General features: G+C 70.6%; 53 protein-coding genes and 1 pseudogene (1 of these 54 running past the window's edge). 31 read left to right on the forward strand and 23 right to left on the reverse strand.

All coding sequences use genetic code 11. The features are described 5' to 3' along the window. The 4 genes from ACZ44S_RS33065 to ACZ44S_RS33080 all read left to right on the forward strand — a co-directional run. Positions 1-548: the end of a hypothetical protein gene (locus tag ACZ44S_RS33065; protein ID WP_466935791.1), read on the forward strand. 931 nt of this gene lie to the left of the window's left edge; the window shows 548 of its 1,479 coding nt (coding positions 932-1,479); the start codon falls outside the window, past its left edge; its stop codon occupies positions 546-548. An 878-nt stretch (positions 549-1,426) separates the two neighbouring features. Next, positions 1,427-1,546 carry a phosphatidate cytidylyltransferase gene (locus ACZ44S_RS33070; protein WP_466935794.1) on the forward strand — a complete coding sequence of 40 codons (120 nt, stop codon included), beginning with the start codon at positions 1,427-1,429 and terminating at the stop codon, positions 1,544-1,546. A 93-nt stretch (positions 1,547-1,639) separates the two neighbouring features. Then, positions 1,640-2,344: a DUF7019 family protein gene (locus ACZ44S_RS33075; protein WP_466935796.1), complete on the forward strand. Its 705-nt coding sequence runs from the start codon at positions 1,640-1,642 to the stop codon at positions 2,342-2,344. A gap of 3 nt (positions 2,345-2,347) precedes the next feature. Continuing rightward, on the forward strand, positions 2,348-5,632 hold the full coding sequence (locus ACZ44S_RS33080; RefSeq protein WP_466935799.1) for a WD40 repeat domain-containing serine/threonine protein kinase: 3,285 nt from the start codon (positions 2,348-2,350) through the stop codon (positions 5,630-5,632). Positions 5,633-6,501: 869 nt separating this feature from the next. Here the strand turns inward: ACZ44S_RS33080 and ACZ44S_RS33085 are convergent. The 3 genes from ACZ44S_RS33085 to ACZ44S_RS33095 are packed head-to-tail and all read right to left on the reverse strand — an operon-like array spanning position 6,502 to position 9,896. Then, positions 6,502-7,209: an ABC transporter ATP-binding protein gene (locus ACZ44S_RS33085; protein WP_466935802.1), complete on the reverse strand. Its 708-nt coding sequence runs from the start codon at positions 7,207-7,209 to the stop codon at positions 6,502-6,504. 6 nt (positions 7,210-7,215) lie between these two features. Further along, positions 7,216-8,589, reverse strand: a complete 1,374-nt coding sequence (locus ACZ44S_RS33090) for an ABC transporter permease (RefSeq protein WP_466935805.1) — start codon at positions 8,587-8,589, stop codon at positions 7,216-7,218. A 35-nt stretch (positions 8,590-8,624) separates the two neighbouring features. Further along, positions 8,625-9,896 carry an ABC transporter permease gene (locus ACZ44S_RS33095; RefSeq protein ID WP_466935808.1) on the reverse strand — a complete coding sequence of 424 codons (1,272 nt, stop codon included), beginning with the start codon at positions 9,894-9,896 and terminating at the stop codon, positions 8,625-8,627. Between the two features lie 207 nt (positions 9,897-10,103). Between ACZ44S_RS33095 and ACZ44S_RS33100 the strand changes: the two genes are divergently transcribed. From ACZ44S_RS33100 to ACZ44S_RS33130, 7 genes and pseudogenes are all read left to right on the forward strand, one after another. Then, a complete protein-coding gene (locus ACZ44S_RS33100) occupies positions 10,104-10,307 on the forward strand; it encodes a hypothetical protein (RefSeq protein ID WP_466935811.1) in 204 nt (67 codons plus the stop codon). A 201-nt stretch (positions 10,308-10,508) separates the two neighbouring features. Beyond that, positions 10,509-11,435: a LysR family transcriptional regulator gene (locus ACZ44S_RS33105; RefSeq protein WP_466935814.1), complete on the forward strand. Its 927-nt coding sequence runs from the start codon at positions 10,509-10,511 to the stop codon at positions 11,433-11,435. A gap of 187 nt (positions 11,436-11,622) precedes the next feature. Continuing rightward, a pseudogene (locus tag ACZ44S_RS33110) lies at positions 11,623-11,859 on the forward strand (long-chain fatty acid--CoA ligase); the annotation flags it as partial. Between the two features lie 189 nt (positions 11,860-12,048). Next, positions 12,049-12,534 carry a MarR family winged helix-turn-helix transcriptional regulator gene (locus ACZ44S_RS33115; protein WP_466935816.1) on the forward strand — a complete coding sequence of 162 codons (486 nt, stop codon included), beginning with the start codon at positions 12,049-12,051 and terminating at the stop codon, positions 12,532-12,534. A gap of 68 nt (positions 12,535-12,602) precedes the next feature. Then, positions 12,603-13,946, forward strand: a complete 1,344-nt coding sequence (locus ACZ44S_RS33120; RefSeq protein WP_466935924.1) for an MFS transporter — start codon at positions 12,603-12,605, stop codon at positions 13,944-13,946. 54 nt (positions 13,947-14,000) lie between these two features. Next, a complete protein-coding gene (locus ACZ44S_RS33125) occupies positions 14,001-14,399 on the forward strand; it encodes a PaaI family thioesterase (RefSeq protein ID WP_466935818.1) in 399 nt (132 codons plus the stop codon). Then, positions 14,396-15,037, forward strand: coding sequence for a TetR/AcrR family transcriptional regulator (locus ACZ44S_RS33130; protein ID WP_466935821.1), 642 nt, complete (start codon positions 14,396-14,398; stop codon positions 15,035-15,037). The genes ACZ44S_RS33125 and ACZ44S_RS33130 overlap by 4 nt, the downstream gene beginning before the upstream one ends. A 53-nt stretch (positions 15,038-15,090) precedes the next feature. Here ACZ44S_RS33130 and ACZ44S_RS33135 read toward each other — a convergent pair whose 3' ends face one another. Next, on the reverse strand, positions 15,091-15,321 hold the full coding sequence (locus ACZ44S_RS33135; protein ID WP_466935823.1) for a substrate-binding domain-containing protein: 231 nt from the start codon (positions 15,319-15,321) through the stop codon (positions 15,091-15,093). A gap of 105 nt (positions 15,322-15,426) precedes the next feature. Then, positions 15,427-16,347: a LysR family transcriptional regulator gene (locus tag ACZ44S_RS33140; protein ID WP_466935826.1), complete on the reverse strand. Its 921-nt coding sequence runs from the start codon at positions 16,345-16,347 to the stop codon at positions 15,427-15,429. 171 nt (positions 16,348-16,518) lie between these two features. Between ACZ44S_RS33140 and ACZ44S_RS33145 the strand changes: the two genes are divergently transcribed. Genes ACZ44S_RS33145 through ACZ44S_RS33160 form a run of 4 tightly spaced genes read left to right on the forward strand, consistent with a single transcriptional unit; the run spans position 16,519 to position 21,408 of the window. Beyond that, positions 16,519-17,124 (forward strand): (2Fe-2S)-binding protein, encoded by a 606-nt coding sequence (locus ACZ44S_RS33145; protein ID WP_466935829.1) that lies wholly within the window; start codon positions 16,519-16,521, stop codon positions 17,122-17,124. Continuing rightward, positions 17,121-18,107: an FAD binding domain-containing protein gene (locus ACZ44S_RS33150; RefSeq protein WP_466935831.1), complete on the forward strand. Its 987-nt coding sequence runs from the start codon at positions 17,121-17,123 to the stop codon at positions 18,105-18,107. Before ACZ44S_RS33145 ends, ACZ44S_RS33150 begins: the two co-directional genes overlap by 4 nt. Continuing rightward, on the forward strand, positions 18,104-20,284 hold the full coding sequence (locus ACZ44S_RS33155; RefSeq protein WP_466935834.1) for a xanthine dehydrogenase family protein molybdopterin-binding subunit: 2,181 nt from the start codon (positions 18,104-18,106) through the stop codon (positions 20,282-20,284). Before ACZ44S_RS33150 ends, ACZ44S_RS33155 begins: the two co-directional genes overlap by 4 nt. Then, positions 20,281-21,408 (forward strand): XdhC family protein, encoded by a 1,128-nt coding sequence (locus tag ACZ44S_RS33160; protein ID WP_466935837.1) that lies wholly within the window; start codon positions 20,281-20,283, stop codon positions 21,406-21,408. The genes ACZ44S_RS33155 and ACZ44S_RS33160 overlap by 4 nt, the downstream gene beginning before the upstream one ends. A gap of 616 nt (positions 21,409-22,024) precedes the next feature. Here ACZ44S_RS33160 and ACZ44S_RS33165 read toward each other — a convergent pair. From ACZ44S_RS33165 to ACZ44S_RS33190, 6 genes are all read right to left on the reverse strand, one after another. Continuing rightward, positions 22,025-22,375: a DUF4387 domain-containing protein gene (locus ACZ44S_RS33165; RefSeq protein ID WP_466935840.1), complete on the reverse strand. Its 351-nt coding sequence runs from the start codon at positions 22,373-22,375 to the stop codon at positions 22,025-22,027. Further along, positions 22,368-23,753, reverse strand: a complete 1,386-nt coding sequence (locus ACZ44S_RS33170) for an acyclic terpene utilization AtuA family protein (RefSeq protein WP_466935842.1) — start codon at positions 23,751-23,753, stop codon at positions 22,368-22,370. Before ACZ44S_RS33170 ends, ACZ44S_RS33165 begins: the two co-directional genes overlap by 8 nt. A gap of 44 nt (positions 23,754-23,797) precedes the next feature. Beyond that, positions 23,798-24,784, reverse strand: a complete 987-nt coding sequence (locus ACZ44S_RS33175; protein ID WP_466935845.1) for a phosphoglycerate dehydrogenase — start codon at positions 24,782-24,784, stop codon at positions 23,798-23,800. A gap of 56 nt (positions 24,785-24,840) precedes the next feature. Then, on the reverse strand, positions 24,841-26,103 hold the full coding sequence (locus ACZ44S_RS33180; protein ID WP_466935848.1) for an MFS transporter: 1,263 nt from the start codon (positions 26,101-26,103) through the stop codon (positions 24,841-24,843). A gap of 20 nt (positions 26,104-26,123) precedes the next feature. After that, positions 26,124-27,266, reverse strand: a complete 1,143-nt coding sequence (locus ACZ44S_RS33185; protein ID WP_466935850.1) for a tartrate dehydrogenase — start codon at positions 27,264-27,266, stop codon at positions 26,124-26,126. A gap of 163 nt (positions 27,267-27,429) precedes the next feature. Further along, complete coding sequence (locus ACZ44S_RS33190) at positions 27,430-28,029, reverse strand: TetR/AcrR family transcriptional regulator (protein WP_466935852.1); 600 nt, start codon at positions 28,027-28,029, stop codon at positions 27,430-27,432. Between the two features lie 123 nt (positions 28,030-28,152). On the opposite strand from ACZ44S_RS33190, the gene ACZ44S_RS33195 reads away from it, so the two are divergent. Further along, on the forward strand, positions 28,153-28,974 hold the full coding sequence (locus tag ACZ44S_RS33195) for an NAD(P)H-binding protein (RefSeq protein WP_466935855.1): 822 nt from the start codon (positions 28,153-28,155) through the stop codon (positions 28,972-28,974). 36 nt (positions 28,975-29,010) lie between these two features. Here the strand turns inward: ACZ44S_RS33195 and ACZ44S_RS33200 are convergent, their stop codons facing one another. Continuing rightward, positions 29,011-29,967 (reverse strand): SMP-30/gluconolactonase/LRE family protein, encoded by a 957-nt coding sequence (locus ACZ44S_RS33200; RefSeq protein WP_466935858.1) that lies wholly within the window; start codon positions 29,965-29,967, stop codon positions 29,011-29,013. 133 nt (positions 29,968-30,100) lie between these two features. Here ACZ44S_RS33200 and ACZ44S_RS33205 point away from each other — a divergent pair, with 133 nt between their 5' ends. Together ACZ44S_RS33205 and gvpJ are read left to right on the forward strand one after the other, a co-directional pair. Beyond that, the gene (locus ACZ44S_RS33205) at positions 30,101-31,096 is read left to right on the forward strand and encodes an ArsR/SmtB family transcription factor (protein ID WP_466935860.1); all 996 of its coding nucleotides are present in this window, start codon (positions 30,101-30,103) and stop codon (positions 31,094-31,096) included. An 84-nt stretch (positions 31,097-31,180) separates the two neighbouring features. Then, on the forward strand, positions 31,181-31,549 hold the full coding sequence (gene gvpJ, locus ACZ44S_RS33210; protein WP_466935862.1) for a gas vesicle protein GvpJ: 369 nt from the start codon (positions 31,181-31,183) through the stop codon (positions 31,547-31,549). On the opposite strand, the gene ACZ44S_RS33215 is transcribed toward gvpJ, so the two are convergent. Then, entirely contained in the window at positions 31,550-32,326 is a 777-nt protein-coding gene (locus ACZ44S_RS33215; RefSeq protein ID WP_466935864.1) for a helix-turn-helix transcriptional regulator, read from the reverse strand. Between the two features lie 152 nt (positions 32,327-32,478). Between ACZ44S_RS33215 and ACZ44S_RS33220 the strand changes: the two genes are divergently transcribed. Beyond that, a complete protein-coding gene (locus ACZ44S_RS33220; protein ID WP_466935866.1) occupies positions 32,479-32,886 on the forward strand; it encodes an isomerase in 408 nt (135 codons plus the stop codon). Between the two features lie 116 nt (positions 32,887-33,002). On the opposite strand, the gene ACZ44S_RS33225 is transcribed toward ACZ44S_RS33220, so the two are convergent. Together ACZ44S_RS33225 and ACZ44S_RS33230 are read right to left on the reverse strand one after the other, a co-directional pair. Then, positions 33,003-33,200, reverse strand: coding sequence for a hypothetical protein (locus ACZ44S_RS33225; protein WP_466935868.1), 198 nt, complete (start codon positions 33,198-33,200; stop codon positions 33,003-33,005). A 309-nt stretch (positions 33,201-33,509) separates the two neighbouring features. Continuing rightward, positions 33,510-33,941 (reverse strand): VOC family protein, encoded by a 432-nt coding sequence (locus ACZ44S_RS33230; protein ID WP_466935871.1) that lies wholly within the window; start codon positions 33,939-33,941, stop codon positions 33,510-33,512. A 127-nt stretch (positions 33,942-34,068) separates the two neighbouring features. Between ACZ44S_RS33230 and ACZ44S_RS33235 the strand changes: the two genes are divergently transcribed. Both ACZ44S_RS33235 and ACZ44S_RS33240 read left to right on the forward strand, forming a co-directional pair. Continuing rightward, positions 34,069-37,362: a GH92 family glycosyl hydrolase gene (locus ACZ44S_RS33235; RefSeq protein WP_466935873.1), complete on the forward strand. Its 3,294-nt coding sequence runs from the start codon at positions 34,069-34,071 to the stop codon at positions 37,360-37,362. 97 nt (positions 37,363-37,459) lie between these two features. Further along, complete coding sequence (locus tag ACZ44S_RS33240; RefSeq protein WP_466935876.1) at positions 37,460-37,846, forward strand: cupin domain-containing protein; 387 nt, start codon at positions 37,460-37,462, stop codon at positions 37,844-37,846. A 47-nt stretch (positions 37,847-37,893) separates the two neighbouring features. Here the strand turns inward: ACZ44S_RS33240 and ACZ44S_RS33245 are convergent, their stop codons facing one another. Next, entirely contained in the window at positions 37,894-38,367 is a 474-nt protein-coding gene (locus ACZ44S_RS33245) for an SRPBCC family protein (protein ID WP_466935878.1), read from the reverse strand. Positions 38,368-38,593: 226 nt separating this feature from the next. Between ACZ44S_RS33245 and ACZ44S_RS33250 the strand changes: the two genes are divergently transcribed. The 3 genes from ACZ44S_RS33250 to ACZ44S_RS33260 all read left to right on the forward strand — a co-directional run bounded on the left by ACZ44S_RS33250 (position 38,594) and on the right by ACZ44S_RS33260 (position 42,504). Continuing rightward, the gene (locus tag ACZ44S_RS33250; protein WP_466935881.1) at positions 38,594-40,129 is read left to right on the forward strand and encodes a fused MFS/spermidine synthase; all 1,536 of its coding nucleotides are present in this window, start codon (positions 38,594-38,596) and stop codon (positions 40,127-40,129) included. 118 nt (positions 40,130-40,247) lie between these two features. Beyond that, positions 40,248-40,826 (forward strand): dihydrofolate reductase family protein, encoded by a 579-nt coding sequence (locus ACZ44S_RS33255; protein ID WP_466935884.1) that lies wholly within the window; start codon positions 40,248-40,250, stop codon positions 40,824-40,826. 163 nt (positions 40,827-40,989) lie between these two features. Then, entirely contained in the window at positions 40,990-42,504 is a 1,515-nt protein-coding gene (locus ACZ44S_RS33260) for an MFS transporter (protein WP_466935887.1), read from the forward strand. Between the two features lie 107 nt (positions 42,505-42,611). Here ACZ44S_RS33260 and ACZ44S_RS33265 read toward each other — a convergent pair whose 3' ends face one another. Continuing rightward, positions 42,612-43,160 carry a DUF1062 domain-containing protein gene (locus tag ACZ44S_RS33265; RefSeq protein ID WP_466935889.1) on the reverse strand — a complete coding sequence of 183 codons (549 nt, stop codon included), beginning with the start codon at positions 43,158-43,160 and terminating at the stop codon, positions 42,612-42,614. Between the two features lie 303 nt (positions 43,161-43,463). Between ACZ44S_RS33265 and ACZ44S_RS33270 the strand changes: the two genes are divergently transcribed. After that, positions 43,464-43,826: a DUF1304 domain-containing protein gene (locus ACZ44S_RS33270; RefSeq protein WP_466935892.1), complete on the forward strand. Its 363-nt coding sequence runs from the start codon at positions 43,464-43,466 to the stop codon at positions 43,824-43,826. Beyond that, positions 43,823-44,389, forward strand: coding sequence for a TetR/AcrR family transcriptional regulator (locus ACZ44S_RS33275; RefSeq protein WP_466935894.1), 567 nt, complete (start codon positions 43,823-43,825; stop codon positions 44,387-44,389). Before ACZ44S_RS33270 ends, ACZ44S_RS33275 begins: the two co-directional genes overlap by 4 nt. 33 nt (positions 44,390-44,422) lie before the next feature. On the opposite strand, the gene ACZ44S_RS33280 is transcribed toward ACZ44S_RS33275, so the two are convergent. Continuing rightward, a complete protein-coding gene (locus ACZ44S_RS33280) occupies positions 44,423-45,259 on the reverse strand; it encodes an alpha/beta fold hydrolase (RefSeq protein ID WP_466935896.1) in 837 nt (278 codons plus the stop codon). Between the two features lie 54 nt (positions 45,260-45,313). Here ACZ44S_RS33280 and ACZ44S_RS33285 point away from each other — a divergent pair, with 54 nt between their 5' ends. Then, positions 45,314-45,919 carry a TetR/AcrR family transcriptional regulator gene (locus ACZ44S_RS33285; RefSeq protein WP_466935898.1) on the forward strand — a complete coding sequence of 202 codons (606 nt, stop codon included), beginning with the start codon at positions 45,314-45,316 and terminating at the stop codon, positions 45,917-45,919. A 28-nt stretch (positions 45,920-45,947) separates the two neighbouring features. Here the strand turns inward: ACZ44S_RS33285 and ACZ44S_RS33290 are convergent, their stop codons facing one another. Further along, on the reverse strand, positions 45,948-47,534 hold the full coding sequence (locus ACZ44S_RS33290) for a DHA2 family efflux MFS transporter permease subunit (protein WP_466935900.1): 1,587 nt from the start codon (positions 47,532-47,534) through the stop codon (positions 45,948-45,950). 151 nt (positions 47,535-47,685) lie between these two features. On the opposite strand from ACZ44S_RS33290, the gene ACZ44S_RS33295 reads away from it, so the two are divergent. Next, positions 47,686-48,288: a helix-turn-helix domain-containing protein gene (locus ACZ44S_RS33295; RefSeq protein WP_466935902.1), complete on the forward strand. Its 603-nt coding sequence runs from the start codon at positions 47,686-47,688 to the stop codon at positions 48,286-48,288. Positions 48,289-48,380: 92 nt separating this feature from the next. On the opposite strand, the gene ACZ44S_RS33300 is transcribed toward ACZ44S_RS33295, so the two are convergent. Then, positions 48,381-48,617 (reverse strand): hypothetical protein, encoded by a 237-nt coding sequence (locus ACZ44S_RS33300; protein WP_466935904.1) that lies wholly within the window; start codon positions 48,615-48,617, stop codon positions 48,381-48,383. Between the two features lie 294 nt (positions 48,618-48,911). Between ACZ44S_RS33300 and ACZ44S_RS33305 the strand changes: the two genes are divergently transcribed. Continuing rightward, positions 48,912-49,625 (forward strand): DUF4328 domain-containing protein, encoded by a 714-nt coding sequence (locus ACZ44S_RS33305; protein WP_466935906.1) that lies wholly within the window; start codon positions 48,912-48,914, stop codon positions 49,623-49,625. A gap of 17 nt (positions 49,626-49,642) precedes the next feature. Here the strand turns inward: ACZ44S_RS33305 and ACZ44S_RS33310 are convergent, their stop codons facing one another. The 3 genes from ACZ44S_RS33310 to ACZ44S_RS33320 all read right to left on the reverse strand — a co-directional run bounded on the left by ACZ44S_RS33310 (position 49,643) and on the right by ACZ44S_RS33320 (position 52,031). Further along, positions 49,643-50,014, reverse strand: a complete 372-nt coding sequence (locus ACZ44S_RS33310; RefSeq protein ID WP_466935909.1) for a transglycosylase family protein — start codon at positions 50,012-50,014, stop codon at positions 49,643-49,645. Between the two features lie 423 nt (positions 50,015-50,437). After that, positions 50,438-51,028: an ester cyclase gene (locus tag ACZ44S_RS33315; RefSeq protein WP_466935911.1), complete on the reverse strand. Its 591-nt coding sequence runs from the start codon at positions 51,026-51,028 to the stop codon at positions 50,438-50,440. Further along, on the reverse strand, positions 50,994-52,031 hold the full coding sequence (locus tag ACZ44S_RS33320; protein ID WP_466935913.1) for a helix-turn-helix transcriptional regulator: 1,038 nt from the start codon (positions 52,029-52,031) through the stop codon (positions 50,994-50,996). Before ACZ44S_RS33320 ends, ACZ44S_RS33315 begins: the two co-directional genes overlap by 35 nt. A 92-nt stretch (positions 52,032-52,123) precedes the next feature. Between ACZ44S_RS33320 and ACZ44S_RS33325 the strand changes: the two genes are divergently transcribed. Next, the gene (locus ACZ44S_RS33325) at positions 52,124-52,519 is read left to right on the forward strand and encodes a RidA family protein (RefSeq protein ID WP_466935927.1); all 396 of its coding nucleotides are present in this window, start codon (positions 52,124-52,126) and stop codon (positions 52,517-52,519) included. A 110-nt stretch (positions 52,520-52,629) separates the two neighbouring features. Beyond that, complete coding sequence (locus ACZ44S_RS33330) at positions 52,630-53,646, forward strand: MerR family transcriptional regulator (RefSeq protein WP_466935915.1); 1,017 nt, start codon at positions 52,630-52,632, stop codon at positions 53,644-53,646. Positions 53,647-54,004: the final 358 nt, after the last annotated feature.

Here is a 54,004-nt window from a genome sequence, read left to right on the forward strand (position 1 = left end):
TGCGGACGCTGCGTCTGCCGTGGGTGACCGCAGACCCGCTGCCGCACGTGGACTCGCCGTACGCCTGCTTCCGCGCGTCGGCCGCGAGGTCCGACAAGCTGCCCGCGCCGGTCGTGGCCCGGCTGCTCGACGACGAGGACAGCGGCGTCCGCACGACGATGGCGCTGCACGCGCCGGGCGGGATCGACGCGGCGACCGCCGAGCGCATCGACCGTACCTACCGCCCGGAGAAGAAGACCCGGTGGCGTCCGGCCGACGACATCCCCCTCCCGGTGGACGTCCTTCGGCGCCTGGCCACCGATCCCGACCCGCGCATGCGGCAGCTGGCCCCGCGTGACCCGTCCCTGCCGGCGCAACTCCTCCACCGCCTGGCCGCCGATCCGGAGGCCACGGTGCGCCAGGCGGTCGTGGCCCATCCCCGGTTCCCGCCCCTCGAGCTGGTACGGCTGCTGGCCGATCCGTCGGACCGGGTGGCCGCCGCTGCCGCCGCCCACCCCGGCCTGCCGCACGCACACATGGACCGGATCCTCACCTTGGCGGGCCTGTGAGAGCGCGACATGTGCGCTGCGAACAGCGGGCCCACCGCTGCGGTCCGGCTCCATCCGGCCGCCGGCGACGCCGGGCGGCGTTGAACTGTCGCCCCGCTGCGGCTTCTGCGCGACCTGTCGCCCCTCTCACCGCAGTACGAGGGGCGCACCGTACGCGTGGCGGTGAACGCCCCCATCGTTGCGACGTACGCGGCAGCCTGGGAGACGCTGCGGCGCGGCTCGCTCGCGCGGCGGTCCGCCGGGGTCCCGGCCGGAGTGACCGCCGGCCCGCCCGGTGACCGGCGTCGCCTCCCTCGTACCCTTCCTCGGCGGGGCCCTGGTGCTCGGCGGGATCGCCGCGGCCGCCCTCCACGCGCCGCGAACTGCTGCTCCGCCGGTGCTGCTGGGTGGTCGGAGTGCCCCTGGTCGTCGGAGCGTCCTGGTGGGGAGGCCCCGGGGTGACGGCCCTCGCGCTCGCGCCGGCGGTCGGGGTGGTCGCGGCGGCGGAGTACGGCGGACTGATGGGCCCGGCCGGCTGGACCGGGCGGTGCCGTCTGTGGCGTTGTGCCGGCCCCTTGGCCGACGCCCGGGCAGGAGGTGCGGGTGGCGGCGGCCGGCGCGCCGGCCATCGCCGCGGTGCCCCTGGCGGGCGGTGACGCCGCCCACGGTCTGCGCCGAGCCGGGTCGGGTCTGCTCGGGCTGGTCCGGCTGAGCGTGCTCACCGCCCTGGTACCGCTCGGCGTGCCCGCGCTCGTCCTGTTCGTCGCCGTCTCGGTGGACGACATCGTCGCGTACTTCGCGGGTCAGCGGCTGGGCGGAGCCCGGCTGTTGTCGGAACTCAGCCTGCCGAGGCGGTCGCGGTGGCGGTCGGGGCCCCGGCGGGGGATCTCCTCGAGTCCATGGTCAAGTGTGGTGTCCGGGCGAAGGACTCCGCTCACTGGCCGGCGGGCTCCGGGGGGCTGCTCGACCGCATCGACTCGTTTCTCCTCGCCCTGGCCGTTCTCCTCGTCCTGCGCTGACCGGCGTGCGACCAGGCCGGCTTGAGGTTCTGCGGGCAACACGACCGCGGGCCGATCGCGGAGTTGTCGGCGTGCGGGGACCGTGCCGCGATAATGGACGTGTCGTGCAGGGCTGTTGGGAGGCGGGAGCAGCTGGTGTCGTTGCGCTACTACCTGTATGTGAGTGACAGCAAGGTCGACATGCTGCTGGCGCAGATCGATCCGGCTCTCCGCCGGAAGCGCACCACCGAGGTGAACGTCAGCCTCAAGGTCGTGGGCGGCAAGCGCGTCGTCGAGGACACCGGGGAGGAGGAGCGCGGCCCCCGGCTGGAGCGGCTGGTGCGCTTCCTGGAGGACCAGGAGGAACTGGGGACGGTGGACGATCCCAAACGGTTCTTCCGCGGAGTGCTGCGACTGCGGTGGGGTCCGTTCCCCGCGGACGCGAGCCTGGTGTGGTTCGGCGGGGCGAGCGTCCGTACGGTGATGGGCCTTGGCGGTTCCTCCCATCACGTACTGGGTTCCCCGCCGCCGTCGCAGACGGGGCTGTCCCGGTCGCTGACCCCCTCGCTGCTCGCCGGACTCGCGCGTGACCCGCAGATCCAGGCGCTGGTCGGGATGATCTCCGCGGAGGAGGACCGGCCCGCCCGGACGGGTACGCCGGCGGCCGCGCAGGCCGTGCACCGCGCCAACGAGCTCATGCCCGGTCCGGCGCAGCGGGTGGAGTTCGTCGCCAAACGGCTGCTGCACGTGCCCGGTTCACCGGATGCCGGGCCCGCAGTCCTGCTCGGCACGCCCCTGTACGTTGCGCTGGTGGACTAGGCGGTGTGGGCCCCGGGGGACGTCGTACTCGACGTCTACGAAGTGCGGGAGGTGATCCGTACCGGCGGGATGGGCCTGGTCCACCGCGTCCGGCACCGCGAGTGGGGCATCGACCTGGCCGTGAAGACGCCTCGCCCCGAACTGGTGGCGTCCCCGGCCGACTTGGCCGCTTTCGAGAGCGAGGCGGACGCGTGGGTACGGCTCGGCGCCCACCCGCATCTGGTCAACTGCGTCTATGTGCGGCGCATCGACGGGCTGCCCCGGGTGTTCGCGGAGTGGGTGGACGGCGGCACCCTGGCCGACGCGGTGCGGGAGCGGCGGTTGTACCGCGGCGGCCGGGAAGCGGCGCTCGGCAGGCTCCTCGATGTCGCCGTGCAGGCCGCGTGGGGGCTGGAGCACGCACACCGGCGCGGGCTGGTCCACCAGGACGTCAAACCGGCCAACCTGATGGTGGCCACCGACGGCACCGCCAAGGTCACCGACTTCGGTCTGGCGCGGGCACATCGGTCGGCGGTGGGCCCCGCGCCGGGCGGGCCCGGTGCGGACCCGTCGGTCACCTTCGCCGGAATGACTCCGGCCTACTGCTCTCCCGAGCAGGCGCAAGGCGAACGGCTGAGCGTGGCCAGTGACGTGTGGTCCTGGGCGGTGAGCGTCTGGGAGATGTTCGCCGGCGGAACGCCGTCCCCCTTCGGGCAGGCCGCGGGCCGCGTCCTGGAACAGTTCCTCGCGACCCGCACCGAGGATCCGGACATCCCCTCCATGCCCGAGGCCCTGACCGACACACTGCGGCGCTGTTTCGCCGTGGACCCCGCCGACCGGCCGGCCGGCCTCGACGGGATCGCCCGGGAGCTGACGGATATCTACGCCGACGCCACCGGCGCGTCCTATCCGCGTGAACGGCCCAGCGAGGCACAGCTCCTGGCGGACGGCCTGTCCAACCACGCGCTGTCGCTGCTGGACCTGGGCGATGCCGAGCGGGCCGATGCATTGTGGGACCGCGCGTTGCAGGCCGAGCCGCGCCACCCGCACGCCACGTACAACCGCGGTCTGCGACGGTGGCGGACGGGTGCGATGACCGACCGGGAGCTGATCGTCGACCTGGAGGCGGTCCGCCTCGGCCCGGCCGGCGGGGAGACCGGCCCTCACCTGTTGGCGCTGGTCCACATCGAGCGCGGCGACCGGGACACCGCCGTGCGGCTGCTCACCGAACTGCCGGACACTCCCGACGTCGTGGCGGCCCGTGCCGCGGCCGAAGAACTGCCCCCGGCACGCCCGCCCGCGGTACTGCAGCGCAGCACCCTGATGCGGCGGCCGGTGTTCGCCGTCAGTGCCGACGGGCGTCTGGCGGTGGTCTCTCACCAGATGCGTGACCTGCGTGTGTGGGACCTCGACACGGTCAGGGTCGTGCGGGTGCTGACCGGCCACGAGGCGTCCGTGGAGTCGGTGGCGACGAGCGCGGACGGCCGGATCGTGGTCTCCGGCGACGAGAGCGGCCGGATCCTGCTGTGGGACACCGCCGACGGCACGTGCAGACGGCGCTGGAACCTGCCGCCGCACACCGTGGAAGCAGTCGCGGTGAGTGGGGACGGCGGGACGGTGGCGGTGTCGGGGACGAACGGATACGTGCGGCTGCTCGGTGACACCGAGCGGGTGCTCAGTGAGCCGGTCGAGAACAGCGGCGCCTTCGCCTCCTTCGGCGCGCTGGCGGTCGTCGCCGGCGGGGAGCGCGTGGCGTCCTTCTCCGGATACCGGTGGGTGCTGCGCCTGTGGGACGCACGCAGCGGCGAGTTGCTGGGCGGCAAGGACGAGTTGGACCGGCGCTTCGCCTTCGGCTCGGGGGGCCGCTACGCCCTGGCGCGCACCTGGGGGAAAGCCATTCAGCTGATCGACCTGACGACCGACTCGGTGCGCGACCTGGGAAGCGCGGCCACGTGGGGCGACCACCCGGTCGCAGTCAGCGGCGACGGCCGCATCGCGCTGTCCGCCTCCGAGTACGGCGTGCAGCAGTGGCTGCTGGAAGACAACCGGTGTCTGTCCACGGTTGAGGACGTGAAGGCGAGCGAGGCGGCACTGAGCGCGGACGGCCGGGTCGCCCTGCTCAGCATCCCCCGGGGCGAGTCGGTGGGTGTCGTGTGGCCGTGGCAGCCCGGGCCTCCGGCGCCGTGGAGCTACGCACGCCCCGGCGCCGCCTCCCAGCTCATCGAGGACGCCCGTACCGCGGACGCCGCCCTGGAACGGGCAGCGGCCCTCCTCGACGCCGGGCGCGTCGCGGATGCCTTCGACCGGCTCCAGGCCGTCCGCGCCCTGCCCGGCTACCGGCAGCATCCGCGGCTGCTGCCGCTGTGGCGCCGGGCCGGCGCGCCCGGCCGCCGCTCCGCTTTCGCGGGGCAGTGGCGCGCCCGGACGTACCAGCGGCTGGTCCGCGGCCCGGCCGCGTTCACACCGGATCTGCGCCATGTGGTCGCGGGTTCCTACTTCGGCGTGGTCACCGTCCACGACCTGCACACCGGCCGGGTCACGCAAGCCGACGAAGGGGACGGCGCCGAGGTACGGGAGACGGTGGTCTGCGCCGACGGCCGGCACGCTCTCACCACGGACGTGCACGGCAAGCACCTGGTCTGGGACCTGGCGTCCGCCCGCAAAGTGGCCGCCGTGCACCGGCCGTACCGCGGCGCCCCGTTGCGTCTGGACCCGCCGGACGGCCCGCTGGCCCTCACCGAACACACCGACGGGCTCGGCATTCTGTGGGACCGCTCGGCACAGCGGCCGTTGCACGCGTTCCCCGGCCCACGCGACCGGGTGGCCACCATTTCCGGAGAGGTCCTGGTGCTGGTGACCGGTCGGGGACACACCGAAGTCCTCGAGATCCGGAACGCGCGGTCGGTGCTCACGGCACACCTGCCGCTGTTCGGCGACAGCCTGCACGCCGTGGCCACCCCGGACGGACGTGTCGTCGCTGCCGCACACGGCCCCTTCACCACTCCCGGCGTCGTCTGGCTCTGCCAAGCGGACGGGCCCGGGGTGCGGGAGATCGCGGCCTGCGCCGACACGGTCACCTGCCTCGCGCTGACCCCGGACGGCACTCTGCTGCTGACGGGTGGCCTCGACCACACAGTGCGGCTGTGGGACGTGCGCACCGGCGGCCTGGTGTGCGAGCTGGAAGGCAACACCACCCCCGTGTTCAGCGTGGCCCTGACGGCGGACGGCTGTCATGCCGCCTCGTGCGACAACGAGGGCACGGTGCTGTGCTGGGACCTGGACTGGGAGTACACCCGGCCGCCCGGCTGACCTGTTCCTTGCCGACCGGGAGCACGACGGGATCGACGAGCAAGGACGGCCCAGCCGTGGTTGCGTGGAAGGAGGCGAGAGCTGACTACCGATCCGAGGTGGGCGCGATGCCTGACTTCACGCTCGGCGATCCGCTGGACGACTACCCGGAGGACGTCGTCAAGATGCCGCCCCCCGGTCGTCTTCCGTGCCCTGGCGTGATCCTGGCCGTCTCGGTCCACGACGACCTTCGCGCCCTCGCCGTGCAACACGCAGTACGCAGACGGGGGGAGCACGAGTTTCACATTGTGGAGAGCGACACCATCGCGGGCCGGACGTCGCTGTCCTGGTACTCGCACGGCGACAAAGGTGACCGTCCTCAGCCACGATCCGGTCCACGGCTGTTTGGGCCGACTCCTAGGCCGGCACGTCGAGTTCGAGGACACGCAGCGCTCCCTGTACACGAGTGAGGGCTTCAGCACGGGCTTTGTCACGACCGTCGACATCGTGCATGCTCGCGTGCGCGACATGCTGTCGCAGACGCTCCGGCCTGCGTCAGTGCCTGCTCACCTGCACGGTGCCGGGCGGTGATGATGGTGCCCGGGCCGGACGGCAGCTCCGTGACAGCGGTGAACGATGCTCATGGGTTTCCTTGTTCGGTGGATGGGCTTGTCCCCCACGATTGGGTGCTTCTCGCGCTGAACGGCGGCAGCCATCTCATCGCCGTGTCGGCGGAGATGGCTGCCGGCAGGACCGAACTCGCTGACGCTGTCACACGGCGGCTCAGGGAACGGACGGTGCAGCTACCTCGCGTTCCCAGTCACCGGGTCGGTGTCGTGCTCGGTCCGGGGCGAGTGGCAGAGCGGGCGCGGTCGCCGCCGCGCGTGTCCTCAACGCTGGTTCACGCGCTCGGTCATCCTCCCTTTGCGAAGGGTGAGTACACGGTCGGACTGGGTGGCCAGCTGCTGAGAATGAGTCACGACGACCACGCACTTGTCCTGTTCGTGGGCGAGGTCGCGGAAGGCGTCGACGATGCCCTGGGCAGTGTCCTCGTCGAGGTTTCCGGTGGGTTCGTCGGCGAAGAGGATGTCGACGTCGCAGGCCAGTGCGCGGGCAATGGCCACCCGCTGCTGCTGGCCACCGGACAGCTTCATGACGCTGCGGGTGACCATCGGCTTGTCCAGGCCGACGCTGTCCAGCAGATGAAGAGCGTGGGACTTGCGGCTTCCCTGGGCGGGCTTGGCTCCGGTGATCTCCATGGCGCAGACGACGTTCTGCAGGGCGGTCATGTACGTGAGGAGGTTGTACTGCTGGAAGATCGTTGCGGCGTGCTGGTTGCGATAGCGTCCCAGGCCCAGTTCCTTGAGGTCGCGGCCTTCGAAGCTGATGGCGCCGCTTGTCGGGGTGTCGAGGCCGCTGGCGAGGCTGAGCAGGGTGGTCTTGCCGCTGCCGGAGGGCCCCAGGATCGTGTAGAACACACCGCGTTCGAAGGAGTAGTCGATGTCCCGCAGGACCGTGGTCCTGCGGCGCTGACCCAGGTAGGTGTGGCTGACCCGGTGCAGTCGGAGGAGGGACGCGGGCTCGGTGGCGTTGGTCATGAGGGGTCACTTACCGTTCGTGAGGATGGAACGAGGGGTGAGGCGCAGCACGGAGGCCGCCGGGATCGCGGTGGCGAGCAGGCCGATGCCGAGCCCGATGCCAGTGACGGTGACGAGATCCTCGGGCGTCAGCACCACGGTGATCTTGTCGATGGGGTCGGCGTTCTCCACGGGCCGGTCGTCGGGGTCGATGCCCTCGCCCACGCCTGTGCTGCCGGGACGGGGCGGCTGCCAGGCGTCGATCTTCTTCTGGGCTGCGGTTGCTTCCCTGCCGAGCAGTGACTGGCCCGCGCTCTGTGTCAGCTGCGGAGCGAAGACAGACGCGAGCACGATGGCCAGAGCGGCCACCACAGTGATCTCCAGGGCCTGCTGAGTGATGAGCTTCCACCTCTTTTCGCCCATGGACAGCAGCACGCCGTACTCCATGCGGCGCTGCTTGACGGCGAGATTGACGAGGAGCGAGAGGACGGCGGCGCCGGCAAGGCCGATCAGCCACATGGAGAGTGTGGCGGTGGAGCTGATGCTCTTGAGCGGTCCGGTCATCTGCTGCACGGCCTTGTCATTGACGTCGAGCTTGAAGCCTTCCAGCGCGGAGCCGGCAGTCGCTTCGGCCTCCTCCCTGAATGCCTCCTGGTCATCGGGGTCAGTCAGAAGGAAGGTGGCCCGGGTGATCCCCTGAGCCCCGCCACCGGGAGTGCTGAGCGTGGTGAGGCCACCGACCGTGCCGTAGATCATGTTGGCCGGGTTGACGTAGTGCTCGGGTTCCAGCTCGGTGCCCGGGCGCGGGTCGCGGAAGATGCCGGCCACGGTGAACTGCCCTGTGGTCTTCTCGTCGTTCCCGGTCAGGGTCAGTTTGTCTCCGGTGCGCAGGCTGTTCTTCTCAGCCAGGCGCTCCTCGATCAGAATCCGCTTCTTGTCCCTGTCGGCGGCGGTGAGATGCTGCCCGGAGAGAAGCTTGAACTTGCCGCTGCGGAAGTCGGCAAGCAGTGCGGATTCGAGGAGTCCGATACCCGCGGTGCCGCCGGGCCCCATCGAGCCTTCCACGCCGTCGGTGACGAGTCCTGCGTCTCCCTCGAGGATCACCCGGTCCCACATGGAGTAGGTGTATTTCTGGACCTGGGGCAGCTTCCCGATCTTCTCGACCACTGCGGAGTCGATCGTCGGTGCCTGTCCGATGCTCCCCTGCGCCTCCATGTCCATGCCGAGGTTGACCTCTGCGCCCACCGACCGTTTGGCGTCCAGTTCGGCCCGAGCGGTCGCCGCGTCGATCAGTACGCCGGCCATCACCATCAGGGAGATGACGAGGAACGTGGCGAAAGTGATCAGCGTTCGGCCCTTACGGGCCCACAGGCTGAGGCCTGCACGTTTGACGAAATTCATGAAGGTGGACTTTCTGGGTTCGTGCCGGCAGCGAGCTATTCGCTGTCGGCCAGGATCGAGCGGGGGTGCAGGCGGAGAATCCCGATGCCCGGGATGACAGTGGAGACCAGGCAGATGCCGAGGCCGAGGCCGGCGACCTTTCCTACGTCGGCGGACTCGACGCGTACGGTGGGAGGAGTGATCCGCGCGTCCTGCACACCCGCCACCACGGTGTTCTGCTGCGGGGAGTCCAGCAGGGCATCGCCCATGGACGGTCCGGCGACATGCCCCGCCGCCGCGGCGAAGGCGACTGCGGGCAGGCACACCACCGCGGCCTCCACGACGTGCTGAAAGACGAGCTTCCACTTCTTCTCGCCCAGCGACAGCAGCACTCCGAGCTCATGGCGCCGCTCCCGGATCTGCGACATCACGATCAGGCAGAGAATCAGTGCGCCGGCCAGGGCGATGACCCAGACGATCAGGCCGGCGAAGGCGCCGACCCTCTGAATGGGACGGACTTGGTCCCGGTACGCCTTGTCGTTCACGCGGAAGTCGAAGTCCTCGGTACCGAGCAGCTTCTTCGCCGCGGCGTGCAGACGCTCGGACTGCTCGGGTGAACCGACCCTGAAGACCGCTTCCTCGAGAACGGCGGCACCACTGCTGAGCCTCTCCAGGACGGGCGTCGGCACGTAGAGGGCGTTGCCGGGCAGTTCGTTCGCGGGCGTCCACTGGGACGGGTCCTGCCTGGGGTCCTGGAACACGCCGAGGACCTTCACCGAGACTTGTCGCTCGCCATCGGCGGACCGCAGCCGGACCGTGTCGCCGAGCTCGAGGCCGTTCTTCTCGGCCAGGCGCTCCTCGATCACCGCAACTCGGCGGCCGGCGTCCCCAGGGACGATCCCACGCCCGGAGATGATCTTCGTCGATCCGTACGAGAAGGGCAGCAGCATGCCCAGGTCCCGCACGCCTCGCACCGCCAGCGGCCCCTCTTCCTCCTCGGTGCCCCGGTTTCCGCGCGGCGTCGGCTCCGGTGAGACGAGCGGCTCGAAACCGTGCGCGTCGGCGGTCAGCGGGAGCAGCGGGTTGTACCGCGTCACGGGCGGCTCGGAGCCTATTCGGCCCGCCAGGGCCGGGGTCAGCCGTTTGCTGCGAACCGTCACATCGACCCCTATCGTGCGCTGCGCTTCGGCCTCCTGGCGCGCGGCGGACGCCTCCAGCAGAAAACCGCCGAGGAGCAGGGAACAGATCACAACGAAAATGCCGAATAGCGCGGCGGTACGGGATTTCCTGGAACGCAGGCTTATCCCGGCCCGCTTGACGAAGTTCATGCGGGCAGTAGAGCAGGCGGTCCTTTGCAGGAGGATAAACGTGTTACAGCGACATAAAGGCGGTCCACGGCTGCACCGGACTCCGACGACGTCTTTACACGGCTGCGAACCCGGCCCTGGTTTCGCCGTCGGCTTCCTCGTCCTGGCCCTCCGTGCCGGACTGGCCGGCTGGTGGCCGGCCGGAAGGGCTTGAGCCCGGTCGCCTCGATGACCGAGACCGCGCGCCGCATCTGCGAGCGGAGCCAGCGCCAGCGCTTGCGCCTCACCGGCCCCGACGAAGAAGAGATGACCACCTGTGTGGCTGTGGTGCACGGCGTTGCGGATGACGTTGGCGAGCAGGCACATCACGCGACACCGAGTGCCGAAGCCCGCCCGACCGGCGGACACACGGTCCGTCCGGAATGCGCCTGACCGCCGGGACGGACGCAGTCACCGGGGGTCAGGTGGAGGAACCAGCCTGCCGCGCCGCAGCGGCATTCCGGTCACGGCGCGACTGGGTCCTACCTTGGCCAGCGGTCACACGGGCAACAAGCCCGTAACCGGCAAGGTACGTTTTCCCCCATGGAAAGCTCTCGGCGTTCTGGTCGCCCCTGGTCCAAGAGCCGTTCCGCCATGGACGACCTGCAGTTCTTCCACGTGGTCGCCTCGAGCGAGACGCTGACGGCGGCGTCGCGGGAACTCGGTTGCTCCCTGCCCGTCGTCAGTAAACGTCTCAGCGCGCTGGAGCGCCGCCTGGCGGTCCGGCTCGTTCAGCGCGGCGCCCGTCGACTCGTACTGACTTCGGAGGGCGAACTGTACGCGGCGCGCGTCGAGGCGATCCTCGAGCAGGTTCGCGAACTCGAGGACACGATCACCGACACAGCCGGGGCCTTGCGTGGGTCGCTGGTCGTGGAAGCCACGCTCGGCCTCGGCCGCACGCACATCGCGCCGTTGCTGGGCGAATTCGCCGCGGCGCACCCGGAACTTCACGTCCGGATGCAGACGTCCGCGCTGCCTCTACGGCCGCACCAGCGTGAGTTCGACGTGGCCGTCCACGTGGGTATACCGCCTGACTCCTCGCTGCGCATGCGGCGCCTGGCCAAGAACCGGCGTGTGCCCTGCGCGGCACCGTCCTACCTCGCCGAGCACGGCACACCGGCCGCCATCGAGGATCTGGCCCACCACAACTGCATCGTGCTGCGGGAGAACGAGAGCGATTTCTCGCTCTGGCGCTTCGGAGACACGGACCGTCCCCGGCATGTGCGGGTCCACGGCAGTCTCTCGAGCAACGACGGTGACGTGGTGACCGGCTGGGCCCTCGAGGGCCGCGGTGTGATCATGCGGTCGGAGTGGCACGTCAGGCCACATCTGGAGCGCGGGGAACTCGTCCGGGTCCTGCCGCATCTGGCGACGCCGGCCGCCGACATCTACGCCCTCCTGGAGGAGGACGGTCATGTCCCGCGACGTGTCAGCGCACTCATCGACCACCTCGCCACCCGGCTCCCGCTGCGCCTGGAGCACGCCAAGGGCCGGTCCTCGGTCACGCCGAGCGCCGATTGATCCCTCTGCCCGGTGACCGGTGTACCTGACGGTGCCGGAACCGACCCGTCAGAAAACCCTCAAGTCACCTGTGCGGCGGTCGTCAGGCCCACTCAGAAGGATGTGGCGAGTCGTCCTCCGCACAGTGAGGGGATCGTTGATGGCTACGCTCTCGTAGTGACTGGGCGCGCCGGCTGCCCGCCTGTGTCGCCCCAAGGGCGTCCGGCTGCCGCACGACAGCTGGTCGTACATGGCCAAGACCACGGCCGCCACAGGGCTGCTCCGCGCCACCGACGTGGAGCACATGTGGCTGCCGCTCTCGCACGTCTTCGGCAAGGCGTTGACCTCCACCCACATCGAGGTCGGCCATGTCGTCACCGTCGACGGCCGCGCCGAAAGGATCATCGAGAACCTCCCGGTGGTCCGGCCGACGAACATGGCGGCCGACCGCGAGATCACGCCGAGTCCGAAGGTGAAGCGGCCGGTGGTCGAACGCCCGTACCGGGACCTCCTCGACGAAACGCACCGGGGTACACGCGAGGCGTAGGGCGGGCACACGCCTCTGAGCAGGAGCCGGAGACTCAGATAGACAGCCCAGGTTGTACACCCTGGGCTGTCTATCTACCCTGAGGACATGACGCGGGCGGACGAGGAGCACGTGACCGAGGCGGCCGTTCAGGCTGCCGGCGACATCTGGGTGGTGTTCGGCCGCCTCCGTCGCAAACTACGCACCCTGGAGGCGGCCGAGGAGGGGGCGGTCCGAGACGGAGGCAGGGAGCGGGAGCCGTCCCCGCCGCAGAGTTCCGTCCTGCGCCGCCTCGACAGGAGCGGTCCCGCCTCCGCCAGTGAACTCGCCGCTGCCGAAGGCGTACGGCCTCAGTCCATGGCCAAGACAGTCATCGCCCTCGAGGAGGCCGGGCTCGTCTCGCGCAGCCCGGACCCCGCTGACGGGCGGCGGCAGGTCGTCTCGCTCACTGCCCGGGGGCGCGAGCGGCGCAGGGGCGAGCGCCTCGCGCGTCAGGCGTGGCTCGCCCACGCCTTGCAAGAACACGGCACCGAGGAGGAGGTGCGGGCGGTCATCACCGCCATGGCGCTGCTCGACAAGGTGGCGCAGGCGTGACGCGGACCGCTGCGCAACGACAGCGTCGGGGAGAGAAGGACGGCTTCGACCGTCGCCTGATCGCACCGATGATCCTGGGGTCGATCCTCAACCCCGTCAACTCCTCGATGCTCGCGGTCGCGTTGGTGCCCATCGGGCGCGCCTTCGGCGTGCCGCCCTCGCAGACGGCGTGGCTGGTATCGGGCCTCTATCTCGCGACGGCCGTCGGTCAGCCGGTGATCGGCCGGCTGGTCGACGCGTTCGGTCCGCGCCGGCTCTATCTGCTGGGCACGGCGCTGGCCGGCCTCGCCGGGCTGCTCGGCACGCTCGCTCCGAACCTGTGGGTCCTGGTCGCCTCCCGCGTCCTCCTGGGATTCGGCACCTCGGCGGCATTCCCGGCGTCCATGTCGCTGCTGCGGTCCGAGTCCGAGCGAACGGGCCGGAGGAACCCGAGCGGCGTCCTCGCCGCACTGTCGATATCCAACCAGGTCATCGCCGTCGTCGGCCCGGCCCTCGGCGGCCTGCTGATCGGCACGGGCGGCTGGCATCTGATCTTCGGCATCAACGTGCCGCTGTCCCTCATGTGCTGTGTCCTGGGCGCGCTGTGGCTGCCCCGCGCGACGCCCTCGGGCGGGCCGCCGCACATCGATGTTCCGGGCATGCTGTGGTTCGCGGGATCACTGACCGCGTTCATGCTCTTCCTGATGAACCCGGCGGTCGCACACTGGTACCTGCCGGTGCTCGGTCTGGCCGCGGGCGCGGTGTTCGTCCGCCGCGAACTCGGCGTCGGGCAGCCCTTCATAGATCTTCGGGTCCTCGGCGGCAACGTACCGCTGCTCGCCACGTTCGCCCGCCAGTGCCTCGCCTACACCACGTCGTACGCCTTCTTCTACGGCTACAGCCAGTGGCTCCAAGAGGGTCGAGGACTCAGCGCGTCGCAGGCCGGGCTGCTGCTGGTGCCGCTGCCGGCGACGGCCATCGGTGTCACCGTACTCACGGGGCGCCGGAGCCGGGTGCGGGGCAAGCTCGTCGTCGGAGCGCTGTTCCAGTGCCTCGGCTGCGCGGCGTTGCTGCTGCTGCACGACGACAGTCCGGTCTGGCTGCTTGTCGCGCTCAGCGCGGTGGTCGGCATCCCGCACGGGCTGATCGGACTGGTCAACCAGAACGCCCTGTACGCACAGTCCGACCCGGCCCGCATGGGCTCGTCCGCGGGGCTGCTGCGCACCTTCATGTACGTCGGCGCACTGTTCGCGGCGGCGGCGAACGCCATGTTCTTCCGCGACGGCGCCACCAGTTACGGACTGCACACCATGGCCTGGTCACTCATCGGCGTGGCCGCTGTGTTCCTGGTCCTGTGCGCGGCCGACCGGTCGCTGGGCCGCCTCGGCACCACACCGCGCGACATGGCCTTCCGGTCGGAAGTTCGTGGTTGACCAGATGAGTTAACGGAGATAACTTATCGCCCCTCACTCAGATGGGAGCATCCCGTGCCCACACTCGCAGCCGAGGACGTCTATGCACTCGCGCCGTACGCCCGGACCCTAGGAGTCGTGTTCGACGAGATGACGGCAGCCGGCGTCCGCGCCACGCTGGCCCACGATCTCTCACTCTCCACGGTGGGCGGTGGTCTCCACGGAGGAGCGCTGATGGGCCTCGCCGACGTGAGCGGTGCCGTGTGCGCCGCGCTCAACGGTCCGGCCGGGTCCGCACCGGCCACCGTGGAGTCGACCACGCACTTCCTTCGGCCGGCCCACACGGACGTCGTTGCCACGGCTCGTCCCCTCCGGGTGGGACGCAACACCGTCATCGAAGTCGACGTGCACGACACCGAGGGCGAGCTGTGCGCCCGGGTGACCCAGGTGGTCACCGCCGTCAAGCCGAAGTGACCGGCTCCCGCGTTCGCGCCGCCAAGGGCCAGGGCGGCCTGCTCCGCGAGCAGCTTCTCGACATCGCCGGTCAACTGCTCGAAGACGGTGGTGCCGACGCGCTGACGATTCGCGCCGTGGCGAGCAGCGCGGGCGTCACACCGCCTGCCGTCTACCTCCACTTCGCCTCGAAGAGGGAACTCGTCCACGCCACGTGCCTGCGGGTGTGGAGCTCGCTGTTCGCCGAGTTGGAAGCGGTGGCCCGGGAGCTCCCGGATCCGGTGACAGCGCTCTACGAAACCTGCGTCGCCTACATAGTCTTCGGGCTTCGCCATCCCTCCCAGTACCGACTGGTGATGGACGGCGAGGCCACCGAGGCCAGTCGCCAGAACGCGGACGCGTGTTTCCGGTACTTCCGTGACAAGGTCGCAACCTGCGCCGATGCCGGAGTACCAGTGGAGAGCACCACTGAAACGGCCAGACTGCTGTGTGCCGGCATGCACGGTGCGGTCAGTCTTCTTATCCAGCAGGAACGCGATGACGCATGGCCCTCGGACCCCGCTCGCTATGCCACCCGGGCGGCGTCCTCAGCCGTGCACGGCGCTCTTCTCACCGCATCCCACGCGCCCCGGCCCTCGATGTCCACCGTGATGCGGTAGGGCTGACTCCGGCGCGAAGGCGGGCACCGGTTCAGGAGCGGGGCGTCACGGTTTCACCGGCGTGGGGCGGCCGTGGAGCCCCGCTCGACCAGACTGGTGCGCAGCAGAGTCCGCTTGCGGCTGCCGCCGACGATGCGGTCCACCAGCATGCCGGCGGCCTGCCGGCCCTTTTCCACGATGGGCTGGTGGATCGTGGAGAGGCCGGTCAGGGCGGCCACGGGGGCGTCGTCGTAACCGATCACCGAAAGGTCGTCCGGTACCGCCGTCCCACGGTCGCGCGCCACGCGCACGGCCGGTGTACGGCCTGCAGGCGCGCGTCCTGCAGACGCCCGACGGTCCTCCTCACCAGGACCTCCGTGGCGACGCCCTCCCGGTCGAGGCGACCACCGTCAGTGGTCCGCCAGTTGCCCGGTGACCAACGCCGTGGTCTCCCGTACGGTCTGCCGCAGCCATCGGTGGGCCGGGTCGTCGTCTACGCGGGGATGCCAGGCCATGCCGTAGGGAAATGGCGGGAGTTCGTCGGGAGCCTCGGCCATGCGGTAGTCGGGGTGATCGGCGTAGGCCAGTGCGCTGCGGCGCGGGAGAGCGGCGATGAGTTCCGTACCGGGGAGAGCACCGGCCGCGGCGGAGAAGTACGGCACCCTCAAGCCGGTACGGCGGCGCAGCCCGTGCTCGTCCAAACGGCGCTCGACCATGGTCTGACCGTCGGCGAGGACGGTGATGACGACGTGCGGATGCGCGATGAAGTCCTCGATGCTCAACCGCTCGGCGGTGACGGGATGGTCCCGCGCCAGGAGGCAGACGAACTCCTCCTCGAAGAGCGTCTGCCAGCGCAGGGAAGGGGGTGCCGTGACACCGGCGATCACCAGGTCCGCGCGGCCCTGTTCGACGTCGGTGAAGGACTGGTCGCTCAACGGGGCGACGCTGAAGGTGATGCCCGGTGCCTCACGGACGAGACGCGGCAGCAGGCCGGGGCCGAGCGCGGAGGTGGCGTAGTCGGTGCAGTGGATGCGGAGTTGGCCGGTGGCCTTGGCGGGGTCGAAGGTCTCACCGCGCAGCAGCATCTCCAGTCGCGGCAGGATCACGGCGAGTTCCGACTGTATCTCCCGGCCGCGGCGGGTCGGCTCGTACCCGCTGGGTGTCCGCACCAGAAGCTCGTCGTCGAAGGTCTCCCTGAGGCGTTGCAGCACACGACTCATGGCCGACTGACTCAGGTGGTACCGGTCGGCGGCCCGCGTCACATGCCTCTCCTCGAGGAGCACCGCCAGCGCTTCGAGGAGGTTGAGGTCGACATTCCGCAGAAGTGACACGCACCCACGGTAGCGCTCACATGCAGGTCACGCATGCACCGCAGGCTGGATGACCGTCATCATGCGTCGAGCGCATGGCGAACATTCCCATTTGGCGTTGGACGAATGCCGCGCGGGAGGCCCAGGCTCGGTCTCATCCCACCGAACCCGCATACGAGGAGTCGTTCGCCCATGCCCGAACACAGCAGGCGCAACGTCCTGAAATCGGGGGGCGCCGCAGCAGCGGCCGTGATGGCCCCGCTCCCGGACGGCCCCCGGACCGCGACCGCGCCCCATCAGGTCCGGCAGGCGGCACAGCCCAAGGCGGTCATCGACCTCACGCTGGAGGTCAATGGGAAACGGCACCGCTTGGAGGGAGTCGAGGCCCGGGTCACCCTGCTCGACGCCCTGCGTGAGCGGGCCGGGCTCACCGGCGCCAAGAAGGGCTGCGACCGAGGTGAGTGCGGCGCCTGCACCGTGCTCGTCGACGGGCGGCGCATCAAGGCGTGTCTGACGCTGGCGGTCATGCAGGACGGACGCTCCATCACCACCGTCGAGGGGCTCGCCCGCGGGGAGCGGCTTCACCCGGTGCAGGAGGCCTTCATACGGCGTGATGCCTTCCAGTGCGGCATCTGCACGCCAGGGCAGATCATGTCGGCGGTGGCCTGCATCGAGGAGGGCCACACCGGTTCCGAGGACGAGATCCGTGAGTGGATGAGCGGCAACCTGTGCCGCTGCAGCTGCTACCCGAACATCGTCGACGCGGTCGCCGACGCGGCCAAGGCGGTGCGGCGATGAGGGACTTCTCCTATGTCCGCCCGGATGCGGCGGCCGAGGCCGTACGCCTGGTCGCCCGCAGCGCGGACGCGACGTTCGTCGCGGGCGGTACGGACCTGCTGAACCTGATGAAGGACGGTGCCGAGGACCACGCACTGGTGGTCGACATCAGCCGGCTCCCCCTCGCCGGCATCGAGGAGTCCGGAGGGCGGCTGCGCATCGGCGCCCTGGCGCCGATGGCGGACGTGGCCCTGCACCCGCTGGTCCGCAAGCGGCTGCCGCTACTCTCCCAGGCACTACTCGCGAGCGCCTCGCCGCAGGTCCGCACCATGGCGACGATCGGGGGCAATCTGCTCCAGCGCACCCGCTGCTGGTACTTCCGCGGTACGGGCTTCGCCTGCAACAAGCGTGAGCCGGGCTCGGGTTGTGCCGCTCTGGAGGGCCGCAGCCGCCAGCACGCCGTACTGGGCGGCGGCGACCACTGCATCGCCGTTCACCCCTCCGATCTCGCGGTCGCCCTGCGCGCCCTGGATGCCACGGTGCACACGCTCGGCCCGGACGGCGCCCGCACCGTCTCCGTCGCCGACTTCTACCGGGAACCCGGCGACACGCCCCACGTCGAGAACGCGCTGCGACACGGTGAACTGATCACCGCGGTCGAGGTGCCGCTGCCCGCCGCCGGAACCCGCCAGCGCTACCTCAAACTGCGGGACCGTGCCACGTTCGAGTTCGCCGTCGTGTCCGTCGCCGCGGTGCTGCAGACGCGCGGCCGGGTCGTCGAGGAGGCACGCCTCGCCTTCGGCGGCATCGCCACCCGCCCCTGGCGCTCCGCCGAGGCCGAGGCCGCGCTGCGAGGCGGGCCGCTGACGGAGCGGACCATCGAGGCGGCCGGGCGCGTCCTGGTCCGGGACGCCAGGCCCCGCGAGGACAACGAGTTCAAGGTCGAGCTGGTGCAGCGCGCACTCCAGGACGTACTCGGCCGCTACACCGGAGGTTCCCGATGAACACCGACGTCGTCGGCCGGCCGCTGTCCCGCGTGGAGTCCCGGCTGAAGGTGACCGGTGCGGCCGAGTACACCGCGGACGTCCGCGTCCCCCGGCTGCTGCACGGGTACATGGCCATGAGCACCATCGCCCGCGGGCGCATCACCAGGATCGACACCCGCGCCGCCGAGGCCGCCCGCGGGGTCGTCGCCGTCTACACCCATGCGACCATGCCGCGGCTGAAGCGGCCCACCTACCGGCCGTTCTTCAAGCCCTTCATCCCCATCCAGTCACCCGAGATCCACCACGCGGGCCAGCCGGTCGCCCTCGTCGTCGCACAGACGCTGGAGCAGGCCCAGCGGGCCGCGGAGCTGATCGAGGTCGAGTACGAGGAAACAGGCCGTCCACTGGGCGAGTTGGCGAGGGGCGAGCCGTTCCTGACGCCCACCGGACCGGACGGCCCCAACACCTTCGAGCGGGGTGATGTCGCCGAGGGCATGGCCCGGGCCGACGTCCGTGTCGAGGCCGAGTACACGATCCCCATGCACCACCACAACCCGATCGAACCCCACGCCACCACCGCCGTGTGGAAGGGCTCGAAGGTGACGGTGTACGAGACCACACAGGCCCTGGGCAACACCCAGCACGTCGTCAGCGAGGCCCTGGACGTGCCGCTCGACGACGTCCGGGTGATCTCCCGCTACCTCGGCGGTGGATTCGGCTCCAAGGGACCGGTCTGGGCCCACACCGTCCTGGCCTGCGCCGCCGCCCGTGCCGTGGGGAGGCCGGTCAAGCTCGTACTGACCCGGGCGCACATGTACACCTCCAACGGACACCGCGCCGAGACCCATCAGAGGATCAGCGTCGGTGCCACCCGCGACGGCCGGATCACCGCGCTCGACCACGTGAGCACCCAGCAGGTCACCCGGGGCGACGTCGCCCTGTTCAACAGCAGCGAGCCGATCCGCATGCTGTACGACATCCCCCATCTGTCCAACGTGCAGCGCACCGTACGCCTGGACCTGCCCACCCAGAGCTTCATCCGGTCCCCGGAGGCATGCTCCAGCCACGCCCAGGAAGCGGCGCTGGACGAACTCGCGCACGCCCTGAAGCTCGACCCGGTCGAGCTACGCAAGCGCAACTGGAGCAGCCGCAACATGGCGGACGGCGAGGAGTGGGGCAGCAACTACCTGCGTGACTGTTACGACCGCGCAGCGTCGATGTTCGGCTGGTCCCGGCGCGACCCGCGCCCTCGCTCCATGCGCGACGGCGGCGAACTCGTCGGCTGGGGCATGGCCACCTCCGCCCACACCGCCGGCGGCCGCCCGGGATCCGGGGCCCGCATGACCTTCGACGTCCGCGGCAGGGCGCGCATCCAGGTGGGCACCCATGACCTCGGCACCGGCACGTACACCGTCATGACGCAGATCGCCGGCGAGGTGCTCGGGATCCCCGTCTCCGACGTGACGTTCGAACTCGGGGACAGCGCCTTCCCCCAGAGTTACGCCTCGGGCGCCTCCACCACGGCCCCCGGTGTCGGCAGCGCCGTCAACCGCGTGTGCAGCGCCGCCCGCACGGCCGTCATCGAGATGGCCGTGTCCCAGCCCGGCTCCCCGCTGCGCGGCGTCCCCGCCGACCGGGTGGACACCGGAGACGGCCACCTCTTCGACACCGCCGACCGCAGCTCGCGGGTCAGTTACCGGTCGGTGATCGGACACGGCGGCACACCCCTGCACTTCGAGGTGGACCCCGTCGACACACCGCTCGGTTACTCGACCGGAGCCGTCTTCGTGGAGGTGCGCGTCGACCCCCTGCTCGGCCGGGTCCGCGTGACCCGTGTGGTGGGCTGCTACGACCCGGGCACCGTCCTCAACCGCAAGACGGCGCGCAGCCAGGCCCTCGGCGGCATCATCTGGGGCATCGGCTTCACCCTCTTCGAGCACACCCTCGTCGACCCCGCCACGGCCAGGATCGTCAACCCGAACCTGTCCGGGTACCTGATACCGGTCAACGCCGATGTCCCCGACATCCAGGTGCAGTTCATCGACCGGCCCGACCCCGCCAGCGACGCCCTGGGCGCCCGCGGCTTCGGCGAGACACCGATGACCGGGGTCACCGCCGCGATCGTCAACGCCGTGTTCCACGCCACCGGCAAACGCGTGCGTGACCTGCCCCTCACCCAGGACAAGCTGCTGTGACCCGCGACCACGACCTCTGGTACGCCCTGTACGACGCCTGGTCGTCCGGCCGGACCGCCGCGCTGGCCACCGTCGTGGACACCTTCGGTTCCGCTCCGCGGCCGACGGGGTCGTCCATGCTGCTCACGCCCGAGGGCCAGGTGGTGGGGTCGGTGTCGGGCGGCTGTGTGGAGGGCGACGTTCTCGAACGGGCCCGGGAGTCGGTGCGGGACGGCACCCCGCAGCGGGCGACGTACGGCATCAGCGACGACGACGCCTTCGCCGTGGGTCTGACCTGCGGCGGCACCTTGGAGGTGTACATCGAGCCCGTCGACAGGCACGCCTTTCCCGGGCTGGGCGAGGTGGTCGAGTCCGTGCGGGCCGGCGTCCCCGTCGCCGTCGTCACGGTACTGGAGCACCGCGGGCCGCGGTCGGCGGGCGCCCCTGTGGTGATCCACATCGACGGCCGTGACGACGACCTGTGCCCGCCGGGCCTGCCGGCCGGCGTCCTGGACGAGGCACGCGCACTGCTGCGCGCCGGTGACAGCGGACTGCTCCACCACGCGTCCGAGGGCCTCAGCGTCTTCGTGCGCTCCCTGTCACCGCCGCCCCGGATGCTGCTGTTCGGGGCCGGTGACATTGCCGCGGCTCTCGCCTCGGTCGGCCGCACCCTGGGCTACGAGGTCACCGTCTGCGACGCACGGCCGCTGTTCACCACCGCGGAGCGGATGCCGGACGCCCACGAGGTCGTCGTGGCCCGGCCGGACGCCTACCTGGCCCGTGAGGCGGCGGCCGGGCGGGTCGACTCGCGGACGGTCGCCGTGTCCTTCAGCCACGATCCCCGGTTCGACATCCCGCTGCTGGAGGCTGCGTTGGGACTCGATGTCGCGTTCGTGGGCGCCCTGGGGTCGCGCCGTACCCATGCGCGTCGCGCTCGTGCGCTCGCCGAGACGGGCGTGTCCGCGCAGGCCCTGGCCCGGTTGTCCTCTCCGGTCGGTCTCGACCTGGGCGGCCGCTCACCCGCGGAGACGGCCGTCTCGATCGCCGCCGAGATCATCGCGGCGCGCCACGGAGGTGGAGGCGAACGGCTCTCCCGACGTGCGGGCCCGGTCCATCGCGGGCCGGCCGTGGGAAACCGCGGCTGAGCGGGCCCGCGAGGTCCCCCTCGACAGCCGGGCCGGGGCGCTCGCACTTCCCCCGCCCCGGACATCACCGTCACGGGGTCAGGGAGCTATCCCCACACCGTCGATCCGGCTCCAGGCGCGCTCCTGGGCCGCGGTCATGGCGGGCCACTTGTCGACGCCGGGCAGCGGTGGGCCGCACGGCGGGGGCCGATGTGACGGGTGCGCTGCCGAGTGTTCCCAGACACGCGACGGCGAGCGCCGCGGCCGGCAGCGGCCGGCAGCGCCCGGCGGCGCCGGGCCCCGGAGCGGCCCTTGGCGGGCGGGTGCACGGGCGGTCCGGAGGGGGGCGCGGCGGGTGTCGGCACGGAACTGCTCCTTCGGATGAGGGATGTGCGGGGATCGCTGAGGCACGTGGTGCGTCCGGCATCCGCAATGGCGGGGCGACGTCGACGTGGTCGGGACCGGCCAGGGGCGCGCCGGTGTGAGCCGAGGCCCGTCGGGTCCGGCGGTCGCCGCCCCGGTGAGCGGACGCCGGCGCGGAGGGTGCGGAGCCCGGAGGGAAGCGGGCCGTTCCACGGGGCCGACCGGTCCCGGTCGTTCCGAGGACGTGCCGAGAGCCGGCCGACGGTGGCCGCGGTCAGTCCGACGGCCCCGTGAGGGTCCGGTCCGGTACGGGGAGCATCGCCAGCGGGACGTGGTGCTGGCCGGAGTGGACGTCGCGGTCACGGAGCGAGGCCTGGCTGACCGGGCGCGGGAAGGAGATCTTGACGACGTTCAGGGACGGGATGCGGAACATCTGGATGTCGTCCTCGTCGACTCCGTACAGCTCGGCGATCCTGCGCTCGTTGAGGAACGACGGGTCGGCGGCGACGGCGTAGCCGTGCGTGTCCCGCATGAAGAGCTCCATGGTGACCCAGAAGGGTCCGGCGTTCTTGGACCGGACTTCGTGCGCGAGGTCCGCGAGGGTGGTGGGGGCGTTGTCAGCCACGGTGCGGGGCCTCCTCGATCTCGATGCGGAACATGTCGGTGGGGCTGGTGGTGTCGACGACGTGGTTGAGCACGAACTCGTAGGCGGGCCCGCGTTCCGTCTCGGCCGGTGAGGTGGCGAACGCGAGGCTGGGCAGGTAGCTCATGTCGGGCGTCGGCAGGTGCAGCATCAACGGGTTGGCGACCTTCGCCACGGCGGTGGCGGTGCTCTGGTCCGGAGCGTTGACGAGGAGCATGACCCCCACCTCACGCGGCGCCCCCTGGGCCGGCTCGAGGTGCCCCAGTACGGCGTTGTAACCGTAGAGACGCACGTCGAACGCGTATTTGTCCTCGCTCAGGCCGAGGGTCTGTTCCACGCGCCGCGTGGTGATCGTGTGCAGGAGATCCACCCAGTCGTCGATGTGCTCGAGGATGTGCGGGTCGCGGATCGCGGTGAACGACATGGTCTCGTAGCCGGTGACACGGGCGCCTTCGAGCTTGACGGTGTGCTGGTCGGCGACGTGGAAGCGCGAGCCCTCGACACGCACCCGGCGGTCGTCGAGCGCGGTGTAGGTGGCCTCCCGGACGTCGAGGGTGCCGTCGGGCTCACGCATCTGGAAGGGGTTCACCGTCTCGTAGAGCATGTGGGCCGCGACGAGGATCGGGGTGCAGGCGATCGCCGGGTCGAGCGGTTCGATGGTGAAGCCGTCGGCGTCGATGGTGGCCAGCACTCCCCCGGCCCGGGGGTCGGTGGTGCACTGACCGCCGCATTCGATGATCTTGCCGGCGTGCCAGGCGGGTCCGGCGGGCATGCCCTTCATCAGCGGGTAGGCGGCCGCGACGGCCGTGTCGGTGGCGCGTCCGGCGAGCACCACCTGGGCCCCGGCCTCCAGGGCGGCGACGATGGGTTCGTGTCCCATCATGGCCACGATGTGCGTACAGCTCTCGAGTGTCTCCGCCTTCAGCTCGCCCAGGGGCGGCAGGGCGTGGATGCGGCCCGCGTCCAGATGCCCGACGAGGGTGCCGGCCTCCTGTTCGCTGTAGATGCGGGCGACCCGTAGACCGAGCCCCTCGTCGGCCAGGATGTCGGCGGTGATCCCGGCGATCCAGTCCACGCCGGCGTCGGTGCCGCTGGTGCCGCAGGAGCCCACGATCAGCGGGATACCGGCCCGCGCTGCCGCTTTGAGCAGGACGCGCAGGTCGCGGGCGACGGCGGCACGCGTGGTCTTGGGCTGTGCGGATCCCAGGTAGTAGGGGCCCGAGTCGGTGCTCCCCGCGTCCACGGAGATCACGTCGGCACCGAGCGCCAGGCCGCGCTCGATGGTGGCTTCGGGGAAGCCGGCGCCGAGCATGCCGGTCGGCGCCAGCACTTTGATGCTGTCGACCCGTTCGTGGTCCATGTTCCTCTTCCTTGTCGACGTCCGGCGCCTGGTCGGGCCGGCGTTCATCCGTTGCCGCCGGCGGCGGGGGCGGCCGGCGGCGTGGGGGCGTTCACGGCGAACCGCGGTCGCCCCTCCAGGGCGGCCACCAGTTCGGCCGCGCCCTCCCGGCCCGCGGCGGCCCTGGCCTCGGCGGTCTGTCCCGCCATGTGGGGGTGGACGACGATGCCCTCGATGCCGCGCAGGGGGCTGTCGCCGGGCAGCGGCTCCTCGTCCACCACGTCGAGTGCCGCCGCGGCGATCTCTCCCGTACGGACCGCGTCGGCGAGCGCCCGTTCGTCGACGACGGCCCCCCGCGCGGTGTTGACCAGGACCGCTGTCGGTTTCATCCGCCGGAAGGCGTCGGCGTCGAGCAGGTGTCTGGTCCGTTCCGTCAGTGCGGTGTGCACCGATACGTAGTCGGAGGCGGCCAGCAGTTCGGGGAGCTCGGTGAACTCCACCGAGGGGTCGGTCCGCGCGCTGTCGGGCACGGTGGTCGCGCAGAGCACCCGCATGCCGAAGGCCCGCGCGAGCGGCACCACGGCGCGTGCGGCGGCCCCGTAGCCGATCAGCCCCAGGGTCGACCCGCGCAGTTCGTGGCCGTCCTGCCGGGGCCAGCCACCGGCTGCCACCTCCGTCGCGCTCTGCACGAGCCGCCGCGCCGCCGCCAGGAGCAGGCCGAGGGTGTACTCGGCGACGGCGCCGGCGTTGATGCCCGGGAGGTTGCTCACGGTGATACCGAGCTCGCGCGCGGCGGCCACGTCGATCGAGTCGTAGCCCACGCCCGTGCGGACGACGGCCTTGAGGTGGGGAGCCCTGGACAGGACGTCGGCGGTGAGGGGTTCGTTCGCGACGAGTGCCCCGTCGATGCCGTCGAGGGCGGCGACGAGCTCCTCGGGGTCGCGGCGGCCGGTCATCGGTGCGTGGACGGTGGTGTGGCCGTGCTTGCGCAGATACTGGTCGACTTCGTCGCCCGGCCGCAGATAGTCCGTTGTGATCAGGATGCGGGGCACGGGTGGTTCCTCATTTCTCGCTGCGCCTTCGATCGGATTCTTGGCCACGGGCCTCGTCACTTGGCGAGGGTCAGGGCGGCCCGACGACGCTGCAGCGTGGTGATCCTGACGACGACGGCGATCGACAGTGCGGCGACGACGGCGATGTCGATGAGCATCAGGGACCAGCCGGTGATGTCGACCATGCCGCCCACCACCGCCGGGCCGAGGAAGCCTCCGCTCGCCCAGCCGACGGTGTACAGGCCGGCGTAGGTGCCGAAGACCCGGGCCGACGGGGCGAGGTTCCACAGCACCACCACCGCGTTGACGAGGAAGCAGGTGGCGCCCGCTGCCGCCAGGCACAGGGCCGTGGCGGTGCCGGTCGGTGTCTGGATCACCGTGCCCAGCACCATGGCCACGGCGAAGACCGACATGCCCGCGGCCATGACCCGCAGCCGTCCGTAGCGCTCGGCCAGGACCGCCGCGGGATAGGCGGCCAGGATGAACGCGATGCCGCTGGGCAGCGTGAGACCTCCGGCAGCTCCTCGTGACATGTCGAGCGCTTCCATGCCGTACGGCGTCATCAGGGACCGTGATGCGGCCCACGCGCCGCCGAACAGCAGGATGGCCACCAGGATGAGCAGCCGGCTGCGATCGGTGTCCTTGAGGATGCCCACGAAGGTGTCCCACACCCGTGGGTCATTCCGCTCCGTCGCCTCGTGGCCCTCCGCCACCGCGGCTCGGTAGCCGTCGGACTGGCTGTCGCGCACGGTGGCCGCGAGTACCAGGACGGAGACGAGCATGATGATGGCGGGGATGGCGAACGCCACGTTCAGGTGGTCGTCGACGAGGAAGATGCTCAGGAGCGCAGCGACGATGGCCGTGACACTGGAGGCGATCTTGACCGCGGCGTTGGCGCGGCTGCGTCTCCCGGGCGGAATGAAGTCGGGGACGAGCGCCTCGGCGATCGGTTTGAAGGTGTTGGCCACGAGTGCATAGCTGAACATGACCAGGATCAGCAGGGGCAGTGACGCCGCCGTGTGCGGGATGACGACGAACAGCGCGGCGGCGATCGGCATGCCGACGACCAGGTAGGGGATGCGCCGGCCCCAGGAGGTCCGGGTGCGGTCCGACCGGTTGCCGATCCACGGCTGGATGAAGATGCCCAGCAGGTTGTCCATGCCCATCAGCAGGCCCACGAGGGCCGCGCTGGTGAGGTGCTCCTTCAGGAGAGGGGGCACCTGTGATTCGTAGAAGTTCCACGTCGACTCCTGGGCGAACACCGCGAGAGCGACCAGGAACGTGATGCGCCGAGTCCCTTGGCGCTGCCGTTCAGCCACCGGCCCGGGGCTCCGCCGGGTCATGACGCCGATGCCGTTCCGGGCGTGCGGTCCGCGTCGCCGTGGGGACGGAGTCCTGCGGGCGGGCTCGCGGCAATGCGGTCGGCTATCGCCTTGCCGAGTCCGGACGTGGTGCCGGAACCGCCCAGGTCGGGGGTGACCGCGTCGGGCTGCTCGTCCAGCACGCTCTCGATCGCCGCCACGACGTGTGCGGCCGCCCCGGGCTCACCGAGGTGATCGAGCATCATGGCGCCGCTCCAGATCTGCCCGACGGGATTGGCGACGCCGAGACCGGCGATGTCGGGGGCCGAGCCGTGCACCGGCTCGAAGAGGCTGGGGAAAGCACGGTCGGGGTTGATGTTGGCGCTGGGGGCGATGCCGATGGTGCCCGTGCAGGCCGGCCCCAGGTCCGAGAGGATGTCACCGAACAGGTTGCTCGCCACCACCACGTCATACCGGTCGGGCTGCAGGACGAACTTCGCGGTCAGAATGTCGATGTGATCTTTGTCCGCGGCCACCTCGGGATACCGGGCGGCCATCTCCTCGGCACGCTCGTCCCAGTACGGCATCGAGATCGAGATCCCGTTGCTCTTCGTCGCCCAGGTCAGGTGCTTGCGGGGCCGGGAGGCGGCCAGCTCGAAGGCATAGCGCAGCACCCGGTCGACCCCGGTGCGCGTCATGACCGTCTCCTGCACCACCGTCTCCCGGTCGGTGCCCTCGAAGATGCGGCCGCCGATGCTGGAGTACTCCCCCTCGGTGTTCTCCCGGACGACGAGGAAGTCGATGTCGCCGGGCCGGTGGTCGCGCAGCGGGCTGCGTACGCCGCGCAGGAGCCGGACCGGACGCAGATTGACGTACTGGTCGAACCCCCGCCGCATCTGCAGCAGGCTGCCCCACAGGGAAACGTGGTCCGGGACGACCTCGGGCCAGCCGACCGCCCCGAAGTAGATGGCGTCGAAGCCGCCGAGCAGGTCCCGCCAGTTCTCGGGGAGCATCGTGCCGTGCTCGAGCCAGTAGTCGGCGCTGGCGAAGTCGAACTCGGTGACCGCGAGCCGGAACCCGTGGACTTCCGCGGCGGCTCGGAGGCTTCTCAGGCCCTCGGGGACCACCTCCCGTCCGATCCCGTCACCCGGGATCACGGCAATGCGGTAGGTGTTCGGCACGGTCCACTCCTCGGCCCACGTGATCGATGTGCTCGCCGGTGGTGAACGCCCGGTTGAAGCGTCCGGCCACCGTGTGGACCCACCATGGCCAGCGATGACGTGCCGAACAAGACACTGACCGGCAAGGCAGGCTTTCCTCAGGGGAAAGCCTGCGGCGCTCCGGTCAGGCCAAGGAGTCGATCCACTGCTCCAGCCGACGCCCCTGACGGCTCATCAGGTCGGGATCGTGCAGGGTGTTGGTGAGCAGTGACATGCCCTGATAGGCCGATACCAGCGAGACGGCCAGGTCGCGCGCCTCGTCACGGTGCCCCATGGCACGGAACTGTCCCTCGGCCCAGTCGAGCAGGAGTTCCATCACCGGGGCGGCCGTGTGGTCGTGACCGTCGTCGCGTCTGTCCAGCTCGCCGGCGAGGGTCCCGAAGGGGCAGCCGTAGCGGGCGGCGAGGTCGCGCTGGTCGACCCATCCTCCGACGAGGGCTTTGAGACGTTCGGCCGGGGTGGCCAGCTCGTCGAGTACGGCGGTCAGCTCGCGCAGCCGGTCGGCGTGGCCTGCGACGACAGCGGCAACGAGCTGCTCCTTGGTCTTGAAGTAGTAGTAGACGTTTCCCACCGGGACGTCGGCGACGCGGGCGATGTCGCTGAGGGTGGACCTTTCGACCCCCTGACGATGGAACACCTCGGTGGCAGCCGTGACAAGCCGCTCGCGCTTGCCGGACCCGCGCCGGGCGGAGCGCGGGCCCGTCTTCTTCTTTGAGTCAGTCATCTCACTCATCACCATAGACGGCTTGCGTCCGGACCAGAAGCGTGTAGGTTCTTAGTCAGTCAGCTAACTAATTCATGGCGTGGGCCGCTGCGGCCGTACACGCCTGACTCACGGGAGAAGCTCATGATCGCCGTAACAGGTGCGACGGGGAACGTCGGCCGGGAACTCGTCGGACTACTGGCGGGCGCCGGAGCCCAGGTGACCGCATTGTCCCGGCGAGCTCCCGGCGCACCCCTGCCCGGCGGGGCGGTGCACCGGGTGGCGGACCTGGACGACCCGGCCGCCCTGACCTCCGCGCTCGACGGGGCCCGCGCACTGTTCCTCATCGTCGCGGGCAGCGATCCCCAAGCGGTACTGAAGGCGGCTCAGGCGGGCGGCGTCACCAAGGTGGTACTGCTCTCCTCACAGGGTGCCGGTACCCGGCCGGACGCCTATCGTCACGCGTCCGCCCATGAGGCCGCGCTGCGCGCATCGGACGTGGAGTGGACTGTGCTGCGTCCCTGTGGATTCACCACCAACACCTTCCAGTGGGCGGAGGGGGTGCGGACACGGCGAACGGTGTCCGCACCGTTCGCGGACACGGCCTTGCCGATGATCGACCCGGCCGACATCGCGGCGGCCGCCGCGGTGGCACTGACCGAGGGCGGCCACCACGGCAGGACGTACGAGCTGACCGGCCCGGAATCGCTGACGCCGCGTCAGCGCGCCCAGGTGATCGGCGAGGCGCTCGGCGAACCGATTACCTTCACCGAGCAGACCCCCGAGGAGGCGCGCTCCGGCATGCTGCACATGATGCCGGAGCCCGTGGTGGACGCGACGCTGGCCATCCTGGGCACGCCGAGCCCCGCCGAGCAGGCCGTCAGCCCTGCCGTCGAGCAGCTTCTGGGCCGCGCGCCCCATTCCTACGCCCACTGGACGGGATGCCACGTGTCCGTCTTCCGCTGAGCCTCATACCCGCCAGGGTGGGCCGGGATCGCGTTCTCACCCGGTCTGCGGGCACATGGGATCGGCGATCGCCGACACCGTGTACGGGGGTTCGCCCGGCGGATCGTCGAGTTGGCTGTTGACGACGTACAGCCGGCAGCCGTGGCGGGCGAGTGTGGTGGGCAGGTCGAACGGCTCTCCGGTGATCCGGTGCCGCACCGCGCCCGCACGCAGGTCCTCGTCCAGCTCGGCGACGTACACCCCGCTCGGGGCGCCGTAGTTGAGTACCGCGTACAGGGTCTGGCCACGCAGCACCATGCCGTCGGCGCCGAACGACTCACCGCCCAGCCGCACTTGTTCCACGGCCCGCGAGGAGGTGTCCACCCGCCACAGCGCCTCGGTGCCGTTGGACGCCACCAGCAGCGTCCCGCCGGCACGATCGGCCACGATGCCGTTGAGCAGCCAGTACTGCGCCGGGAACTGCGGCGAGGCCGAACGGATGTCGAGCCAGGGGCGCAACGGGCCGATCCGGCCGTGCCGCACCTGGGCCCGGTGGATCACGGGGTTGGCCCAGTCGGTGACGTACACGGCATCCGGGGTGATGACCAGATCGTTGAGATCCGGTGCGCCGAGCGGGCCGTCCTGAGCGGTACGCCGTGCCACCAGCCGCCCCCGTGCGTCGTGCACCGTGAGGGTCGCACCGCCGACGGAGTGGACCCTGCCCCGTCGGTCGGTGTGCACACCGAGTGTGCTGGTGCGGTCCTCGACGCCCCGGGCGGGGAACGGGCGGAGCTCGGGGTCGCCCACATGGCCCCGGAACAGTCTCCCCGTCCCGTCGGACGACACGTACAACGTGCCGTCGCGCGCCACGGTGATGCCCTCGGGCAGAATCCCCGGGGCTCGCGAGACGACGTAGGTGTCGGGAAGGTCCCGAGCGCCGGCGGTGCCGGTCTGACCGGACACCGCGAGGAGCACCGAGGCCCCCAGACAGAGGAGCCGTGTCGTCATATGCATGAATCGACCTCCTGGAAGAGCCGTGACCACGAGGGTTCGTGGAGCGACTCCCCCAGGCTGGTCCGCACGGCACGCCGCCGCCCGGCCTTTCAACCCTGGTTGAAAGGCCCGGTGTTGCCGATAATCGGTGGCCGTGATCCGTCTTCACTTCTCGGCCGCCGACCTGCGCCGCATCGTGGTGGCGCCGCGCCCCGACGCCTTGTTCGAAACGGCGCTCAGCGTGCGCCTGCTGCTGGCCACGCCGACGGTGGGCAACGGGCGCCGCGCCGGACCGCTCCAATGGCAGCGTGCGATGAGCGGAACCCCCGTGAGCCGGGCGGGAATGCTGGCGGAGCTGGTCCGCCGTGACGACTATCTCCCCGACTTCCTGCTGCAGCCGGGCGCCTCCTGCTTCGGCGACGCGGTCGAGTCGGTCCACGCCACACCGGCCCCGCGGCTTCACCGGGATCTGGCGCAGCTCACCGAACCGGCGGGAGTCATGGGGAGACGCGACGGCCGGTCGCCGGGCGTCGACCGGCAGCTGCGCGAACTCGCGCAGGGAAGTCCTCGGGCACGCGACGCCCTGGTCCGGGATCTGCGCGACTACCATGCCTCGTCCCTCACGGAGTTCTGGCCCCACATCGCCGCCGCGGCCGCGGCGGATCGTGCGCTGCGCGCCGAGATGCTGCTGCGCGGAGGCGTGGACGCGCTGCTGACCACTCTCGCCCCGACCTGGCGGTGGCAGCCCCCGACGCTCCACCTGCCCTCGCGTTCGGCCTTCGACGTGCCGCTGTGCGGGCGCGGTCTGCTCCTGGTCCCCTCCTTCTTCGCCGGCAGGCCGTTCGTGGGGTACCACCCGGACGAACCCACGGTGCTGGTGTATCCCCTGCACGACGGCGACACCGCCGATGTGTCCCTCGACGCCCTCGCTCCGCTGCTCGGCCGCACGCGAGCCGCCGTTCTGGCCGCGCTGCGCACGCCGGCCACCACCACCGCCCTGGCGGAACGCACGGGCATCTCACTGGCCGGTGCCAGTCAGCATGCCGCCGTCCTGCGCACTGCGGGACTGATCCGCACCGAGAGAACCGGCACGGCGGTCCTCCACACCCTGCTTCCCCTCGGCCGGGCCCTGCTCGACGGGAACCCGTAGGGCTTCCTCCCACCCCCCGGATGCCATGGCGGGACATGAAGGGTCATCCAGCGGGCACGAGGGCTGGGAAAGGGGCTGATCGCGATGAATCAGGTGGTGCAGCAGCGTGGCGGGGGCGGAGGCTCCAGCGGTCTCTACGACGTCCTGGAGCTGATCCTCGACCGGGGACTGGTGATCGACGCGTTCGTACGGGTTTCTCTCGTCGGTATCGAGATACTCAAGATCGACATTCGCATCGTGGTGGCGAGCGTCGACACCTACTTGCGCTTCGCCGAGGCGTGCAACCGGCTGGATCTGGAGTCGGGACCGCGCAAGCCCACCGGGCTGACCGAACTCCCGGACAAGATGCGGGAGTCGGGCTCGCAAGGAGTGGCCAAGGGACTGCTGTCCGGTGCAGCGCAAACCGTCTCCGAGGCCTTTCAGCAGGCTCGCGACGAACCCCGGCGGAAGTAGTCACCACCGCACGCTCCTGAGCCGTTCGGCTGTCGCGTCATCGGCGGGGAAGAACGTCTCCACCGCGATCTCGTCCAAGGTCACGTCCCTCGGCGAGCCGAAGACCGTGGTCGTGTAGAAGAACGCGAGGTCACCGTGGTCCGAGGACAGGAGCATCGGGACGGCGAGGTCGTCGCGGCTCTCCTCGTCCAAGAGGGCGGCGGGTGCGGGGTAGGACTCCAGGTCGGCCAGCAGTTCCGCGAGCCCTTCGGCCGCTGTCCGGGCCAGTTGACGGCGTAGACGGCGCAGCACGTGCGCCCGCCACTGGCCGAGGTTGCGGATCCGCGGGGCCAGCCCGCCCGGATGCAGTGTGGCGCGCAGGACGTTCACCGGCGGGGTGAGGAGCGGGGTGGGCAGATCGGCGAAGAACGCCGTAGCGGCCCGGTTCGCTGCCAACAACTCCCATCGCACATTGACCGCGAGCGCCGGACTGGGCTCGTGACCGGCGAGTACCGCCTCCACGGCGGCCCGGGCCGCGCCGAGGTCCGCGAGCGGCCGTTCGCGATGGACGGGCGCGAAGCCCGCCGCCAGATGGAGGGCATTGCGCTCCCGCAGCGGCACGTCGAGTTCGTCGCAGAGCCGTTCGATCATGTTGCGGCTCGGGGTGGCACGCCCGGTCTCGATACAGCTCAGGTGCCGGGTCGATAGGTTCGCCGCCAGTGCCACGTCCAGCTGTGACCGGTTGCGGCGCTGCCGCCAGCGCCGTACGAGGAGTCCGACCGGTTCCGAGGTGACCATGGGACGAGGGTCTCCCACCGGGTGTGCGCCCGGCAATGACCTCACAGGTCATCGACATCGTGCCGCCGCGCATCGCACAGTCGGGGCACGGACCGCGCCTCTCACCGCACGGCCCCACCCGATGCCCGACCACCGAACAGAAGGAGCCGGCCATGTCCCGGACCATCGAACCGACCACCGCCCGGTACCAGGAGAGCCTCGACCGGTACCTGCGGTTCTGGAACACCTCGTCGTCCGACGAGGGAAACGACCCGGCGTCCGGCGTTTTCACCGAGGAGATCCGCTACTGCGCACCGGTCGGCGTCCTCACCGGACGGCAGGCCCTGATCGACTTCCGTGAGCGGTTCCGGCAGCACATGGAGACCGTCGCGTTCCGGGCGCGCCGGGAGCCGGAAATCCACCACGGCCACGCCCGGCTGCAGTGGCAACTCGACGCCCGGGGTGAGGAGTTCGCCACCGGAACCGACGTCCTCGCCTTCGGCCCGGACGGTCGCATCGACACCGTCACCACGTTCCTGGACAAGGCGCCGGAGGGATTCGACCCTCAGGCCCACGACTGAGCCGCGTTCCGCTCCTCTGCCGGACCCGGCCCGGCATCACTCCGGCATTTCCCATACGGTGATTTCGAGTTGGATGGTTCCCGGCCGGGATCTGCATGGCCTCGAGGCATGTGGCCTCACTCGGCTCCGAGTCGGAGGGAGGCAGCGGGGCCAGGCTGGGACTCACCGTTGAGCGTGCTGATCGCCGCATTGCTGACGTCGACGCCGATGTCGGTGCCCCTGGTGATCCTTTCGATGACGAGCGGGGGCTCGGTGTCCAGGTCGATCCTCTCGTCGCCCTCCGGGAAGTCGACAACTTCCGGTCCGAATCTCACCTGCGCGGGTTCGTTCGCCGTGCGCCCGGGACTGTTCGTGACGCCGGGAGTCGATGACGCCGAAGCGGTCGCGTCGGACGACGGCCGCGGTGTTCCGGGGGGTGTCGAATCCGCCGGCTCCGTCACACTCTTCGACGGAACCGAGTCCGCGGAGGGGGCCGCTTCCTGACCACTGACGGTCAAGGTCACGATGATGCCTGCGACAGGGATGAGAACCCCGACCACCCACCAGGCCCACCTCGGCTGCCGACGCTGCGAGGGCGGCGGTGGGGGCGCGGGGGCCTGCGAACCCTGGCCCGGGGGCGGTGCTCAGTCGAGGCAGAACTCGTTGCCCTCGATGTCCCGCATCACGATGCACGCGTCGTCGCCGCCGTCGTACAGGAGCCGCACGCGTACCGCGCCGAGCGGGACCAGTCGTGCGCACTCGGCTTCGAGCGCGGCCAGGCGTTCCTCGCCCAGCAGCCCGGTGCCGACCCTCACATCGAGATGCACCCGGTTCTTGACGACCTTGCCTTCGGGAACGCGCTGGAAGAACAGCCGCGGCCCCACGCCTGAGGGATCACTGCACGCGAACCACGATCCCCGGTCCTCGGGAGCCCGGGAGCGGTCGACGTCGTCCCACGTCGCGAACCCCGCCGGTGGCGGCGACACGACGTATCCGAGCACCTCGCACCAGAAGCGAGCGAGACGCTCGGGTTCCGCGCAGTCGAACGTCACTTGGACCTGCTTGACCGAAGACACGGGCGCACCCTAACAGCCGCCCGGAGCAACTGCCGTTCCGAGTATTGACAACGATGTCAGACGCGTGATCTAGTCCGCTTCCATCCAGCCAGGTGCCCCGATCACACGGGAACAGGAGACCGCCTCCATGCACAGACCGTTTCACCGATGGCGCAGTCGCGCATCGACTCTGCTCGCCACCCTCGTCGTGGCCGGCGGCGCCTTGAGCCCGGTGCCTGCCGTCGCCCAGGCTCCCGCGGCCGCTCCCCAACTCACCTCGTTGGTCAATCCGTTCATCGGTACGCAGAACTTCGGCAACACCTTCCCCGGCGCGAGTGCCCCTTTCGGCATGGTGCAGGTGAGTCCGGACACCGGCGGCCAGGGAGGCTACGACTACCAGCAGGACAGGATCCACGGATTCAGTCAGACCCATCTCTCCGGCGTCGGCTGCTCCGTGATGGGCGAACTGCCGCTCATGCCGACGACCGGAGCCGTCGACAGCGTCGACCCCGATGACTACCGCTCCGCCTACTCGCACGACGACGAGGACGCCGAACCCGGTTACTACCGGGTCGGGTTGAAGACGTACGACATCGACGCCGAGCTGACCGCGACGCCCCGCACGGGATGGCAGCGCTACACCTTCCCCGCCACCGGCCGTGCCAACGTCCTGTTCAACACGGGCAAGGCCAACCAGCGGGTGTACGACTCGGAGGTCCACGTCGTCGGCGACAGGACGGTCGAGGGCCGTATCGAGGCGGGCAACTTCTGCGCGGGCAAGGACCGGCACACCGTCTACTTCACCGCGACCTTCGACCGGCCGTTCGCCGAGCACGGCACATGGCGCGGCAACACCCCCTCCCCCGGTGAGCGGGACGCCGCCGGCGAGGGCGGGAACGGCGCCTGGGTGACCTTCGACGCCGGAACGGACCGTGACGTCGTCGTCAAGGTGGGGTTGTCCTACACGGGTATCGAGGGCGCGCGGAAGAACCTCGAGGCGGAGACGGAGGACTCGTACGACTTCGACGCCACGCGCGCGGCGCTGCGGGCGACCTGGGAGCGGCAGCTCGCCGCCGTCAGGATCGGCGGCGGGTCGGCCGAGCGGCAGCGCGCCTTCTACACGGCCCTCTACCACGCCCAACTGCACCCGAACCTCGCCGGGGACGTCGACGGCCGGTACGCGGGCTTCGACGGCAAGACGCACACCGCGTCCGGGTTCACGCCGTACCAGAACCTGTCGCTGTGGGACACCCACCGGCCGCAGAACCAACTGCTGCAGATGCTGCAGCCCGAGGTCGCCCGCGATGTCGCACTGTCGGTCGTCGCGATCGGACGGGACGGCGGCTGGCTGCCGCGCTGGTCGCTCGCCAACAGCGAGACCAACATCATGACCGGCGACCCGGTGACCCCCTTCCTGGTCGAGGCGTGGTCGAAGGGGCTGCTCGCGGGCCACGAGGAGGAGGCGTACGCGCTCCTCAGGAAGAACGCCCTGGAGACACCGCCGGACGACTCCCCCTACAACGGGCGTGCGGGGATCGAGCACTACTCGAAGCGCGGCTACATACCCAGCGGGCTCGAACTCGGTGAGGACTGCGCGGACAAGGGCGGTGACAACGACTGCGTGCACCCCGCCTCGGCGACGCTGGAGTACGCGGCGGCGGACGCCTCGCTGGCGCTGATGGCCAAGGGGCTCGGACACACCGCGGACGCCCGCCTGTTCGCCGCGCGCGGCCAGTGGTACCGCAACCTGTGGGACTCCTCCATCCAGCAGTTCCGGCCGCGCACCACCGACGGCACCTGGGTGACCCCCTACGACCCCGTCGAGGCGGGCCACCAGTTCCACGAGGGCGGCGCCTACCAGTACCAGTGGCTGGTGCCCCAGGACCCGGCCGGGCTGGTCTCCCTGATGGGCGGCAGGCGGGCCACGGAGAAGCGGCTCGACGACTTCTTCGTGTACGACAAGCTCCTCGAGGACCCGGCGAAGACCGCCCGTGAGGACTGGATCTCGGCGCCGTACGACTACTACGGGAAGCCGACCTACAACCCGAACAACGAGCCCGACCTGCACTCGCCCTACATGTATCTGTGGGCCGGTGCTCCCGCGAAGACCGCCACCGTGGTCCGTGCCGCGATGACCCTCTTCACGGACGGGCCCGACGGCATGACGGGCAACGACGACCTGGGAACCATGTCCGCCTGGTACGTCTTCTCCTCCCTCGGCCTGTACCCGACCACGAACGGCGCCGACTTCCTCGCCGTCTCCAGCCCGCAGTTCCCGTCGGCGGACATCCGCATCGGGGCGTACGGCAAGAAGCAGGGCGGCACCCTGACCGTCAGGGCGCCGGGCGCGAGCGACACGCAACGCTACGTCGAGCGGGCCGAGTTCGGCGGGAAGAACCTGCGCACCACCTGGCTGGACTGGGACGCGGTCGCCAAGGGCGGGAAGCTCTCCTTCGAGATGGCCGGCAAGCCGTCGGCGTGGGGCACGGGCAGGGGCGCGGAGCCGCCGTCCGTGAACCGCGCGCCGGCCGATTCCCGTCGCCACCTCGACGCGTCGCTCCGCACCGCCGCCGATGTGGTGCCGGCGGCCGACAGCGCGCAGAGCGTCCGCCTGAAGCTGGATGTGCTGGGCCAGTCCCCCGGCACACTGCGGGTGGGTGTCGCCGCCAAGGCTCCCGGCGGCTGGAAGGTGAAGACGTCCGGGTCCTTCTCCCTCACGTCCCATCGGCTTCCGGTGCAGCGGACCGCGGCGGTCGACGTGACGGTGCCGGCCGGAACCGCGCCCGGCAAGTACACCGTGCGGATCACCGCGACCGCGCGGGGCGTGAAGAGCGTGGAACGGACCGCGACCATCGAGGTCCGCGACGCGGCACGCTGCGCGGCGGGCGTCGACGAGGGATGTGCCGTGGACCTCGGCAAGGAGGTGAACCACGACGGCACCGCGACCGTCGCGGCTTCCGACGAGGGCGACTTCGACGGAGGGGGATGGAGCTACGACGGTGAGCTGTTGCCCGCGGCCGGTCCGGTCGAGTGGGACGGCGTCACCTACCACGCTCCCGATCCGTCCCGCACGGCCGCGAACTTCGTCGAGGCCCGCGGACAGGCCATGCTGCTCCCGGCCGGCTCGTACGGCGCGCTGCGCCTGGTCGCCGCGTCCCACCACGGCCCGGTGACGACCGCGCTCACCGTCCGCTACACGGACGGGAGCACCGCCGAACTGCCGGTCACCGTGGGCGACTGGGCGGGATCGGCACCTCAGGGCAGCTCCGTGGCACTGGAGATGCCGCACCGGATCAAGCGCGGACAGGGCGTGGACGGCCCGCCGGTGCGTCTGTTCGCTTCCTCGGCCGGCCTCGACGACTCGAAAACGGTGCGCTCCGTCGGCCTGCGGAACGATCCCCGGGTGCAGATCTACGCGATCACCCTCCAGCAGGGCTCGTAGCCACGTCGTCCCTCGCCTCTCGATCGTGAGGCGGGCCCCTCGAAGGGCAGCGTGACCATGATGGTCACGCTGCCCGGTCCTGCTAGCTTTCGGAGCCATGAAGGACGGTGTGTATGTGGGCAACGCGGGCAAGGACGCGGCATTGGACCGGGGGTGGCTGCTGGGGTACTTCAAGGATGTCGCCGATCCCCGGCACAGCGAGGACGTGGAGATCAAGTGGGGCGTTCACCCGAAGGGCGATGCGAGGGCGCAGTGGGTGACCGGTGAGGAGCGCACCGCGCTTCAGGTCCTCATCAGCGGTCGCTTCCGGGTGGAACTGCCCGGGCGCAGTGTGGTCCTGGCCGAACAGGGCGACTATGTCGTGTGGGGCCGAGGCGTCGACCACTCCTGGTTCGCGGAGGAGGAGTCGGTGGTCCTGACGGTCCGCTGGCCCTCGGTGCCCGGTTACCGGGTCGACCAGGACGGCTCAGCCGGCACCGCGTGACGCCGGGGAGAAGCCCGGTCGTGGCCGGGCTTCTCCCCGCGGAGGCGTCAGTGGCCGGTGCCCGGGTCCTCCGGCCGGACCCGTCCCCGCCAGCCGCCGGTGCTGCCGCCGCTCTCCACATAGTCCTTGAACCGGCGCAGGTCCCCCTTGACCCGCCGGTCGATCAGCCCCAGAGCGTCCGCGCCCTTCTCCGCGACGCCGGTGGGCTCGACGTCCATCGTCAGCTCCACGCGGGTGCGCGTGTCGTCCAGCGGCTCGAACCGCACCGAGCCGCGCTGCTGGACCTCCCCGCCGATGGAGCGCCAGGTCACGCGATCGTCCACGAGCTGGTCGACGATCTCCGTGTCGAACTCGCGCCGTACGCCACCGATGCTGGTGGTCCAGTGGTTGTGCCGGTCGTCGAGCTGCGTGACGTCCTCGACCCCTTCCATGAACCGCGGGAAGTCCTCGAACTGCGTCCACTGGTCGTACGCCCTGCGCAGCGGGACCTCCACGTCGACCGTTTCCTTGACCGTGCTCATTGATCCCTCCTGGTCTGCTTCTTCTCGGGGCCGGACGCGTGCGACGCGCCGCCCTCGGTGTCCGTCCAGGACGTCGAGTACCCGGAAATCCGGAGGTGAAAGATCACCGACCGGGTCCCGTGCCGGGATGTGTGAAGTGGTGGCCGCGCAGCGGCTGTTGCCGGGCCCGGCTCGGACATGTGCGCGGTATCGCTCGGTTGGCGCGTCGCGTGCAAGGATGTCGCCCGTGACCGGATCGTCATCCCCACCTCTCGCCGAGGGCACTCCTCGCGCACACGGCCCGGGTCCCCATGTTTCCGCCGTGCTGGTGTTCGGGTCCTCGGCCGCGGTCCTGGTGGTCGAGATCGTCGCCCTGCGGCTGCTGGCCCCCTACCTCGGCCTCACCCTCGAGACCAGCACCCTGGTGATCAGCATCGCGCTCACCGCGATCGCCCTGGGATCCTGGCTGGGCGGGCGCATCGCGGACCACGTCGATCCACGCCGGTTGCTGGGCCCCGCGCTCGGGGTGTCGGGAGCGGTCGTCGCGTTGACCCCTGCCGTGCTCCGCAGCACCGCGGAGTGGGCGCCGGCCGCACTGCTGCTGATCGCGTCGATGACCATCCTGGTGCCGGGCGCGCTGCTGTCCGCGGTGACGCCGGTCGTGACGAAGCTGCGCCTCACGAGCCTCGCCGAGACCGGCACCGTCGTCGGCCGGCTGTCCGGCGTCGGCACCGCCGGGGCGATCTTCGGCACCGTGTTCACCGGTTTCGTCCTCGTGTCGCGGCTGTCGGTGAGCGGCATCCTGATCGGTCTGGGCACCCTGCTGGTGGTCGGCTCGGCGCTGGTGGAGTGGCGGGCGCGCGGCTGGAGCGGCGCTCCCGCCCTGGCCCTCGTGGTCGTCGCCGGCGGGCTCGCCACCGCCGTCGCTCCCGGTGGCTGCGACGTCGAAACCACGTACCACTGCGCACGGGTCGTCGACGACCCCGACCGGGCCGGTGGCCGCACCCTCGTGCTGGACGGCGTGCGGCATTCCTATGTCGACATCGACGACCCCACCCACCTCGAATTCACCTACGTACGTGCCATCGCGGCGGTGGTCGACGCCGCCTTCCCCGGAAGCGAACCGCTTGCCGCCCACCACCTGGGCGGCGGCGGGCTGACCCTCCCCCGTTACCTCGCGGCCACCCGGCCCGGAACACGCAGTGTCGTGTCGGAGATCGACAGCGGTGTCGTACGCATCGACCGCGACCGACTCGCTCTGGGAACGGAGTCCGGTATCGACGTACGTGCCGAGGACGGCCGGCTGGGGCTGCGGCGACTGGGCGCCGACAGCCGGGACCTCGTCGTCGGTGACGCGTTCGGGGGTGTCAGCGTCCCGTGGCACCTCACCACGGTGGAAGCGATGTCCGACGTACGGCGGGTGCTCGACGAGGACGGCCTGTACGTCGCCAACCTCATCGATCACGGTGATCTGGCCTTCGCACGGGCCGAGGCGGCCACGCTGGGCGAGGTCTTCGAGCATGTCGCCGTGCTCGGCGAACCAGCCGACCTCGGCCTGGATCCGGCCACCGCTGCCGAGGGCGGCAATCTGGTGGTGATCGCTTCCGACCGGGCAGTGCACCGGTCCGCCCTCCAGAACGCGCTGGACGCCCGGCGGACCGGCTGGACCGTCGCCGCCGGAGACGACCTCACGTCCTGGACCGGTGACGCCCCGGTGCTCTCCGACGACTACGCGCCCGTCGACCAGCTCCTCCAGCCCTACGGCCCGCAGAGCGGCCGGTGACGCCTCTTCCGGTCGTGCCGTGACCGGACCGTGCCTCACCGGTCCGGTGGCGATGACTTCCGGCATGGTCCGCAGTCTGTATTGACGTACTCGATCGACCACGGGCGAGGAGAGCGTTGTGACCGCGACCTACACCTTCGATGTCTTTTCCAGCCTCGACGGCTACGGCGCCGCCGGAGGCGACTGGACCGGCTACTGGGGCAAGCAGGGGCCCGAGTTGCTCGAGCACCGCCTCTCCCAGTACAGCGAGGAGCAGCGGATGGTCTTCGGGGCCAACACCTATCGGGCCTTCACGCGGATGCTGGCCGAGAGCACCGAGGACTCCGACGTACGGGATCCATGGGTCACCCGGATGCGGAACCTACCGGCGACGGTGGTGTCGACCACGCTGGAGACGTCCCCCGTGTGGCCGACGGCGAGCGTGGTGAGCGGCGACGCCGTCGACGTCGTCGCCCGGCTCAAGGAGAAGTCCGAGGTGCCGTTGCGTTCGCACGGCAGCCTGTCCATGAACCGGGCGCTGCTGGCCGCCGGCCTGGTCGACCGCGTCCAGGTGACCCTCTTTCCCGTGATCACCGGCCGGACGGGGCTGGACCGGATCTTCGAGGGGGCGGAGGACTTCGACCTCGAGCTGATCGATCACCGGACGCTGGACGGCCGCGTCCAGGAGCTCGTCTATCGGCCCACCCTGCATAAGTGAGTGCGCCGCCCCCGGGCGGAAAATCTCGTGCCGATCGCCGGACCCGCCGTGAACGGGCGGCCGTCGAGGTTCGGCATGGCCCGTTCGTGGACCGTCGCGTGTGCGTGCCTCCCCGCCGGGGAACCTGTTCGCCCGGGCTGGACGGCCTGCGAGAGGATTCCATGTGACAACGTCGGCGGCGGGCGACCGAGAACCCGGTGCGGCCCGGGAGGACGAGTACCAGCCGGATCCGCACCGGTGGCGGGCCCTGTGGGTCACCTTGGTGGCCGGTTTCATGAGCCTGCTGGACGTCACGATCGTGGCGGTCGCGCTGCCCACCGTGCAAGCGGATCTGCACGCCTCCCCCGCGCAGGTGCAGTGGGTGGTGTCCGGCTACGCACTCACCTTCGCCCTCGCGCTCGTCACCGCCGGCCGGCTCGGCGACGCCCTGGACCGGCGCCGTATCTTCCTGCTCGCCCTCTGCGGCTTCGTGATCTTCAGCGCGGCTTGCGGGGCCGCGCCCGACATCAACCTGCTGGTGGTGGCCCGCCTCGCCCAGGGGCTGGCGGCGGGTTTCATGGCGCCCCAGAATTCCGCGCTGATCCAGCAGTTGTTCCGCGGTGCCGAACGCGGCCGCGCCTTCGGCTACTTCGGCGCGACCGTCGGCGTCTCCTCCGCGTCCGGCCCCGTGGTCGGCGGCATGATCCTGGCCCTGGCCGACCATCCGGGCGGCTGGCGCTGGATCTTCTACGTCAACGTCCCCATCGGTCTTCTCGCCGTACTGCTCGGGCGCCGCCTGCTGCCACGCACCGGCACGTCAGGCCGGGGGCACGTGGACCTGCCCGGGATCGTGCTGCTCGGGCTCGGGGTTTTCACGCTCATGTATCCGCTGGTCCAGGCCGAGTCCGGCGGGCTGGCCCGCCTGTGGTGGATGTTCCTGGTCGGCGCCTCGGTCCTCACCGTCTTCGTCCGTCGGCAGTACCGCCTGGTCGCCCGGGGCACCAGACCGCTGCTGGACCCCAGATTGTTCACCACGGTGCGCGGCTACGCCGTCGGCGCCGGCGTCGGCACCTTGTACTTCATCGGTTTCAGTGGCGTGTGGCTCGTCTTCGCCCTCTTCTACCAGCCCGGACTCGGCTTCTCGCCGCTCCGGTCCGGCCTCGCCGTCACTCCGTTCGCTCTCGGCTCGGCGGGTGCGGCCGTGGTCGCGGGCCGGCTGGTGGACCGGCTCGGCCGGCTGCTCACCGTGTGCGGGCTCGCCGGTGTGATCGCCGGTCTGGGCACCACCGCTCTGCTGCTGCGTTTCGCGCCCCTGGACATCGCTCCCTGGGTCGCCGCCCCTGCCCTTTTCCTCGGCGGCATCGGCGGAGGCTTCGTGGTCTCACCCAACATCACCATGACCCTGCGCGACGTACCCGTGCGGATGGCAGGCGCGGCGGGCGGTGCCCTGCAGACCGGACAGCGGCTCGGCGCCGCGGTGGGTACCGCGGCCCTGCCGGGTCTCTACTACCTGGTACTCGACGGCGGCGAGGACTATCAGGGCGCCCTTGTCGTCGCGCTGTGCGCCGCCCTCGTCATGATGCTGGCGTCGCTCGCCCTGGCGGCGTTCGACTGGCGGCGCGACCGGCGTCGGCGCGGGCCGCACGGCACGTGCCCGGAGGAGGTCGCGAACAACCCGGTGCATGCCCGGCAGAGCTGACCCACCCGCGCGGTTGTGCTGCGGGCTCGGTCCAGAGGTGCGGCAGCGGCCGGGGCCTGTCCGGCGGCCGGTGGTGCCGGACAGGCCCTGGCCCGGTGCACGAGGGGTCAGCGTTTCAGCATGAAGGTGAAGTCACTGGACACCTTGGCGCCCAGCCGGACCGCCGAAACGAGTTTCCCCCTGGTGAGGAGTCGTTCGACCTCGGCCCGCGAAAGGCCGCACCCCTCGGCGATGAGGCGCACGGGCCGGACGGGGATGTGCGCCGCGAAGCGCACCGAGACATCGATCACGTCGCCGTCCAGGTGATCCGGTCCACCGGTGTCGAGGCGCCAGGCGTCGTCCCAGTCGAGGGCGATGCGGTTGCGACGCCGCACGACGGGATCCCGGAGCAGCTCGGACGCCAGGGCAGGGTCGTTGTCGTGCAGCCGGTCCAGCAGTTCAGGCCGTACCGAGCGCACGTTCGTCCGCTCCAGGACCGTGAGCTTCGTGGTGTCCCCGCAGACGGTGCAGAGCGCGAGGAGCCAGACGTCGATCCGCTTGTGGTGGGCGTTGACGCGGAATGTGCCGCCGGTCCGGAAGCGATCGGATCCGCACGCGTGGCAGCGACGGAGGACGAGCGGCAGGCAGGTGGGCGTGACCACCCAGTTGGTGAGCACAGAGATACACCGGTTTCAGTGAGAAATCCGCAGCAGGAAGCAGCGCGGCGCACAGGCGCGACGCGCGACGATTCAGCACTCGGGAGGTCTCACACGGTGTACAACGGCACGTCCTCGATCAGACAACTGGGACCGCCCGCACGATAATCGCGCGCTGCGGCGCGGTTCCACCGGTTTTCCGGGCCGCCGGCCCCGGTCGTTCCTGGACGGATGTCCATGTACGAACGGGCCGCCGGCCCCGGTCTTTCCTGGACGGATGTCCATGTACGCTGGACACTCGTCCAGAAAATCGGAGGGTTCTTGATGCACACGACGGCGAACAGCCTGGTCGCACTGGTGGCGGCCCTGCACGCGTACATCCTGGTTCTGGAGATGTTCCTGTGGGAGAGGAAGCCGGGTCGAAGACTCTCCGGTTTCGACGCGGAGTTGGCCCGGGCCAGCGCGCCACTGGCGGCCAACCAGGGTCTCTACAACGGGTTTTTGTCCGCGGGGCTGGTCTGGGGTCTGATCGCCGCCGACCCGACGGGGTTCCGGGTGCAGGTCTTCTTCCTCGTCTGTGTGGTCGTCGCCGGCCTGTACGGCGGCTTCACCGCGAACCGGCGCATCCTGCTCGCCCAAGCCCTGCCCGGTGCGCTCGCGCTCGCCGCGGTCCTCCTCACCCGGTGACCGAGGCCCACGGGGACGCCCGGGCCGTACGGACACGGGCCAAGCTGCGACGGGCACTGCTGGACGAGTGCGCACAGCGCCCACTGGCGGAGATCAGCGTGGCCTCGCTGGTGCGGCGGGCCGGGGTCGGCCGCGCCACCTTCTACCTGCACTATGCCGATCTGGAAGCACTGGCCGTCGACGCCTGCGCCGACGTGGTGCGCGATGCGGTGGACGCCCTGCACGCCTGGCGGGGCACTCCCGACCCCGTTTCACCACCGCTTCCCCTCATCGCCTTCTTCACCGGCCTCACCTCGCACACCGGGCTCTACAAGGCGCTGTTGAGCCCTGGAGGCGGCGGCCCTCTGGGACGCGTGCTGTATCAGGATCTCCGCGCCCGCAGCCGGACGGAGCGCGACCTGGCCGGTGCACCGGAGGCGGACCTGATCGCCTCGGCGGTGGCCGCCACCTTCACGGGAGTGCTCGCCGACTGGCTCCACGGCCTCGTCCCGGCCACTCCCGAGACGATCGCCCGCCGGGTCTGGCACCTGCTCGTCACGCTGCATCGCACCCCCCTGCCGTGACGGACCGTCCGCTCGGCCTCCCCGCCGCAGCGCTCAGCGGGCGGTGAGGAAGTTCCTGATCTCGTCGACGACGCGTCCGGGGGCGTCCTCCATGAGGAAGTGGCCGGCTTCGGGGACGGTGACCAGGTCGGCGTGCGGGACGGCACGGCGCAGCCGCTCGGCGTACTCGAGGGGCTGCCACTGGTCCTTCTCGCCCCACAGGATCCTCACGGGCATGGTCAGGTGACCGAGCCGGTCGCTGATCTCCTCGGTGTACTTCGCGTCGTAGTGGCGCACCTGGTGCTCGAAGAAGGAGACACGGCCCAGGGCCGACTGATGGGGCGCCAGATAGGCCCGCAGGAGCTGACCCGTCATCAGCGACCGGTCGGTGACGGTCATGGTGAGCTGCCGGGTCAGCAGGGCGTCGAACTCGTCCTGCGACATGGTTACGGCGTCGTCCAGATGTTCGTCGATGATCCGCTGCCAGGTCGGGGAGGGCCACGAGTCGTAGCTGACCGAGTCGATGAGCATCAGTTGCCGGACGCGCTCGGGGTGTGCGACGGCGAAGCGGAGGGCGATGGCGCCGCCGATGTCGTGCGCGACGATGCGGACCCGGTCGATGTCCAGTTCGTCGAGCAGGTGTTCCAGGAGGTCGGCCTGGGCCGCGACCGAGGTGTCGCGGCCCACGGGCCGCTCGGACAGGCCGTATCCCAGCAGGTCATAGGTGAGGGTGCGGAATCCGTCCGCCTCGATGTGTGGTACGACGTCGCGCCATTCGTACGAGTGCGAGGGCGTGCCGTGCAGGAAGAGCACAGGCTCGCCGTGGCCGCGGTGCCGGTAGGCGAGGCGTACTCCGTCGACGATGACGTGGTCGGTCAGGAGGGGGGTCATAAGGGCTCCCTGATAGATTGGGTAGACCAGTCTACCTAATGAGAGGGAAGCGTCATGGGCGAAGCGGAGCCGACGCGGGTCACCGGGAGGCGGCAGCCGGCGCGCGAGCGGGTCCTTGCGGCCGCGGCGCGGCGCTTCTACGCCGACGGGATCACGGCCACCGGCATCGACACGATCACCGCCGAGGCGGGCGTGGCGAAGATGAGCCTGTACAACAACTTCTCCTCCAAGGCCGACCTCGTCCTGGCCTACCTGGACGCCCGGCACGAGGAGTGGCTGTCGCGGTACCGTGCACGGCTCCAGGGCGCCGGAACACCGCGGGAGGGTGTGCTGGCCGTCTTCGACGCCTATGTCGACAGCGCCGATGCCGCCGTCGACGACGAGGCGTTCCGCGGGTGCGGACTGCTCAACGCCGCCGCCGAGCTGCCCGCGGGCAACGAGGGGCGCGCACTGGTGCGCCGCCACAAGGAGGAGGTCGAGCGTCTGATAAGCGCTCACCTCGAGGCGCTGCTGCCCGGCCGTCCCGACGCCGCACGCACCACGGCGGAGCAGCTGGCCTTTCTGCTGGAGGGTGCCATGGTGCGTGCGGGTCTCGAGGGCGGGAGCAGCCGTCTCCGGCATGCGCGCGCCATGGCGGCCCGTCTTCTGGAGCAGCTGTGACCGCAGGCGCCGGTCACTTGTCAGGCAGTCACCGGACGGTGGCGGCCTCGGTGGGGGCGTCCTGAGTCGCGGGTGCGGGGTCTCCCGGTCCGCGCCAGGCGATGCAGACCAACAGGGCGCCCATGACGGCGACGCCCGCCCACATGGACTGCTGCCAGCCCGCCACGAAGGACTGCTGGGCGGCGTGGACCAGGTCCTGCGCGTGTGCGCCGCTGCCGGGAGCCACCTCGACGGCGCCCGCGATGCCTTGCCGTGCGGTGTCCGCGACGGACTCGGGGATGCCGTCGAGCCTGCCGTCGATGGAGCTGCGGTAGCCGGCGGACAGCAGCGCGCCGAGCAGGGCGACACCGAGCGCGGTGCCGAACTCACGGGTGACGTCGTTCAGCGCGGACGCGACGCCCTGCTTCCCGCTCGGCAGCGACCGGGTGATGGCCTCGGTGGACGGGGTCATCGACAGTCCCATGCCGACGCCCATGGCGAGCATGCCGGGCAGGATCGTCAGGTAACCGCCCTCCGCGGACACCAGCAGGGCCATGAGCGCGAGGCCGGCGGCGGCCAGTGCGACGCCCGTCAGCATGGTCGGCCGTGTGCCGACACTCGCGGCCATCCGCGGAGCCAGAGCGGAAGCCGCCATCATCATCACGGCCATGGGCATCAGGGCCAGCGTGGCCAGCAGCCCGGACCAGCCGAGTACCGCCTGGAAGAACGGGAACAGGACGACGGCGATGCCCGCCTGCACGCCGAAGACCACCAGCAGAGTGACGGAGCCGCCGGCCAGTCCGCGTTCCCGGAACAGGCGCACGTCCAGCAGGGACGCGTCCCGGCGGCGCAGTTCCCAGGCCACGAAACCGACGGCGGCGGTCAGACCGACGGCCAGCGCGCTCAGCGTCGCGGGAGCGGTCCAGCCGTTCTCCGGGCCTTCCTGCAGTACGAAGATGAGGCCGACAACGGCGACGGCGGAGGACAACGCTCCGACGGTGTCGAAGGAATGAGCCGACCGCTCGCGCGAGTTGGGGACCGACTTCAGCGTCATGGCCAGGGCCACGACGACGAGGACGACGGGCAGTGCGAACAGCCACCGCCAGTCCGCGACATCCACGAGGAGGGCGGAGAGGAACATCCCAAGGATGCCGCCGCCCCCGGCGACGCCGGTCCACACCCCGATGGCCCTGCCGCGCTGCTCCTCGGGGAAGGTGGAGGTGATGACGGCCAGCGTGACCGGCATGATCATCGCGGCGCCGATACCGGCGACCACGCGCGCGGTCAGCATCACTTCGGCGGTCGGGGCGAGCCCGGCCGCTACGTTGGCGACACCGAACACGGCGAGACCGGCGATCAGCATGGGTTTCCGTCCCAGCCGGTCACCGATCGCGCCGAGCGGGAGCAGCAGCGCCGCCAGGGCCAGGGTGTAACTGTTGATGATCCACAGAACGGAGCTCTGGGAGGCACCGAACTCGACGGCCAGGTGGGTCTGGGCGACGTTCAGGCCGGACACCGACGCGATGACCGCCATCAACGCCACCGAGACCGCGATCAGGACGGCGCGCAGCTGGCGTGCGTCCGGTACTCCCCCGTCACCGGTGTGTGCCACCGGAGCGGGCTGGTTCGTGCTCATGGTTCTCCTCGCAAGGGAAAAGGGGGCGCGGACGATCCGGGCGCCGGGGTCAAGCGGAAATGGCGTGGCCGTTCCGGGCCAAGCCCGGCCCGACCGGGCCGTCCAGAGCGACCGTAGGCGCACCTTGCGAAGAGGGCATAGAGTATTGCGCATGACGCAAAATGATGGCGAGCTCGACAGCCTCGTACGCAAACGCATCCGGGCCCTGCGGGTCGCACAGGGCTGGTCCCTGGAGGAACTCGCCTCCCGCGCCAACGTCAGTCAGTCCACGCTGAGCCGCATCGAGAACGGACAGCGGCGCCTGGCGCTGGACCAGCTGGTCACGCTCGCCCGCGCCCTGGACACGTCACTGGACCAGCTCGTGGAGACCGCCACCGACGATGTGATCACCAGCCCGATGATCGACGGCGCGCACGGGCTGATGCGCTGGCCCGTGAAGGGCGACCCGGGGATGACCGTCGTACGTCAGCGCATGACCGAACCGCCGCCGGACAATCCCGCACGCATGCGCGCCCACCCCGGACGCGAATGGCTCGTCGTCCTGTCCGGAACGGCGATCCTGATGCTGGGACACCGCCGCCTCCGCGTCGAGACCAACCAGGCCGCCGAATTCCCCACCATGCTTCCCCACGCCATCGGCGCCGAGGGCGGCCCCTGCGAGATCCTGGGCATCTTCGACCGCGACGCCCGCCGCGGCCACCAGCGCGGCACCGGCAGAACCACCGACCCGGCCCCGGACGACTCCGCCGGCTGACCTGCCCCAGGGGTGATCGTCACCGTCTCCCCGGCTGCCTGGAACTCACGGGCCCCTCCTCCACTTCAGGTCGTCCTCCTCCCGCAAGGACGCTACTCGGCATCCAGCTGGTGACCGGCCCAGACGTAGGTCTCCGGCAGGAGGGCGGTAATGGGGACGGTTCCGGGGTGGTCGGTGGCGCAGACGGCGACGATCGTGTCCAGCTCGTCGGCGCCCTGTGCCGCTGCCGCCCCGATGAGGACGAGCTCGGCGCAGGGTCCCCCGGTGAAGTGGTAGGCGTTCACCGCCGTGATGATGCGCCCGTCCGCGGCGCGGGCCGCGGCCGCCATGGCGTGGTTGTCACCCCGGCACGGGTGCGAGCGACATCGGTGGCGGCGTCGATGAGTTCCCGGTCGACGGGGTGGGGCCGCATGGTCATCCGTCGCTCCCGCCTGCGTCGGGTGTCCGACGAAGGTGACCCGGGCGACAAGGCGCGCAAGCGAATGTCGTGGGAGCGGATTCCGTCAGGGCACGGTCCAGGAGCTGATGGGATAGGGTCCGGAAGCCGATCGTTCGGTTACGGCCGGTCGCCGCGGCGCCCTGGGGAGGGCGCGCCGCACTTCCACCACCCCGGGGGAACCCTCATGACACATGCGCCCATGTCCATGCCCGTGCCGCCGATGCCCGTGCCCGGACGTGCGCTGCGTTCGCCGGTCGGGCTCTGCTACGCGGTGACCGCGCTGCTCGGCTTCGTCATCGTCGTCGATCTGCTGATCCTGGCGGCCTCGCTCAACATGCGGGCGCTGATGGACAAGGTCGCCTCGGGCGGCACGGTCGACTTCGACGAGGGCGAAGCGCGACGGGCCGACCTCGCGATGGCCGGCACCAGTGTGCTGTACCTCGTCGCCATGGTGGCGACGGCCACGGTCTTCATCATCTGGTTCCACCGGGTCCGCCAGAACGCGGATGTCTTCGCCCCGGACACGCAGCGCCGGACGGCGGGATGGGCGATCGGTGCCTGGTTCATCCCGGTGGCCAACCTGTGGATCCCGCGCGGGATCGCCGCCGATGTCCTGCGGGCCAGCCAAAGCAATCCCTACGCCGGGGCGGTGCGGTCCATCGGGCTGCTCAACGCCTGGTGGGGCATGTGGTTGTGGGCGGCCGTGTTCGACCGGTACGCGTCCAAGACGTACTCGAAGGCCCAGGACGTGGACGCGATCCACGATGCTGCGGGCCTGGTGGCGACCGGCGCCGGGTTCGACCTGGTCGCCGCGGTCCTGGCCATCCTGTTCGTCCGCAGGCTCACCGCCGCTCAGCACAGCAAGGCCCTTGCGGGACCTGTCATGCCGAAGAGCTGAACCATCCGGCCGCCCGCTCAGGCGCAGGACCAGGCCGACATACCCTGGAGGCGGGCCAGGCGTTCGGCCACGGCGATCTGTTCCTCTCGGGTGGCCAGGTCCGCGCGGCGGGCGTACTTGAGGCCGCCTGCCGCCTCCCAGCTGGACTGCGTGAACTGCAGCCCGCCGTAGTGTCCGTTTCCGGTGTTCGCCTGCCAGTTGCCCCCGGATTCGCACTCGGCGATGGCATCCCAGTCCGTTGCGGAGGCGGTCGAGGGCGAGGCCACCGCTTCGGTGGTCGCGCCCGTGGCGAGGACGGCCGCCGCGGCCAGGACCATCAGGGCGGTCCGGATTCGGCCCGTCTGCGCGCTGCCCCCGGTGACCGTATGCGCGGTTCGTGTGCTTGTCATAGGGAGACAGTTACTTCATGCGGGCGTCAGTGCCCTGCTGGATGCCGTTCTCTTGAGCCAGGCGGGGGACGCCACGCTCCTCGGCGCCTCCGTCCGAGGCACGCCGTAGGCATGGGTTCGAGCAGTGCGGGCACTCGGCCGGACGATCGCGGCGGCGGCCGCGAGGGATACACGCCGGCCGCCGCACAGGAGGTTTCCGTCGGCCCTGTCACGGCGGTGACGGGGCTTCTCATGGAGCGTCGGGCAGGCCTTGCACCTGCATTTCCCCGCGGGAAGCGGGACGTCTTGCCTTAGACGACCAACGCCGGGGCGACGAAACCGCCGAAACGGTCCGCGCCTTCGCCACTCACTATGCGGCAGGTCGGAGGTCCGCGCACCCCGGGACCGCCGTCCGAGCCGGGCGGGGCTGGATCGTCGGGCTGTTCATCGCGGGGAGGGCCGGTCCGTGCCGTGGGCGAGGTCTTCGGGGACCTTCGTGAGGAGCAGACCGCTGTCGGGCTCGGCGGACAGGGCCGCGACGCCGCGCAGTGCCTTGAGCGCGCGCAGCCAGGTTGCGGGGTTCTTCCAGTTCAGCCCGGCCATCAGTTGCCTGAGCATGCTGAGCTGGTCGAAGTAGATCCGCTCACAGACGAGGTTCTCTTTCTCGTCGAAGAGGAAGTATGCGGTCATGCGTACGCGGAAGCGGCCGTGGGTGGGAGGTATGGGGCCCAGGGGTCCCCGATGGGTGCCCAGGAGCCAGAATTCGACGACCACGGCGTCGGCGCTGTGGCGCAGCTCGATGATCTCGTGGTGCTGGTCGGGGAAGGCCACGCGGGTGTCGTGGTAATAGCCTCGGACCGCGCTCTCGCCGTCGTGGACCGTGAGGGTCGGCACGATCTCGTAGTGCGGGTGCGGGAAGGTGGACAGGGTGGCGTCCCAGTCCTGCGCCACCTCGTCGTGGAAGTGGTCCAGGACCAGGCGTTGACGCGCCGTCAGGACGTCACGGGAGGGGATGTCGAGTCTGTTCCGCGTCACGGTGTGTCTCCCTCGGGAAGTGGGCGTCGGCAGGGGCAGGGTCTGCATAGTGGCCGGCCATCGCGGCGGCGCGGCTGCGCAGGGAGCTGCGCAACGACTCGGGGGCCAGGGCTTCCGCGTCCGTGCCGAGCTGCCACAGCGCCCACTCGGCGTGCCGTGCATCCTGGAACGTCGCCTCCAGCCGCAGCCAGCCGTCCGCGTCGGGCGCTGCGGCGCGTACGGCCACCGCGGCGCTCAGCAGCTCCTCCCGCCGCTCAGGGTTCACCCGTACCGGCACGGCGATGTGCCCGTCGGTCAGAAAGCGCGCGCAGCGTTCCCGCCAGGCGCGGTCCAGGTCGACCTCGTCCGGCCGCCGTGCCGCTTCGGGGAGTTCCTCGGCGGCGAGCACCCGCGACAGCCGGTACGTGCGGTCCGCGCCGGACCGCGTGGCCAGCAGGTAACCGCGGTCGCGCACGGTGACCAGGCCGATCGGGTCCACCGTGCGCCACCGGGGCGCCTGGTCCGTGGCCGCGTAGTGGATGCGCAGTCTGTGTCCGGCGAGCACCGCCCGCCGGATCTCGACCATGGTCGTGGCGGGAACCTCTTCCGTGGGCGGCCGACGGGAGAGGAGGTCGGTCTCCGGCTCGACGAGGAAGCGCCGGACCGCGTCTCCCGCGGTGGCCCGATGGCTTTCCGGCAGCGCGTCGACCACCTTGCGCATGGCGGAGGCGAGCGCCGAACCGAGGCCGAACACCTGCTCGCCGCGCCGTGATCCGGCGGTCAGCAGGGCAAGCGCCTCGTCGTGGTTCAGTCCGGTGAGCTCGGTCCGGAAGCCGGGCAGCAACGCGAACCCGCCGTGCCGGCCGCGTTCGGCGTAGACCGGGACGCCGGCGGCGGACAGTGCCTCGATGTCGCGCAGCACGGTGCGGGTGGACACCTCCAGCTCACGGGCCAGGGTGTCCGCGGTCATCCGGCCGCGCTGACGCAGCAGCAGCACCAGTGAGACCAGCCGATCGGCGCGCATGCGCGAAACCTTATCGAATACATGACCAAGGGTGTCATGCTTTGTCGGCAGGCTCATCGGCACCGACGTCAACGAACGGAGCTGATGTGACAGTGGAACGAACGGCGGTCAACCCGGTGGCCTGGTCGACGGAATTGGGTTTCAACCAGGGGGAGTTGGTCTCCGGGCACACCCGGACGCTGTACTGCTCGGGACAGACCGCGATGAGCGCCGACGGCACGCCCCTGCACGAGGGGGACATGGCCGCGCAGTTGGTGCTGAGCCTCGACAACCTGGAGGCCGTGCTCGGCAAGGCCGGCATGTCCCTCGCGAACCTCGTGCGGCTCAACGTCTACACCACGGACGTGGATCTGCTGTTCCCGCACTACGGTGTGCTGGCGTCGCGGCTGGGCGCCGTCGGGGTGGCACCGGCCACCACGATGCTCGGGGTGACTCGGCTGGCCGTGCCGGGTCAGATGGTCGAGCTGGAGGGGACCGCCGTCGCGTGAGGTGACCCCCGGCGTTTCCGCTGCTCGTGCCGCCCCGGCACGAGCAGCGTACGCGCGTCTCACCGAACAGGACTTGCGTCTCAAGCCGCTCGAGGTACCAGTGTGGCTGCATGAACGACCACGAGCTGTACCCCATCGGAGACGCCGCGCGTCGTAGCGGCCTGAGTGTGAGTGCCGTCCGGTTCTACTCCGACACCGGACTCGTCGCGCACACGGCATTGAGTGGGGCGGGGCACCGGATGTACGACATCGACGCCATCGCCCGGCTGGAACTCGTCCGCACACTGCGCGAGTTGGGCACCGAGCTGCAGACGATCCGCCGTCTGCTCGACGGCGGCACGACCCTGCACGAACTGCTCACCACGCACCTGGAGGTCGTCGAGCGCCAGGAACGCACGCTGCGGGCCCGGCGCGCGGTGCTCAGGCTCCTGATCAAACAGGGCGACACCACGGCGCGGGCCGACCTGATGCACAAGCTCGTCTCGATGACCGACGAGGAACGTGAGGAGACCATCGACGAGTTCTGGAACGACGTCGGCGAAGGCCTGGACGTCCCCGACGGGTTCGTCGACCGGCTGCGGGCGATGCGCCCGGTGCTTCCCGAAGACCCCTCGGCGGCGCAGCTCGAAGCCTGGATCGAGCTGGCCGACCTGGTGCGGGACCCGGTCTTCCGTGACTCGGTCCGCGCGTACCTCGAGGACACCTACTCCGTGCCGGAGGCCCGGGTCGTGGCGACCGAGCCCGTCCAGGAGTTCATCCACATCAGCGGGGCCCCGCTGATGGAGGAGCTGCTCGCCGCGCACCGCGCCGGGGAGTCCCCGCGGTCCACGCGGACGCAGCGGGCCGTCACCCGGTTCATGGAGGCGGCCACCGCGCTGTCCGGAACACCGCTCACCCCGGACGTACGGAACCGGATGGCCGACGGGTACCGGCAGGTGCCCGGCATCCTCCGCCGGATCGCCGAGGAGGACGCCGCCTCCGCCGCTCCCGTGTACGACGACACCCACGGCCGGTACGTGTCCCTGGTGACGCGTATCAACGGCACCGCGCCCGAGGCGGATCACGGCCCCCTCCCCTACGCGTGGATCGCCGACGCGATGAGCGCAACGGACCCGCGGCGGCACTAGGCCTGGCATCCCTGGCGACGCCCGAGACCGGCTCCGGTGCGTCCCCGGAGGCCCTGGCCGCCCTGACCGCCCGCTGACGGTGCGTACGCACGTACAGCGTGCCGAGACCGAGCTGGATGCCCAGCCGCGCTCAACTGGTGGCCCTCGCCCTCCCGTCGGGGCTCGTGCGGTCGCCCGTCCGACCCGGGGCGGCAGACCGCCCCGGGAGCCGGGGGGTCAGTGGGCCCCCGTCGTCTGCCGGGCGGCGCTCGCGGGGCCGCTTGCGGTGTGGGCGTCGAGGGCGTGCAGGATCTCCTCGACGCTCTGCCTGGCGTCGCCGAAGAGCATGCTGCTGTTCTCGCGGAAGAACAGCGGGTTC

The sequence above is a fragment of the Streptomyces malachitofuscus genome (genome assembly GCF_055571035.1).

Excerpts from the sequence above, each read along its gene's own strand:
- ACZ44S_RS33240 (WP_466935876.1), top strand. The coding sequence starts at position 37,460 with ATGAAGGACGGTGTGTATGTGGGCAACGCGGGCAAGGACGCGGCATTG.
- ACZ44S_RS33100 (WP_466935811.1), top strand. The coding sequence starts at position 10,104 with ATGACCGAGACCGCGCGCCGCATCTGCGAGCGGAGCCAGCGCCAGCGC.
- ACZ44S_RS33170 (WP_466935842.1), bottom strand. The coding sequence starts at position 23,753 with ATGGACCACGAACGGGTCGACAGCATCAAAGTGCTGGCGCCGACCGGC.
- ACZ44S_RS33090 (WP_466935805.1), bottom strand. The coding sequence starts at position 8,589 with ATGAATTTCGTCAAACGTGCAGGCCTCAGCCTGTGGGCCCGTAAGGGC.
- ACZ44S_RS33105 (WP_466935814.1), top strand. The coding sequence starts at position 10,509 with ATGGACGACCTGCAGTTCTTCCACGTGGTCGCCTCGAGCGAGACGCTG.
- ACZ44S_RS33235 (WP_466935873.1), top strand. The coding sequence starts at position 34,069 with ATGCACAGACCGTTTCACCGATGGCGCAGTCGCGCATCGACTCTGCTC.
- ACZ44S_RS33120 (WP_466935924.1), top strand. The coding sequence starts at position 12,603 with ATGATCCTGGGGTCGATCCTCAACCCCGTCAACTCCTCGATGCTCGCG.
- ACZ44S_RS33305 (WP_466935906.1), top strand. The coding sequence starts at position 48,912 with ATGACACATGCGCCCATGTCCATGCCCGTGCCGCCGATGCCCGTGCCC.
- ACZ44S_RS33085 (WP_466935802.1), bottom strand. The coding sequence starts at position 7,209 with ATGACCAACGCCACCGAGCCCGCGTCCCTCCTCCGACTGCACCGGGTC.
- ACZ44S_RS33270 (WP_466935892.1), top strand. The coding sequence starts at position 43,464 with ATGCACACGACGGCGAACAGCCTGGTCGCACTGGTGGCGGCCCTGCAC.
- gvpJ (WP_466935862.1), top strand. The coding sequence starts at position 31,181 with ATGAATCAGGTGGTGCAGCAGCGTGGCGGGGGCGGAGGCTCCAGCGGT.
- ACZ44S_RS33215 (WP_466935864.1), bottom strand. The coding sequence starts at position 32,326 with ATGGTCACCTCGGAACCGGTCGGACTCCTCGTACGGCGCTGGCGGCAG.
- ACZ44S_RS33190 (WP_466935852.1), bottom strand. The coding sequence starts at position 28,029 with ATGACTGACTCAAAGAAGAAGACGGGCCCGCGCTCCGCCCGGCGCGGG.
- ACZ44S_RS33115 (WP_466935816.1), top strand. The coding sequence starts at position 12,049 with ATGACGCGGGCGGACGAGGAGCACGTGACCGAGGCGGCCGTTCAGGCT.
- ACZ44S_RS33300 (WP_466935904.1), bottom strand. The coding sequence starts at position 48,617 with ATGGCGGCCGCGGCCCGCGCCGCGGACGGGCGCATCATCACGGCGGTG.
- ACZ44S_RS33095 (WP_466935808.1), bottom strand. The coding sequence starts at position 9,896 with ATGAACTTCGTCAAGCGGGCCGGGATAAGCCTGCGTTCCAGGAAATCC.
- ACZ44S_RS33245 (WP_466935878.1), bottom strand. The coding sequence starts at position 38,367 with ATGAGCACGGTCAAGGAAACGGTCGACGTGGAGGTCCCGCTGCGCAGG.
- ACZ44S_RS33280 (WP_466935896.1), bottom strand. The coding sequence starts at position 45,259 with ATGACCCCCCTCCTGACCGACCACGTCATCGTCGACGGAGTACGCCTC.
- ACZ44S_RS33310 (WP_466935909.1), bottom strand. The coding sequence starts at position 50,014 with ATGACAAGCACACGAACCGCGCATACGGTCACCGGGGGCAGCGCGCAG.
- ACZ44S_RS33330 (WP_466935915.1), top strand. The coding sequence starts at position 52,630 with ATGAACGACCACGAGCTGTACCCCATCGGAGACGCCGCGCGTCGTAGC.
- ACZ44S_RS33320 (WP_466935913.1), bottom strand. The coding sequence starts at position 52,031 with ATGCGCGCCGATCGGCTGGTCTCACTGGTGCTGCTGCTGCGTCAGCGC.
- ACZ44S_RS33220 (WP_466935866.1), top strand. The coding sequence starts at position 32,479 with ATGTCCCGGACCATCGAACCGACCACCGCCCGGTACCAGGAGAGCCTC.
- ACZ44S_RS33285 (WP_466935898.1), top strand. The coding sequence starts at position 45,314 with ATGGGCGAAGCGGAGCCGACGCGGGTCACCGGGAGGCGGCAGCCGGCG.
- ACZ44S_RS33070 (WP_466935794.1), top strand. The coding sequence starts at position 1,427 with ATGGTCAAGTGTGGTGTCCGGGCGAAGGACTCCGCTCACTGGCCGGCG.
- ACZ44S_RS33145 (WP_466935829.1), top strand. The coding sequence starts at position 16,519 with ATGCCCGAACACAGCAGGCGCAACGTCCTGAAATCGGGGGGCGCCGCA.
- ACZ44S_RS33200 (WP_466935858.1), bottom strand. The coding sequence starts at position 29,967 with ATGCATATGACGACACGGCTCCTCTGTCTGGGGGCCTCGGTGCTCCTC.
- ACZ44S_RS33150 (WP_466935831.1), top strand. The coding sequence starts at position 17,121 with ATGAGGGACTTCTCCTATGTCCGCCCGGATGCGGCGGCCGAGGCCGTA.
- ACZ44S_RS33195 (WP_466935855.1), top strand. The coding sequence starts at position 28,153 with ATGATCGCCGTAACAGGTGCGACGGGGAACGTCGGCCGGGAACTCGTC.
- ACZ44S_RS33155 (WP_466935834.1), top strand. The coding sequence starts at position 18,104 with ATGAACACCGACGTCGTCGGCCGGCCGCTGTCCCGCGTGGAGTCCCGG.
- ACZ44S_RS33295 (WP_466935902.1), top strand. The coding sequence starts at position 47,686 with ATGACGCAAAATGATGGCGAGCTCGACAGCCTCGTACGCAAACGCATC.
- ACZ44S_RS33290 (WP_466935900.1), bottom strand. The coding sequence starts at position 47,534 with ATGAGCACGAACCAGCCCGCTCCGGTGGCACACACCGGTGACGGGGGA.
- ACZ44S_RS33075 (WP_466935796.1), top strand. The coding sequence starts at position 1,640 with ATGGACGTGTCGTGCAGGGCTGTTGGGAGGCGGGAGCAGCTGGTGTCG.